This is a genomic window from Xylanibacter ruminicola 23 (genome assembly GCF_000025925.1).
GTDB lineage: Bacteria > Bacteroidota > Bacteroidia > Bacteroidales > Bacteroidaceae > Prevotella > Prevotella ruminicola.
In genome coordinates, this window is the sequence record NC_014033.1 from 230,685 (window position 1) to 287,234 (window position 56,550).

The window sequence follows — 56,550 nt, forward strand, 5'->3', positions numbered from 1 at the left end:
CCTCACGAATGAGGCTATGGATATAACGCTTATCGTCCATACGTCTGAAAATGAAAAGAGGACTGACTAACGTCAATCCTCATATTCAAAACGAGCCTCTTGTCGGATTCGAACCAACGACCCCGAGATTACAAATCACGTGCTCTGGCCAACTGAGCTAAAGAGGCGGGTGGGTAAGCGATCTGCATCGCGCCGCTACAACCTAATACCCTTGCTGCGTTCCCACCCTGGGGGATTCAAAGGGAGCTGGCCGTACAGGACTTACCCGTGTAATTTTAAAGAACTATTTGCTTAAAGCGGGTGCAAAGGTACTACTTTTAATTGAGAATTGAGAATCGAGAATTGAAAAATTTCGTGATTTTAACTATTTTTTTAGGGATTGCCCCCGTTATATGCAGGAAAATGCTTAATTTTGCACCCTGTAAGAGGTAAATGTTAAAAGATGACCGCACCAGAATATGTACAATTAAAGGCTTACGCTCGTCAGGATGGTTTCTTTCTGGCTATCCTTTGGATTGCTAGCTTCGCAAGCTACATTGTTGGCTTGACTAATCAGGTTCTGGCTATGGCTGCTATGCTGATGGCTGTGATGACGCCATTCTTTGTAGCCAACCGCTTGCGCAAATTCCGCGACGAGGGGAGGGAGGGTATTATCTCCTTTGCCCGTAGTTATGCTTATACTATTTTTGTGTTCTTTTATGGAGCCGTGCTGTTGGCAGTGGTTCAGTATCTGTATTTTGCTTATATGGATAATGGCTATCTGGTAAGTTCGTTTGCCAAGATGATGAGCACTGAGGAGGGTAAGGCCATGTTGGAGCAATATGGTATGACCCAAATGGTGGACGAGAGTTTGGCCGAAATGGCTATGACGCGTCCTATCGACTATGCGCTGAATATTCTTACCATCAATATCTCGTTGGGTTTCATTCTTGGTGTGCCCATCGGACTGATTATGCAGCGCAAAAGAATTGAAAATTTGAATTGAAATTATGGATATATCAGTAGTTATACCTCTTTATAATGAGGATGAGTCTATCCCTGAGCTTTATGCGTGGATAGAGCGTGTGATGAAGGCAAACAACTTCAGCTATGAGGTGATTTTCATTAACGATGGTTCTACCGATCGTTCGTGGGAGATTATCTCGGAGCTGAACAAGCAGCAGCCCGGTGTGGTAAAGGGCATCAAGTTCCGCCGAAACTACGGTAAGAGTCCTGCTCTGTATTGTGGTTTTGAGCAGGCTCAGGGCGATGTGGTGATTACCATGGATGCCGACCTTCAGGACTCGCCTGATGAGATCCCAGAGTTGTATCGCATGATTAAGGAAGAGGGCTACGATCTGGTGAGTGGCTACAAGCAGAAACGATACGACCCCATTTCGAAGACTATCCCTACCAAGCTGTTCAATGCTACAGCCCGCAAAATAAGCGGCATTAAGAATCTGCACGACTTTAACTGCGGACTGAAGGCTTATCGCAAGGCAGTAGTAAAGAATATCGAGGTGTATGGCGAGATGCACCGCTATATCCCTTATCTGGCCAAGAATGCTGGATTCAATAAGATTGGCGAGAAGGTGGTACAGCACCAGGCACGTAAGTATGGTTCGTCGAAGTTCATGGGCTTGAACCGCTTTGTGAATGGTTATCTCGACCTGCTCACACTCTGGTTCCTGAGCACATTTGGTAAGAAACCTATGCACGTGTTCGGCTTCCTGGGTACACTGATGTTCTTTATTGGTTTTATTTCTGCAGCTTGGATTGGTGCTGATAAACTGTGGTGCTTGGCTAACCATATCCCCCAGCGATTGGTAACCAATTCACCATTCTTCTACATTGCGCTTACCATGATGCTGATGGGAACACAGCTGTTCCTGACAGGCTTCCTGGGCGATCTGATTAGTCGCTCGTCGAGCGGACGTAATGATTATCAGATAGAGGAGAAGATATGATGAAACGTCTGTTATATCTGTCGTTGGCAGCGCTGATGGTAGCCTGCTCGTCTGTCGATTGTCCTGTCGACCGTACGGTGGCAACTCTTTATCAGATACGCACCAGCGATGGTAATGAGTTAACGATTACTGATACAATGACCATTTCGACCGTTAATGTCGATAATGAGAACGTGGTGCTTTACAGTGGTCGCGACTCTATTATATATAATAAAGGTGTAGGCATTAGTCAGTTTAACTTGCCTATCAGTTACTCGCATCCCGAGGATGTGCTGCTGTTCAAGTTTGAAATAGCCAATACAGATTCGCTGGTACGCGATACCGTATGGATTAAGAAGGACGACTATCCCCATTTCGAATCGGTGGATTGTAATACCACTTTTTTCCACACGCTCACCAATGTGCGCTATACCCGCAACTACATCGACTCAATTGTGATTAATAACCCATCAGTAACCTATGATTCTAAGACGGTTCATTTCTACCTCTATCCTAAGAGCGACGATTAGTATCCTGGTGCTTTCGGCATCGGTGCCAGCTCAGGCTCAGAAGTTTTTCTCGTTCCAGAAAGACTCTGTGCCCATGTTCCGTGGTTTTGCTGTTTCGTTCGATCTGGTTGGAGCGGGACTGATGGCTTTTACTGATAATGGTCAGTACGAAGGTGCCCTGCGTGTTAATTTGCACGACGAGTGGTTCCCGATTATCGAGGCTGGATTGGGACGTGCTAATCACAACGATGATGTAACAAAGATTCACTATAGCACATCGGCTCCTTATTTCCGTATTGGTATCGATAAGAATCTATTGAAGGATAAACACGGTGATAACCGTTTGTATGGTGGTTTGCGTTATGCTTTTACATCGTATAAGGTTGATATTTCGTGCCCTGATTTTACCGATCCCACTTGGAAGTGGCCTACTGGTTATGGTGTGTTAGATGCCCCTTGCAACTACCATTGGATAGAGGCTGTAGTGGGTGTTGATGCCAAGATTTATGGTCCCTTGCATTTGGGCTGGAGCCTGCGCTATAAGCGCCGCATTGCCCATAAGGAAGAGGGCGATTTTGGTAATACTTGGTATGTGCCAGGCTTTGGAATCTTTGGCGATACCCGTCTGGGTGGAACCTTCAATGTGATTATTGATATCTAAGAAACTGATGCAGCAACCCAAGAACAAAAAGCTTTTGTGGCAGTTGCCATTTCTGGTACTGCTGATTGTTGGTACGGTGCTGATTATCCGTCAGCAGCGTAATATGCCTTATCAGAAAAGTGCCGATAAGGTATTCGGAACGTTCTATCACGCTGTGTATCAGTGTGATTCGGATATGACGTATAGCATCAACGCAGAGTTGGCTAAGGTAGATGCCTCGCTGTCACCATTCAATCCCCAATCGATTATCACTGCTGTAAATCAGAATCAGGATGTGCAGCTTAACGATATGTTCCTCGATGTGTACAAATTGGCGATGAACATCTCGAAAGAGACTGATGGTGCTTTTGATATTACTGTTGCCCCGTTGGTTAATGCTTGGGGCTTCGGCTTTAAGAATGGTATCGAGCCCTCGAAACAGCAGGTAGATAGTCTGATGCAGATTATTGGCTATCAGAAGGTTACCCTCGAAAAAGGTAAGATCAGTAAGACCGATGATCGCATCATGCTCGACTGCTCGGCTATTGCCAAGGGTTACGGTACCGATGTAGTGGCCAAACTGCTGCGTAGCAAGGGCGTTAATAACTTTATGATCGAGATTGGTGGCGAGATTGTTACCAGTGGTTTGAACCCCGATCAGAAACCTTGGCGCGTAGGTATTTCTAAGCCTGAGGACGATGTGCAGGGCGCAGGTCAGGAGGTTCAGAGCATTGTGGCTATTACCGATAAGGCGATGGCTACCAGTGGCAACTACCGTAATTTCTACTATAAGGGCGGTAAGAAATACGCCCATACTATCGATCCTAAGACGGGTTATCCCGTTCAGCATAGCATCCTTTCGGCTACGGTGTTTGCTAACACCTGTGCTGTGGCCGATGCCTATGCCACCTCGTTTATGGTGATGGGTGTAGAAAAGGCTAAGCAGGTACTTGCGCAGCACCCTGAACTGATGGCTTATCTGATTTACAGCGATCAGGATGGTAAGAATGCCGTTTGGTATTCGCCCTCGCTTAAGAATAAGATTCAGCAATAAAAGCGTATGGCTGTTCTCCAGATTTTTGATAAGCTGCTGCAGTTCCCTTTGTTCCAGGGTATGAGTCGCGACGATTTGGAGATTGTGGCTGGTCACACCCGTTTCGGATTCTTGAAGTTGAATGCTGGTAAGACCGTGATGAAATCGGGCGATAACTGTCATCAGCTTTATTTCCTGATAAATGGCAGTCTGAAAGTGCGCTCGTTTGCCGACGACTATGGCTATCATGTTGAGGAACAGATTTCGGCTCCTTATATCATTCAGTTGGAGGCGGTGTTTGGCTATAACCAGCGCTACACCCGCGATTTTATAGCCCAGACCGATGTGAACTTCCTGACGCTCGACAAGGAGGAGGTAGTGCGACTTACCGAAGATTTCCTGGTGTTCCGCTTGAATATGATTAACCATTTTGCCACTCAGACGCAGAAGCAGATGCGTCAGGTGTGGTACCGTGCACCCCAGTCGCTCGAGGACCGTGTGGTACGATTCCTTACCCAGCGTTGCTTGTATCCAGCCGGTCATAAAACGTTTAATATCCTGATGACCCGATTGGCCGAGGAGGTGAACGATAGTCGCCTCAATGTGTCGCGTATTCTGAACGATATGCAGCACCGTGGACTGATAGAGTTGAGTCGTGGTAAAATAGAGATTCCTCAGCTCGAACGCCTGCTTTATACCAAGTAGAAACGCCTATTCTTTGCGTTTTCAGCTTTTTTAATGTATTGTTTTGTAAAGTATCGGATTTTTGTCGTAACTTTGCATCGAAAATGCGAGAACGGGCTGCACCGTCCTTGCAATCCGAAAAGAGTTAGTATAATGATAAACGAAAAGAAAGCTAGAACGAACCCGTTCTTTGAACCTTATAACACACCTCACGACACAGCCCCATTCGACCGTATCCGCATGGAAGATTTCGAAGAGGCTATGTTGGAAGGCATCCGTCGCGACGATGAACAGATAGAGCGTATTATCAATAATCCTGCAAAACCTACATTCGACAATACCATTATCAGTGTAGATGACGAGAAGGATAAGGAGGGCTACTACGATCTGCTGGGTCGCGTTTCTACTGTATTCTTTAATTTGCTTTCGGCCGAGACCAACGACGAGATGGATGCGTTGGCTCAGAAGATGAGTCCCATCCTTACCAAGCATGCCAACGATATCCGTTTGAACGAGCGCCTGTTTGAGCGCGTAAAATATGTTCATCAGCATCATCGTAAGCTTACTGCCGAGGAGAAAATGCTGCTTGATAACTGCTACGATGGTTTTGTGCGTAGTGGTGCTCTGCTCGATGCCGCTGGTAAGGAGCGTCTGCGCCAGCTTACCGAAGAGGCTTCGATGCTTGGCTTGCAGTTCTCGCAGAATCTGCTAAAGGAGAACAAGGTCTTTACACTGCATATTACCGACGAGGCTCAACTTGATGGCCTTCCCGATACTGCTCGCGAGGCAGCAGCTTTGGCAGCCAAGGAGCAGCAGAAAGAGGGTTGGGTATTTACACTCGACTTCCCCTCGTATTCGCCCTTTATGACCTACAGCACCCAGCGCGAACTGCGCCGCCAGCTGTATATGGCTAAGAATACGGAGTGTATCCACGATAATACCGAGAATAATCTCGAGATATGTAAGCGACTCATCAACCTGCGTCGCGAACTGGCTCAGTTGCTGGGTCATAAAACTTATGCCGATTACGTGCTCAAGCACCGTATGGCAGGTAATGTGCGCAACGTATATAAGTTGCTTAACAACCTGATTGATGCCTACAAGCCCACAGCCATCAAGGAGGTAGAGGCTATCGAGAAAATGGCACGCAAGCTGGAGGGCAACAACTTTAAGCTCGAGCCATGGGACTTTTCGTTCTATTCGCACAAGCTGCAGCTTCAAAAGTATAATCTCGATGCCGAGATGCTGCGCCCATACTTCGAACTCTCGAAGGTGATTGACGGCGTGTTTGGATTAGCCAATCGTCTGTACGGTATCACCTTTAAGGAGAACAAGGATATCCCCGTTTATCACCCTGATGTAAAGGCTTACGAGGTGTTTGATGAGGATGGCTCGTTCCTGGCTGTATTCTATGCCGATTTCCATCCCCGCAAGGGTAAGCAGGGTGGAGCCTGGATGACCGAATACCAGGGCCAGTGGAAAGAACGTATCGACCAGAAGAAACCTTTTGGCGATGATAATATGCGTAATGTGCGTCCCCACGTCAGTGTGGTGATGAACCTTACTAAACCTACCGAGGAGAAGCCCGCCCTGCTTACATTGGGCGAGGTGGAGACCTTCCTGCACGAGTTCGGACACTCATTGCATGGCATGTTTGCCAACACCCGTTTCGAGAGCCTGAGTGGCACCAACGTGTGGTGGGACTTTGTGGAGCTGCCCTCGCAGTTTATGGAGAATTTCTCGATCGAGAAGGAGTTCCTGCGCACCTTTGCCTTCCACTATCAGACAGGCGAGCCTTTGCCCGATGAACTCATCGACCGCATTGTAAAGAGTCGTAACTTTAATGTGGCTTACGCTTGCATGCGTCAGGTTAGCTTCGGTTTGCTGGATATGGCTTACTACACCCAGAAGGATGAGTTTACAGCCGATATCATTCAGTTCGAGAAGAAGGCTTGGGAGAAAGCCATGGTGCTGCCTCAGTTGCCCGATACCTGTATGACGGTGCAGTTCTCGCACATTATGGCAGGTGGCTATGCCGCTGGCTATTACAGCTACAAGTGGGCCGAGGTGCTCGATGCCGATGCCTTCAGCGTGTTCAAGAAACATGGCATTTTCGACAAGAAGACAGCCAGCAGTTTCCGCGAGAACATCCTGTCGAAAGGTGGTACCGAAAATCCGATGACATTATATAAACGTTTCAAGGGTGGCGAACCCACCATTGACGCATTACTTAAACGAAATGGAATCAAAAAACGACAAGCAAAGTAAACTTGACGTACGCTATCTGCGTATGGCACGTATTTGGGCTGAGAACTCCTACTGCAAGCGCCGTCAGGTTGGTGCGCTGGTGGTAAAGGATAAGATGATTATCAGCGATGGTTACAACGGCACTCCCAGCGGCTTTGAGAACGTGTGTGAGGACGACGACAACGTAACCAAGCCTTACGTGCTGCATGCCGAGGCCAATGCCATTACTAAACTGGCGCGTAGCAATAACAACAGCGATGGCGCCACCATCTACATTACCGCTTCGCCATGCATCGAGTGTGCCAAGCTTATCATCCAGGCTGGTATCAAGCGTGTGGTTTATGGCGAGAAATACCGCCTCACCGATGGCATCGAGCTGCTTGAGCGTGCTGGCATCGAGGTTATCTATATTGGATTAGAAGATAAATAAAAAATGAGTAAGAATAGAACTAATCGTTTCATGCCTTTGCTTATGGCCGTATGTGTGGTTGTGGGTATTGTTATCGGAACGTTTTATGCCAACCATTTCTCAGGCAACCGCCTGAATATCATCAACTCGAGTGGTAACAAGCTCAACAACCTGCTCCATATCATCGACGATCAGTATGTGGATACGGTGAACATCAACGAGCTGGTTGAGAAAGCCATGCCTCAGATTCTGGCTGAGCTCGATCCCCATTCGGTTTACATCAGTGCCCGTGATGGCGAGATTGCCAACGACGACCTGCGCGGCTCGTTCTTTGGTATCGGTATCGAGTTTACCATCCGTCAGGACACCATCCGTGTGCAAAACGTGATTGGTAATGGTCCTGCCGAGCGTGCCGGTATGCTGGCTGGCGATAAGATTGTTGAGGTTGACGATTCGGCCTTTGTAGGTAAGAAGGTTACCAACGAGGAGGCCATGCACCGCCTTAAGGGTCCAAAGGATACCAAGGTTAAACTGGGCGTTATCCGCTATGGCGAGAAGAAAATCCGTCATATTACCATTACCCGTGGCGAGATTCCTACCAAGAGCGTTACCGCTTGCTACATGCTCGACGACGAGTGTGGCTATATCAAGATTCGTAACTTTGGCGAGAATACCTATCCCGAATTGCTGATTGCACTGGCCAAGCTGTCGCAGCAGAGTTTCAGCAATCTGGTTATCGACCTTCGTGGCAACACCGGTGGCTATTTAGAGTCGGCAGTGCAGATTGCCAACGAGTTCCTGTCGCGTGGCCAGCTGATTGTTTACACCCAGGGGCGTGCTTTCCCACGTCAGGATTACCGTGCCGATGGTCGTGGTTCTTATCAGCGCCTGCCTCTGGTAGTGCTGGTCGACGAGAGTTCTGCTTCGGCTTCTGAGATTTTGGCAGGTGCCATTCAGGATAACGATCGTGGTACCATTATCGGTCGCCGTTCGTTTGGTAAGGGTTTGGTTCAGAAACCTATGGAGTTCAGCGACCACTCAATGATTCGCCTCACCATTGCTCGTTATTATACCCCATCTGGTCGTTGCATCCAGAAGCCTTATAACAATGGCAACCATTACGACGACGATTGGTTGACCCGTTATCAGCATGGCGAGTTCTTCTCAAAGGATAGCATTAAGAATACAGGTCCCGAGTACCACACCAACAATGGTCGTATTGTGTACGGCGGTGGCGGTATCACTCCTGATATCTTTATTCCTGAGGATACCCTTGGCGTTACCTCTTACTACAAGGAGGCTGCCATGTCGGGTCTTATCCTGCAGTTTGCATTTACCTATACCGACGATAACCGTGCCAAGCTGGGTGCGATTACCAACGTAAAGGAGATGGAAACCTATCTGAAACGCCAGAATATTGTTGAGCAGTTTGTAAACTTTGCTGACAAGAACGGACTGAAGCGTCGTAACCTGATGATTCAGAAGTCGTACAAGTTGCTCGAGCGCTTTGTAGTAAGTCGAATTATCTATAACATCCATAACGAGCAGGCCTGGACCGAGTATCTCAACCAGAACGATCCTGTGATTGATGAGACTCTGAGACTGTTCCATTCCGAGGGCGCATTCCCTCAGAAACCGATGCCCAAAACCAAGGGCAAGCAGGTGGCAAAGATTGCCGACAGTCGCGAAATCAGGTTGCTCAGTAAAATGATAGCTCATGCTTAATAAGAACGCACTTCGCGCCCTGATGCGCGAACGTAAACAGCAGTTCACTCAACAACAGTTGGGTGAACTGTCTGCTACTGTGGTATCCCATATGAGGGAGTATCTCATGTTGATGGACAACATTGTGGCCTATTACTCGCTTCCCGACGAAGTATGTACCCATCAGTTGCTCGACGAATTGCTGGCAGCAGGCAAAAACGTTTACCTGCCTAAGGTGGTAAGCGATACCGAGATGGTGCTGTGCCGATATACGGGGCGTGATAGTCTGCAGAAGGGGGCTTTTGGTATTATGGAACCAACGGGTCCGGTTATGCCAAAAGAGAAGTACAACGATATTAAAGTTGTGCTGGTGCCTGGTGTGGCTTTTGATAAGGAAAACCGCCGCCTGGGTCGCGGTAAGGGCTATTACGATCGTTTCCTGAGTTCATTCTCTCAGCCGCGATGCGCTGTGTTCTATGGTGTCTGCTTTGATTTCCAGCGTGTAGATGCGATTCCCGCCGACGAACACGATGTGTGTATGGATGGCTTGATTAGTTAAACCTTACATCGGCTATTACCTGAGTGCCCACATGGGCATTCAGTTTGTTTACTATCTCTCTGCGCATCATCGATAGGTCAGCCCTCATGGCAGGGTTGGTCAGATGTACGTATAGTGTTTGGTTTCTGATGTACATACTCTCGGTGTAGTTGGCCACAAATTCGCCAACCACCTCGGCCCACGAGTCCATCAGTCGTTTCTGCAACAAGGGCGTCTCCAGTCCCTGTGCTCTCAGATTCTTCAGAATCAAATCTTTTACATTATGTACGTCGCGCTTAAACATCTTTCTGCGTTTCTGTTATTTCTCCCTTATCTACGTGGAAAATCTTATAGTCCAGCGTCTGCCGGCTCAGTATCAGGTCCAGGTGGTCGCGATTGGTATCGGTAATAAAAATTTGTCCGTAATCATCGCCTGCCACCAGTTTTACTATTTGCTCCACGCGCTGGGCGTCCAGCTTGTCAAAAATATCGTCGAGCAACAGTAGTGGGGTAGTCTTCGAATTGGTACGCTTCAGGAAGTCGAACTGTGCCAGCTTCAGGGCAATCACAAACGTCTTGTTCTGCCCCTGACTGCCTTCGCGTTTCATCAGGTGCCCGCCTAAGGTTATCTCCAGGTCGTCGCGGTGTACACCATGCAGCGAGTAACCTATGGCACGGTCCTTGAATCGGTCGCGCTGTATCACCTCCAACAGCGGACCGCGCTGGCAATGCGACACGTAGTTCAGTGCCACCTGTTCGCGATTACCCGAGATGGTTTCGTGAATGCGCTGGAAGATAGGTGTCAACTCCTCAACAAATGCCTTTCTGCTCTTGTAGATGCGCTCCCCCTCGTAGGCCATCTGTTCCTCAAACAGGCTGATTACATCCAGGTTGGGCTCCTCGTCAAGTTTCAGCATCGCATTACGCTGCTGCAGGGCCTTGTTATAGCGGTTCATGGCCTCCATATAGCCATGTTCGTATTGGGCAATCACCATGTCCATCAGGCGGCGTCGTTCCTCGCTGCCACCCTCAATCAGCAGGGTGTCTGATGGCGATACCACCACCACCGGTATCAGTCCGATATGCTCCGACAGTCGGCGATACTCCTTCTTGTTGCGCTTAAAGTGTTTTTTAGTGCCTCGCTTCATGCCACAGTAAATGTGCAGGTCGCCCTCGTAGGCGCCCTCCAGCACAAAGAATTCGGCCCCATGACGTATCACTTGCGAGTCGATAGGATTATTGGCCGAATGGCAGAACGACAGGTAGTAAATCGCATCCAGCACATTGGTTTTTCCCACCCCGTTCTGTCCTATCAGACAGTTGATTTTGGGCGAGAAATCCAGTGTGGCCTCTGCTATGTTTTTGTAGTTGATGACCGATAACTTTTCTAGAATCATAGTGCAAAGGTAGCGTTTTTTGGGCATTGATGCTAAGGATTAACACAGATTAATAAATATTTTCCGCAAAAAAATATAAAATGTGTGTCTTTTTTAGTAACTTTGCACCCGATTTTTGGAAATTTAAATATAAATATTATAATGGCAAATACAACAAATCAACAGCAGGCCGCCCAGACAGCTGAGCAGAGCCTGAATCAGAGTGAGGCTTTCTTCTTTAAGTACAAGAAGGCCATTGGTGCTGCCGTAGCAGCAATTGTAATCATCATCGCTGGTGTGGTTCTGTACAAGACCTACGTTAGCGGTCCTAAGGAGGTTAAGGCTAGCACAGCTATCGCCAAGGGTCAGGAGCTCTTCATGGCAGGCGATTATCAGAAGGCTTTGAATGGCGACAGCGCCAGCTTCAAGGGCTTTGTAAAGCTCGCCGACGAGTTCAGCAGCACAGCAGCTGGTAACCTGGCAAACCTTTATGCCGGTCTCTGCTACGCTAAGCTTAACAAGTGGGAGGATGCTGCTAAGTACCTCGAGGAGTTCGATGGTGCCGACGATCAGATGATTTCTCCAGCTGCCGAGGGTGCTCTGGGTAACGCTTATGCACACCTGAACCAGCTCGACAAGGCTGTATCACACCTGAAGAGCGCTGCCGAGAAGGCCGACAACAACTCTTTGTCGCCCACCTTCCTTATCCAGGCTGGTGAGATTCTCGAGAGCCAGGGTAAGAACGATGAGGCCCTGAAGCTGTATCAGGAGGTTAAAGAGAAGTACTTCAACTCTATGGCTTATCAGACTATCGATGGCTATATTGAGCGTGTTTCATCAAAATAATCTCCATGGCTACTAAAAACTTATCGGAATACGATATTACCACAGTGCCCGACGCTTCGAACATGATCTTCGGAGTTGTCGTGGCCGAGTGGAATCCCGAAATAACTGGCGCCCTGCTCGACGGATGTGTTAGCACACTCGAAAAGCATGGCGCTTTGCCTGAAAATATCCATGTTAAGACGGTGCCTGGTAGCTTCGAGCTGATTTATGGCGCTCACCAGATGACCCTTAATGATGGTTACGATGCCGTCATTATTCTTGGTTGCGTGATTCGTGGCGAGACTCCTCACTTCGATTACATCTGCCAGGGCGTTACCGAGGGTGTGGCTCGTCTTAATGCAACAAGCAATATCCCTGTAGTCTTCGGTTTGCTCACCACCAACGACCAGCAGCAGGCACTCGACCGTGCCGGTGGCCGCTTGGGTAATAAGGGTGATGAGTGTGCCGTTGTAGCCATCAAGATGGCAAAGTTCTAATCTAATCTAACGCATATTATGAAAAAGGTTTTTGTTCTTCTGTTAGTCGTGTGCTTCAGTGTGGGCATTGCCCAGGCTCAGCAAGCCACGAAGAGTGAGTTACATCAGCGTGCCGAGAGCGAAATGCAGAAAGGTAGTGTGGCAGGTGCCCGCTTTAGCTTTATCCGCGCTTTCGAAGAGTACACCCGTCAGGGCCAGTTAAAGGTTGGCATGGAGTGTGCCACTCGTGGTGCTGCTTTGTATTACAAGGATAACTATTGGAAAGAGGCTTTCGATTTGCTTCGCCGTGCCGATGCTGAGATTGATGCACGTAGCAAGAATGCTAAGGAGAAGGCTGCCCTCCATTACATCATCACTAAAGAGCGCTTGGCCATGTACATCAAGCTGCGCAAGAGTGATAGCGCCAAGGATCAGCTTGGCCTGATGGAGACCCAGGTTACCTACGCTGCCGACGAAGAACTCAAGAACGACCTTCTTTATAATAAAGCCGTATATCATTACTCATTCGGACAGAATGCCCAGGGTAATGAGGTGTTCAAGGAGATGGCCGGTAAGCTTACCGCCTCTAAGCAGTACGACAAGGTTGACGAGGTTTACAAAACCCTGATTGCCAATGCCCGTCGTAGTGGCAATGCCAATATGGTGGCACAGTCGTACAGCAACTATCTGGCTTGGAAAGATTCGGTTAACACCTTGAAGCATGCCGATGAGATTGGCGCACTGAAAAAGCAGATTTCTGACAACGAGGCTAAGATCGACGATCAGGCCAGCTCGCTCACAGCGCGCCAGGCCATTATCGTAGGTCTGTGCATCCTGGCAGTAGCTCTGGCTGCAGGTTTGGTATTGGGTGGTATTGTATTGATGCGCTTTATCCTGCTTACCCGTAAGCAGAAGAAGCTCATTAACCTGGCCAACGAGAACAATGCCCTCAAGGCCAAGTTCATCAGCAATATCTCAGCCCAGCTTAATCCTACACTCCACAAGCTCGATGCCAAGATTCCCGAGGTTAAGGCCCTGCTCGATTTCTCTGAGCATATCGCCACCCTCTCTGATCTTGAGAACACCATCGATCAGGGGGTAGAAACAGCCGATGTACAGCTCACCCCATTCTGCAACGAGCTGGTCGACGCTATCAAGAGCAAGGTTAACCCAGGCGTGGTAGTAAAAACTAACGTGCCCGCCTTGAGCGTTAATATGAATAAGGAGTATGTACAGCATATCCTGCAGCACCTGCTGGCTAATGCTGCTATCTATGCTCCAAAGGATGGTACTATCTGGTTGGAATACAAGAAGCGTGGTGCACACGTTCACCAGTTCCTGGTATCTAACACCGGCGAGCCTATCCCCGAGGATAAGCGCGACGACGTATTCAAGCCATTTACCGAGGTGAAGGACTTTACCGAGGGCGACGGTCTTGGCTTGCCTATCTGTAAGCAGATGGCCATCAAGATGAAGGGTGACCTCGATATCGATCCCGAGTTCACCAAGGGTACACGCTTTGTGCTGTTGTTACATTCTTAAGCAAACAACTACACCTTTTATAACTTTACAGTTGATATGTCCACCAGCCCATTGACTATTGCATAGATGGTCAATCCGGCTGGTGAATGTATTTGTAGCTTGCGGGCTATGTTGCGGCGGTGGGTAATCACCGTGTTGATTGATATACACAAGTGATCGGCTATCTCCTTGTTCGACATACCCTGCACCAGCGAAATAATCACATCCTTTTCACGGTCGCTCAGCGCATCGGGATTCTGTGCGGTGGCATTGCCAAACACCATACCCGAAATGTTGCGTGTCACGTCCTGCTGCTTGGTAATCTGCTCCAATCGGCGGATGGCAGGCACAAAAATATGGTCCTCAACCATCGCGTGCTGGCGCAACCAAACCTCGTTCTCGTAAATATCGTGCAGTGTGGCGGTAAGCTGGTTGTTGTGCAGTCCGTCCTGTGGCAGATATTTAATAATCAGCAGTTTCAGCTCGCGCAATTTCTTGTCGGCAGCACCGTGGTGCTTCGAGAATGTCTCTACGTTGTAATCATTGGCAGGCTCGCCATCTATCAGCTGCTGTACGTAGGGGAACAAGGTTTTCTGCTCGTACTGCATGTGGCGACGTATCTCGTGGGCATACTCGTCGTAGAATTTCAGTATCAGTCGGCCCAGCGAGTCGTTCTCATCCAGACTCTCGCTCAGCTCTCTGCGAATGTAAGGCAGCTGGAACTCCAGAAAATAGGCGTGGCTGGCCTGCAGATAGTGCAGCAGGGTAGGCACGCTGATCTGTTCGTCGTTGTCAAACTCACCATAACCGTTCATGGCGAAGTTCACCACTGCCAGGAATGTGTAGGTGTCCACATCATTGTCTTCGCAGGTTTCGCGTACCGTCTTATCTCCAAAACCCAGGTTTATGCCAAAGCTTCCAAGTGCCTGCAACAAATCGTAGTTATCGCGGATCAGTGATATCATTTTATCGTCCGCTTCATACATCTTCTGATTCTTCATTTCCTTACCTGTATGCCTATTAATGATTACGGGTGCAAAATTAATACTATTTTTCGATATATACAATACTTATTATTAGGTATTTTTTTGCTGCTTGCTGCACGTTTCTCAATTATTCTTCGTACCTTTGTGCCCAAAAGTAAGTAACTATATGAACCAGAAACTATCTCACATAGATTTCGAACAGGCTGGGGCCGACGTGTTCTGTTTTGATAACGGAACGCAGGTGCGCGAGTATCATGCCATCATTCGCGTGCAGCAGGCGTGCCTTCCGTTTGCCCAGCAGGTCGAGGCTGTGCTGAATGCCTACAACAGCTTGCTGGCCCAGTTGCCTGGTGCGCAAGCCGTATTTAAACGTTATTTTTTAAGCGATGCAGCCAATCAGGCCGACGCTATAGTAGTAAACGATGTTACCGACTGTGCCAAGAGCATTATCCAGCAGGCTCCTTTGGATGGTACCAAGGTGGCGCTGTGGGTGTGGCTCATGACCGATGTGCAAACCTCTATGACGCAGAGTGAGCTCTATGAGGTTAGTCACGGCCAGTTCCGCCATCTGTTTAATGCCTCGGCTCATAACCTGGCAGCCAACTCCGAGTATCAGATGCGCCTGCTCTTCAACGAGTATATCATGCAGCTGGCTCAGGAGCGCTGTACGCTGGCCGATAACTGTATCCGTACCTGGCTGTTTGTCAACGATATCGACTTGAACTATGGTGGTGTGGTACGTGCCCGCAATCAGGTGTTCTTCACCCAGGGGCTTACTGTCAATACCCACTTCATTGCCTCTACCGGTATCGGTGGTCGCCAGCAGGATCCTAATGTGCTCGCCCAGATGGATAACTATGCCATCGCTGGCGTGCGCCCCGAACAGGTGCATTATCTCTATGCGCCTACCCATCTTAATCGCACCAGCGATTATGGTGTATCGTTCGAGCGAGGCACCATGGTAAGCTATGCCGATCGCCGCCATGTATTCATCTCAGGTACCGCCTCTATCAATAATAAGGGCGAGGTGATGTATCCCAACGATATCGTGAAACAAACCCAACGTATGTGGGAGAATGTCGAGGCACTGCTGGTCGAGGCCGATTGCAATTTCGACGATGTAGCCCACATGATTGTTTATCTGCGCGATGTGGCCGATTATCAGCTGGTGCGCAGTCTCTATGCCGAACGGTTCCCAGGCAAACCCTGTGTCATCGTTCATGCGCCGGTGTGCCGCCCCGGGTGGCTCATCGAGATGGAGTGCATGGCCGTTAAGGCCGTGTGCTTGCCCAACATGCCTCAGTTCTAGTAGCCTTTTAGCATGAAACCCCTTCGCTTGGCCTTCAAGCTGCTGGCAGCCTTCCTGCTGCTGGTAGTATTGTTGGTGGGTGCAGGTGTGGTGCTGGTAAATACCAAGGCTTTCCAGCAGCGCGTGCTTAAGCAAACCACCCAGATGCTGAGCGAGCGCCTGCAAACGCAGGTAAGTATCGATAGTGTCGATATCCGCTTTATGGCACAGCAGCTGCGCCTGTACGGACTGCATGTAGCCGACCAACAGCAGCGCCCCCTGCTCACTGTCCGCCAGGCTGGGGTAGATGTAGATATCAGCGAACTGCTGGGTAATAAGTTTACCATCAAGGATGTCGAGTTGTCGGGGGCCCGCGCCCTGTTGCTCAAGCCCTCCAAGGATTCGGTATCCAACTTCCAGTTCATCATCGATGCCTTTAAAAAGCAACCCAAGGCCAAACGTGATACCACTGTGGCGCCCCGCAAGCGTATCCAGTTCGATATTCACAGCGTGCGCCTGAATGATATCCAGGTAACCTATAATCAGCTGTCGTTGCAGCTCGCCCAGGCCCTCATCAAGGGGCGCAAGGGTAAGTATCAGGCGCAAGCCCAGTTGCAGCTGGCTACCGATAATCACAAGCCCCGCAAAAATGCAGGCAAGCCCAAACGCGGATTCTTCGATGTAGGTCATCTCAATGTCACCTGCCATTTCAAGGCCGCTATCGATGCCACCGAAAAAGACACTCTCCGCTTAAATCTCTCTGAGTTGCAGGCCCGCGATTCCATTACCGGTATCGATATCCGCAACCTGCAGGCCCAGGTGCGCTTGGCAGGTAAAAAGCTGCTTTTAAACAATGTGCAGGTACAGCAAAAGCACACCCAGCTGCACATTGCCCATGCTGCTATGCAATTGCCCAGTAAGCGCGATAGCATCCCCCTCAGTTTCAGTACAGGCCCCATCGCTGGCACCGTTTATCTCCAGGATATCTCGCGTGCCTTTGCCCCCGTGCTCAGTAAGTTCACGCTGCCCCTCCAGCTCAGCTGTACTATGAGTGGTAATCAGGATGTGCTCAGCTTCCGTCAGGTAAAGGTTGGCACCGCCGATAAACGCCTGGCCATCACTGCCACCGGCGATATCACCAACCTCAAGAGCAAGGAAAAGCTCACCGTGCTGTTTCATGTCAACCGGATGACGGCCAAGAGTGGTATCAAGGAGCGCATCATCAGTCAGTTCCCCGTTAAGCGCCTCATGATGGCGCAGCTTCATAACTTAGGTAATATCAGCTATGTGGGTAGTTTCCGTGTCATCCGTAAGGAAGAGCGCTTCTGGGGCACCCTTGGCACCGCCGTGGGTAGTCTTAAGTTCCAGTTCTGGCTCGACGAGCGCAACAAGTATGTCGTAGGTAATGCCAGCACCCGGAAGTTGCATTTTGGTAAGGTCATGGGCATGAAGGATGTCGGTCCCCTGGCAGCCAAGGCCGATTTCAAGATTGATATCAGCAAGCCCCGCACCGCCGCCATGCGTCGCAAGTTGGGTGGCAAACTGCCTATAGGTGCTGTTAATGCCACCATCGATGATTGCAGTTATAAAGGCGTTCATGTGCGCAATGTGGCCGTTACTGTAAATAGCAATGGCGCTGAGGCTACAGGCGATGTTATCCAGCGTGGCAACTGGCGCGACATCTCCTGTTCATTCTCGTTTACCGATACCAACCAGATGCACAAGCTCAAGGTAAGTCGTGGTCGTATGAAGTTTCATAAGATGACCGACGAGGCCAAGCAGGCCAAACGCGAGCGCAAAGAGGCCCGTAAAGCCGAGCGCCAGGCCAAGCGCGACGCCAAGAAAGCCGAGAAAGCCGCCAAGAAAGCCGAGAAATCAAAGAAAAAGTCGTTTTTGTTTTTTTAGCGCCAATTACTTGCAACTTTCAAATATCTTTCGTATATTTGCCCCAATCTAATCGTTAACATATTATTTATACTAAAACTAAAAGCTTATGAAAAAACTATTATTACTATTGTTGGCTATGGTTGCTTTTAGTGCAACGGCCGATGCGCAGGGCTTTCTGAAGAAGTTGAAGGATAAAGCCCTCGAAAAAGCAAAAGACAAGATTGAGAACAAGGTTGAGCGCACCGTTGATAAGGAGATGGATGCAGTGCTCGACGGTAAAAAATCCGAGAAAACATCGAAAGCTAAAAAGCAAGCCGAGGATGCAGCCGAAGCGGTCGACGACACCCCCGATGCCGTAGGTCAGAACCAGAAGAGCGACTTTGTTCGTGGTAGCGTCATTCTGTTCCAGGACGACTTTGCTAACGAGCAGATGGGTGAGTTCCCTTCAAAATGGGATGTCAGTGATGGTAGCTTGGAGACAGCCTCTATTAATGGTAAGAAGTATGCGCACAGTAATGCCCCCGACTCACGATTCTCGCCGCTGATGGAGAATATGAAGTCGTACCTGCCCGATGTGTTCACCCTCGAGTGGGATGAGTTCTTCTGTAAGGCTGGCGATATCCCCGATTTCCCCTTCGAGTTCCAGTTCCTTGATGCAAGTGGCAACCAGACGGGCCATATATATCTGCGCTATCGCCCAGGCAATCCCGATTGTTATGGCAACTATACCTTTAAGAAGGGTGGTGGTATCGATCAGAATGTTGGTGGCAGCATGGATTGGGATCATTTAAAGCAATACACCAAGGTTGGTCAGTGGAATCATTTCGCCATCTCGTTCAACAAGCGTGCTTTTAAGTTCTACCTCAATGGCACGCGCATCATCAATCTGCCTAATGTAGCAGCCCCTGCTCGTTTCGAGTTCATTATCCAGGACGAGAATCCCTATCGTGGCGTTGCCAATGTGGTGCTTGCCAAGGGTGCAGTAGAGCTCTATCAGCGCCAGACTACCGATCTCTCAGCTGTAGAGAAAGCCATCGCCGAGACGGGTAAGTTCGTCACCAATAATATCCTGTTCGAAACGGGCAAGGCTACCCTGAAGCCCGAGTCGATGGAGGAAATTCAGAAGGTGGCCGACTATATGAAGAAGAACCCCAGTGTGCGTTTCGAGGTGCAGGGCCATACCGATAATCAGGGCTCCGATAAAATCAACGATCCCCTTTCGCAGCAGCGTGCCGAGGCCGTTGTTAAGGCACTCGCTCAGTTAGGTTGCGACGAGTTCAACCTCCGTGCCGTAGGCAAAGGCAGTCACGAACCCGTAGCCGATAACAAGACCGATGCCGGCCGCGCCCAGAACCGCCGTGTGGAGTTTATTAAGAAATAACAAGTACCGATATGAAAAAACACTTAGTAATGCTGGCTGCCTTGCTCATGATGGGCACAGCAGGCGCCAATGCTCAGGGATTTCTGGGCAAACTAAAACAAAAGGCACAGCAAGCCGTTATCGGTAAAAAAGCAACTGCCGAGATAAGCGAGGCTGTGCAGGACGAGAGCGATGAGCCTGCCGACCCATCTAAGTTGGCTGTGGCCGCTGGCGACGATATCGTGCCTAAGCGTAAAACCCCTACAGTTACGTGGGATGGAACCTTTACCCCCTCATCGGCCTCGTCGGCTTCGGCTTTGATGGCCGAGCTGCCACAGTTGCCATCGGCCGAGAAGATGGCCCGCAGCACCATGGAGGAGCGCGATGCCTATGCACTTAAGATAGCCCGCGTTGTGGCCCGTGCCGAGCAGTTGCAGGAGGGTGCCAACGGATGCTCCGATGCCGATATGGAAGCCCTGCGCCAAAAGTGGGAGCGCAAAGTGCAGGATATGTTTGGCCTTACCAAAGAGGAGATGGCTATCCTGAACGATGAGAACGCGCCCGACTCGAAGAAGGAGCCCATCCAGCAAAAAGTGATGGCTAAAATCATGGGTGGCAATGTTAACATGAGCGAGATGGAACGCTTTGAGAAGATGAGCGAGAAAGAGCAAGAGGCTTACATCAAGGCTCACCCCGATTTTGTACAGAAGATGCAGAAGATGGCCATGAATGCTGGCAACTTTAGCAAGCAGATGCAGCAAACTACAGGTGCCCTTACAGGCTATGAGGCTAAGGTGGGACAGCTGGCTCAAAACTTTGCTAAGGTGATTACGCGCGAGGCCAATCACGATTACAGTGCCATTGGCAAAAAGTACGATAGTAAGTTGCAGAAGCTTTACGAGCAGATATGTGGTATAGATGATGCAGCCAAGATTGATGCCCTTTATGATGAGGCCGATCAGTTGCTGTACAACTATCGTTTAGAGGCTGCCAAGGAGTATCGCGCCTCGCTGCTGCGCCTGATTTCCGAGCACAAGAAGTTTGCTGCCGAATATACCCGCTTGTCGCGTGAGGTGGTTGCCAGTGGCGATCTGCCAGAATGTGCCATCGGTCGTGCCGACCTGAATAGCGTGATTGCCGTGGGCAACATCTTAGACCAGGCCTATAAGGATCTGCCCGAGCTGCAGGCATCGCCCGTTTGTCAGGAAACCGTCTACGAACTGCCAAAAGGCTGGACATTTGGTGCCTGGGAGTGTCGTGGCTACATTGGTGGCGTAAACGATTTTAAATCACCTGGTGGCAACTGGCCTTTGTTGGCCCAGAGCGCTGAGGCTGGCGAGTATGCAGTAGTCGAGAATGGCAAGTTCCGCAAGATTAACGAGGATGAGCTGAAGGCCATTAATAAAAAGGCCGATGCCCGACTGAAGAAGGGCGCTAATTCAGGCACTAACCCACCTTATGGTGTTTATAAGAGTCGTAGTGGCAAGCGCGTTGTAGAGTACTCTAAAACGGGCGAGATTATCCTGAATGGTATGACCACCTACGCTCCAGCGGCCTTCACTGCTAACCCCGATCGTTTAGAGTGGATTATCTTCGATGAGGGTAAGATTGTAAAGTGTACTTACAAACTGTAAAATGGTAGGTTTGCGCTATCTCATACTGTGGTTGCTGCTCTTTATGGGCAGCACCACTGTTTTTTCCACACGTTATCAAAAAGTGTTTGGTAGCGATTGGACCTCGGCAGCACGTTATGTGGCCGATCACCACGCCGAGTGGCAGCAGGAGTTTGCGCCCTTTGGTGTGGATTCACGTTTGGCCGAGGCTATCGTGTTTCCAGAGCTTATCCGCTATTCCATGTGGCAGGACGAGATAGAGCGAGCCGCCGTTAATGGCCTTTATGTTACCAAAGGCAGTCAGGGTGCCGACTTCTCTATTGGTCGGTTCCAGATGAAACCCTCGTTTGCCGAGCAGGTAGAGCAGGCGTGGAACCGTTCTTCGTTATCCAAGCAATACGGCTTTGTGTTCAACCTGCAGCCCAACAACCAAGCCCGTCGCTCGCGCATTCGCCGACTCTCCACCATGCAAGGCCAGTGCCGTTATCTGGCCATTTTTATCTTGTTACAACAGCAGCGCCATCCCCAGTTGTCCCGTTTGTCGCACAAGGACCAGGTGCGATTCTTAGCCACCGCCTATAACCGCTCCTTTACCGCCTCCTATAGTCAGATACGCAAAATGCAGCACCACCGCCATTACCACACCGATGTTATCAAAACCCGCAGCACCCGCCTTTACTGCTATGCCGATATCGCCGTAGCGTATTACAATCAAATATAGAGCTCACAGACCATGCTGTGGGCTCTATCTCTTTTAATGGTTAATGGTTCGTGGTTGTTGTTCAACCTGCCATGCCGCTCGGCTATGCCGCTTGGCTTGTCCAAGAACTTGTGGCGCTTCGGGGCTAAGCCCCGATGCACGATGTCGCGCCCAGGGCCGTTACAATCGCTGTAGCGATACTGGCAATCATCTGCACGATAAACTTTAATGTTTCTTTCTTTGTCATAGCTTTTAATGTTTAATGTTTAATGGTCAATGGTCAATGGATAGGGTGGGGCTTTCGCCCCAAACCCTTAGTCTCCGATGGGCTCATTATGGTTTCCACCGCCACCGGTATTGCCACCAGTGTTTCCACCGGTATTACCACCGTTCGATGGCTGGTCGGGATCCTCGATATCGCCGCTATCACCGCTGGTCACACGCTTCAGCACTTTGCCATCCTCGTCCAGGCAGGTAATCTGGATGCTGGTATTCTTCAGCTCGTCCTTAACGTCCACGTTAGGGGTAAAGATAATGCGACGAACACTGATCAATCCAGTCTTTACGTCCTCCAGGTTCTCAACGGCCTTACTGCGCACTCCGAATCGCATGGTACCCAGACCTGGCAGTGGTACTGAGTGACCCTCGGTGGCCCACGTACGGATTACTTCACCTGCAGCATCCCAAGCTGCCTTAATTACACCTGCAGAGATACCCGAGTGGGTGGCTGCCTCTGCGAACACTTTCTTCTCCTGGATAGGGCTATACAGCTCAGGACGCATAATGAATCGCTTACCAGGTTTGTTGCCGATTTTAAGCTCTCGGCGCTGAGCAATTACTTTAATCGCCATACTTCTAAAATTTTTAATGGTTAATGTTTGATATTTTCAATAATCTCGCTTTGCCGCCTTGGAGTGCAGATTTCAACCGCTATTAGTACTTTCAATTGTTACTATTAATGCGCGCAATTTCTAGATTTAATTCTCGCAATTTTTAGCCTTAATGCCGCTGCTCTTACTCTCTCAATTTGACAATGCAAAGGTACGAAAAATTCAGCATATATACAAGCGTTTGTTCATTTTATTTTTAATTTATTTCTACATAGATTTACCACTACCGAGCACCTAACGTCCTAACGTTCTAACATTGCGATTTCTCAATTATCCCATCACCTATCAATACTCTCTATAAATATATATTATTATATTATATATTATAATATATAATATAATAATATATATTCTAATAAGCACGTTAGTTACTACCTAACAAAATACCAAATGTTAGTTTGTTAGGTGGTTAGATGGTTAGGTGGATTGCTAATACGTTAGTCCAAACTGCCAAAGGGGGATGATGTTGGCATGGCCTGTTTCGATATCGTCTTTCACTACGTAGCCTTGGGCTGCATTTTGTATCTGTTTCTGCTTCTTACTTTTTCCGCCCACCTCAAAGGTCTTGCCGTCTATTTCGAAATCGCTTATTCGTGAACTGATGACATCAGTAGTTACACGCATCTGATTGTAGAAGAAAGTCTCGCGGATGTTGCCAATGTCGGTACTCTCATGTCCAAGTACATAGGCCAGGTTCGTGTTGTCAAGATATACTTTCTCTACCTTTCCTAAGCCACGTATGCCGCCAGTATCGTCGCGTAGTTGTCCTATCATACCAGCCTGTTCCATGTAGAGGAAGTAGTCGGGTAGCACGTTGCGACTTACACCTATAACTGTGGCCAACGACTCCATGACAGGTTTAAAGGGTACACTCTGTGCTATCACGGCCAGTAGCTTCTTTAGTTTGCGGCCTGTTGATGCGTTCATATTCGCATATTGGGGAATGTCTACCTCCATTGTTTGGTTGATAACCTGGCGCATACGCATCTCGTAGCCACCCTCGTTTGCAAATGGATAGTAGCCGTTTTTTAGATAATCCCTGAATAGTGGTAGAGGATGATTGATGGCATCAAGTTTCGCTTTATGCTCCAGGATATCGTTGATGGTATATACCGGGGCGTTTATGTTATGAAATAATGCCAGATATTCTCGGAAAGAAAGTCCCTGCATGGTATATATCAGCGTACGTCGGCTCAGGTCGGATGCTCCTTTTGTGATATCAAGTATGGATGAGCCTGTGAATCCAACCTTCAAGTCTGGATGAGAGTCATAGATGAGTTTCAATTCTCGCGACCAGTTCTCGTATTTATGAATCTCGTCGATGAATATCTGCTCACCACCGTCTTTTACAAACTCATCTACAGTGGCGATAAGTGTGTGGGTTGAGAAATACAGATGGTCGGCAGCTACATATAGCATGTGCCGCTTGTCTCTGTTCTCCTTGATGTATTGCAGGATCATTGTTGACTTTCCCACACCACGTGGGCCAACAAGTCCAAACATTCTCGACTCCCAACTCACCTGATCGTACATATACCGATGGAATGTTGAAGTGGTTAACTTCAACTGACTCTCCATGAATTCAATAAGCGAAATATCCATAATCGTTATATTTTTTTGCTGCAAATATAATAAAAATGCACTATGGTAGTGCATAAAACAATAGAAAAGTGCACTAAAATAGTGCAATTTAACGATTTTTTACGGAAAACCTTTGAAAATGAACTTTCTTGCTTAGCAAGCCCATGTGCTAAATTGTCTTAATATATTTCCTGCATCTTTTGTTAGGTGCAGGATTATTTGTACTTTTGTGTACTTAAATTAATTTGAATTAATCAATGGCTAAGAACAACAAAAACCAAATAGAGGTTGAACCGGTCACAAAATGTGACCAGTTAGGAATAATATTTGGACTGTTATAATAAGATATGTAATATATGGAAACAAAAGACATAAAACAACTTCAGTATGAAAACAAAAAACTGAAGAAGGAGTATGGTAGGCTGCTTGAAGAGATTCAGCGCTTATGGAGATTTAAGAAGGAAACAAAGCTGTTTTCTTCTGAGTATATGAAACGTCTGCAGCAGACTGACCTTAGGAAAAAGGTGTTTGAAGGTACTGACTTTACTATTTTTAAAGGCATTAATGAAAGCGATAGCAGGCAGTTTATGCTTTACAATATAGAAAAGATAATTGGTCAGCAGCCAAATGGTGATGCAGCCCAGAAGTACGTATCGCAAATATATGGTGAGAAAAAACTGTTGGATTTAGACGAACCATTCCCGTTTATACCTATGGAGAATGTGGATGGCTGGCTTCTTGATATGGTAAGGCTGATGGGATGCTTGATGGGGCAGAACCCTTGGGGAAAGTGCTTTTCGTTAAGATGGCTCAGCTCTAGGTTTGAGGCTGGAACTGGAGACGATCCGTATCAGTTCTCACCAGAAAACGAAGAACTTTTGTATTGGCTGGAGGTTACGGAATATAGAAGAATAGCTGCGCTTGTCGCCAAGATGGTAGAAAGTATAACTATGCTCGAATACCAGAGAATATCTTCGGCTGTTTATGATTATATATGGGAGAAACTACATGGCTTTATCCCTGATTGGGCCAATGTAGACCAATGTAATTCGTATATCAATAGCCTGCTTGATATAATAAATAATGTAAACGCCCATATCAAGGAAGGTGCACAACGTGGGCTCTGTATCGAAGAAGTTGGGCTGATTGACTCACTTTGGGGTGATGTGAATCATACCTACCATAAAGACTATTTAGCTGCAACTAAGGAGATTTGGCAGAAGATAAAGCCTGTTCGTGATAGTTTTTGTGATGGCGGCAGGAATCGAGAGAATTATCAATTATTCGTTAACGATATGCTTAAAATTGCTCTGCCGATTGCAGAGCAATACAATCTTGACATGGAACTTGACGATGAACATAGTCTACCGTTGAGTTATCTTAAGTATTGGTTGGAATCAATTTATTGTTACGATGATTACCGCCTTGAATAAAGAACCACTAATACCACGTGGCGACTATTCGCCAGTAGTACGTGATAGGATTAACCGGTTAAAGCAAGATGCCGATCGGTTATTCTCATTGGGTGCAGTTCGAAAGCGATGTCAGCAGGCTTTAGTGCAGTTTTACGCCAATCTTAAGCCAGAACCATACGTAGATCTGCGCACTCAGCTATCTAACAATAGGGAGTATCGCTTTGCGCAAAGTCTTACGCTTACCTATAGATCTACCAACGATAGACTGGTACAATGGGCAAAGGGGTGCATGAGCGAATATCTGCTGCAAGAAGCTATTGAGGAGCGCGAGCGGTTGATTGAGAATTTTGCGCGTATTAAACTTGCCAGCCGCTGGTATCAGATGAAAGACGATGATGAGGCTTGGCGTGTGTTCTCGCAAAACATACCCTATGACGATGCCGACAGGGAGAAAGAAATAGATGAGTTTTTTGAAACGCTGGATATCCTTTGTATCCTGACAGATGTGATTAACGGCCATGCTGCAGAGTACGGACTTGATGTAGACTACCATACGCGTACTTTGACGGGAGTTTTAGCCTCAGAAAAAGCGGTGAAATACTGGAAACAACTGGTAGAACAGCAGTTTGTTGACCAGCACTACATGCTATTGGCAAGCACTACTCGCCAGCAAGCAATGTATATTGCAGAACTATTTGCAGAAACGCTGGAACTGGAAGACAAATGGAAAACTTTTGAAGACTTCTGGGGTATCAACAATCTGGCCCAGGAGAAGTATAAATGCACAGAGTTAGGCAAGTTACCTGCCCGCTCTGATGTTATCGATATGATTTTCAAAGATTAATATAACTGCCTGATAATCAATATAAGTGTCCCCTATATAGTCCCTACTATAGCCCCTATTATAGCCCCTATATAGGGGCTTTTTTTGTTTTAATAGCCGTACCTTTGCCGTCGATAAGAATTTTATGTTTAATCCGAGTGGGGTGGGAGTCCTCTGAGGTGAAAAGCTGCAGCAATCATGCTCTTCTCACAAAACACTTGGAAAAGATGAAACAAGTAGTATTGCGTATCGACGACGCAGCTTTTGAGAAGTTTATGGGTATGGTAGATCTATGCCCGATGGTTGAGGTGCTGAATGTTTGCAGCACTGGCGACAAGAAACTTACCATTGATACCTATGTGGCATCGGCCATACGCGAAATGCGACAGGCCCTGGCTTTTAAGAACCCCTGCGACTATGCTTACCTGATGGTGGCTATGAACGAGAGCGTGGTAAAAGGATTGCCCTTTTTCTATACCCCCAAAGATTTTATCGACTATATGCACCAATCTGATTTTGATAATCTGCCTGGTCGCACCACCATCTACGATACCATAGCTAAGGTAAAAGGAAAGTACCCCGACTGGACGTTTACCGATAGCCCCAAAGCCAGCGAGGCACTGCGCAGAAAGAACTTGGTGAAGCGATTTTTGAGTGCCTTTATGAGGGCTCAAAACAATAAGTCGGACGGTTGGTCGGACGAAGCTTAAAGGTGTCGGACGATACGTCGGACAATAGAAAATAAAGCCATCGTGGGGTGAATTTTTATTGCGAACTTTGCCGATGAAATCAGCGAGAACAGGCTGCACCTCAGCAATTCGAGCGAGCTCGATTGCATTCGGTTTGCACTGTCCTTGCATCGTCGAAAGGAAAAAACGACGCAAATTTAAAATTAAAAGTTATGGTAAGACAAAGTATTTTTGAAAAGAGAAAAGGCGGTCAGTTCATCTTCGAAGATGAAGACCTGATGAGAGTACAGTGCTTGGAACATGATGCCGAGAGCGTGATGTGCCAACTGGAGAACAAATTAAGCCAACCGTTGCTGTTTATGCTTAACCAACAGCTGTTAGGGTTCAGCAGCCAGATGCAACAAGAACTGGCAATGGATATGGTTGACTATGTGTGCGACGATGTGATACGAATGACGGGATGCCCATCGGCTGATTACGTATTGGAAACGTGTTACGCATGGATAGAGGAAGAGCAGGGAGGTGTAGCGTGATGGAACAGATAGTTAATGCCTATCACATTAAGGTGAACAAATGCTGTGCATCGTGCAAGCATAAGGAAAGCCAGAATGATGGTACAAGGCAGTGCACTAAGACGGGGCAGATAGTAGAGGCGAAATCGGTATGCCCTGAGTGGGAAATGAACGACTGTCTGCGTAATGCAGGCTTGCAAAAGGGAGCCGTGGTTCGCCTGAAAGGAACTACAGAAATAGTAATATGTTAAACATTAAACATTAAAGATTAAACATTAAAGAGTTATGAAGAAAATGACAAAAATTGAAAAGATGGTGCGCATGTTTAGCGGCACCGACGATATTGAAAAGCAGTTTGCTAATGATGTACAGACTTGGGGTGATGAGTTTACAGCTATAGCCGATAAGCTCGACATCCGTAACCCCTGGGATCAGGCTGTGCTGGTGGCTATTTTTACCAACATGCTGGCATGTATAACGGTTAACGCCATGTTTGATGGTGTGAACTTGGAGAAGGCTATACGTGATAACTATTATGATGCCTTGAAGGAATACAAGAAACAGGCTGCAAGGGAAATTGCGAAAGGTAACATCTAAGAAAGGTAAGTAAATAACCGAGTCGAAGTGTGGTGGAGGAAGTCTACGTAGTGAAAATGGCCAAATTCTAACACAACCCTTCACTCATCAATTCGACAAGTTATGAAAAAATATATTGCTATTGACGAAGAGGTTCTTGTGCGCCTCGTTGAAGGAAAGCGCGTAGAGGGTTCACTACATCGTGACAAGTTTACGGGAGTGATAACATTTAATGCCTATAAGCGTAAGTCGCGTAATTGCGCGAACGACCGCCTGGTAAAAAAGTTGCCATGGGGCTGGGTTAAGGAGAGTATACAGCGTATCAAGGTGTATGGCAGTTTCCCCAAAGAATTGGGTGCTGCAGCAGTGATGGGGCTGATGGACGATCACCATCGCGACGCCAAGAATGCGATGATAGAACGTGAACTGATTGAATTCTGCTAAGGCTTAATTCAAAATTGATAATTGAAAATTTAAGATTATGTTTTGCTATCAGAAAAACTTTAGTAACCCCACCTTGCCGGTAGATGAGACTCAGTTCTGGGCTCTTGTTAAGGCCACCAAGTGGAACGAGAATATCGATAAGTATCGCGAAACGGGCGATGCAGCGTTGAAACGCAAACTGCCTGCATTCATCTTTCAGGCTACTTTCGACGAAACAACATCGGCCAAAGGTAGATTAGGTGCCTGGCGCAAACAGGCAGCCACCCGCTTAACGGGCCTGGTGGTGATGGATCTCGACCATATCGAGAACCCGTTAACCCTGTATCAGGGCTGGATAGATAAAGGCCTCGACCTGAAGGCATTGGGCATTGTGCTCGTGTATATCACACCCAGTGGAAAGGGATTGAAGATTGTGTTCAAGGCCCGACTGGATTGGGGCAACCTGATTGATAATCAGCACGCTATGGCCAAACTGCTGGGCGACGAGGTGGTAGTGGATGAGGCCTGCAAGGACTCGTCGAGAATGAGTTACATTTGCAAATATACCGATATTTTATTTATTGATAAAGAACTGTTTAGTTATGAGAACCAAGAGTATGCTGAGCGATATACTGCTCTATATCGAGACGGTCGCTCACAGAGCGAGAGTGCGAATCTTCCAGAAACATCAACTCCCATCGAGCATAGTAACGAACCTGTAATGTGGCGTGGATATGATGTACAGTGTATTATTGATAAGCGCTATGGCGATAAGCTGCCATGCCGAGAGGATAGAAACAGACATAACGAAAGCCTCAAGTTGGCCTCTGATCTGCTCACACTACTCGACGGCGATAGGGTTGATGTGCAGCGAGTGCTCGAAAAGCAGACGTGGGTACAGGAACTCATCAGCGAGGGCGAAAGGGTGGAGAATACCATATCGAGTGCCGTTGAGCACAAACGCGATAAGGAGAAGAAATTCCTTAATCAGCTGCCCAGTAAGCCCATGCTTGAGGCTATCCAGGAGGTTACGGGTAAGACGTGCCAGGAGATTACGAAGGGCACGAAAGCGTCAACGGCGGCGGTGCTGAAGGATGATACCATGGCACAGATGCTGTGGGAATGGGGTGAAGAGATTGAGGCCCTGAGTGAGTACTATCCAGCCCTGAAGGATGTGTGCAAGGGCTTGAAGCACAACCAGTACCCAGCGGCCCTGTTTGTAGCAGGCGGCCTGTTGATGACGCTGATGACACGTTGCACGTACCGCTTTTACCATCGACCAGAAGAGTTGCGACGATTGAACAACTCAACGCTGATAATTGGCGATCCTGCCAGTGGTAAGAGTTTTGCCACCCGCTTGTTTAAACTGCTGGCAGCACCTATTATTGAGGCTGATAAAGTAGGTAAAGAGGCTATTAATGCCTATCGCGAGCAGATGCGCACCAAGGGCGCTAACAAGGAGAAGCCTAAGAAACCTAAGGTTATCGTACGTGTACACCCTGCACGAACCAGTAATGCCCAGTTTATACAGGACATGGTGAACAGTGTAGAGGAGGTGGATGGCGAGCCCATGCAGCTGCACATGCTGACGTTTGATACCGAGTTGGATAACACTATCTGTGTACAGAAGGGTGGTAGCTGGATCGACAAGCAGAGCATGGAACTGAAGGCGTTCCATAACGAGGAAGATGGACAGGCATACTCGAACAACGACTCTATCCTGCAGGATTTCTTCGTGACCTGGAACTACATCTACACAGGTACGCCCATCGCGCTGAAAAAGAAGGTGAACGCGCAGAACTTCGGCTCAGGACTGGCTACCCGACTGACCTGCATTCCGCTGCCTGCTACCAACTTTAAGATGATGACGCGCGAAAGTAATGTGGATTACGATAGCGACAACCGCTTAAAGGAATGGGCTAAGAAGCTGGACCGTACCAAGGGCGAACTCTCAGTTCAGAAGCTGGTAGATGAACTCTACGACTGGACAGCCCGTCGAATGGCCGATGCAGAAGAGAACGACAGCAAAGCCGACGAGATGCTGCTGAAACGTTGTGCCTACCATGGCTTGAACTTCTCGGCTCCGTTTATCGTGATGCGCCACTGGGGCGATCTGCATCAGGAAGGCAACTACTGGTGTGGTACATTCGAGACGGACGAAATAGATTGGCGACTGGCTGAACTGATAGTAAACATACAGTATGCCTGCCAGCGATACTACTTTGGTGCGATGGCCGAAGCCTACTTCGACAACAAACTGAAGGATGCCAGCGTAAACGTGCAGCGTCGTCAGAAAACCTACGAAGGTTTCGAGCGACTGCCCGATGTGTTTACAACCGACGATGTGGTTCGTTGCTTCCAGCTAAAGAGTGCTGCTACAGCCTATATGCGAATAAGTCGTTTGACCAAGGATCGACTAATAGAAAAGGCCGAAGACTATGTTGAAGATGGATGCGCCAAGGTGCGCTATCGTAAAACCGGTCTGCTCATGATCTAACGTCCTAACATCCTAACAAACTAACATTAAGAAAAAGGAACAGATAGTACAGTTAAATAGTAAAGCAAACCTCTCCCAGCACTTCGTGCTCGAGGAGTTCACCAGGAGCAAGTATCCTGAGGTGTATAACATTCCCAGTCACGAGGTTATTGCAAATCTGAAGCGGTTGTGTGAGTGGTTGGAAGTGCTGCGCAAGCGTTATAATGATAAATATGGAGAGGGAGAAGATCCTATCCGTATTAACTCTGGGTATCGCAGTCCGCAGTTGAATCGCAAAGTGGGGGGAGCCCCCACCAGTAATCACTTAACGGGCTGTGCGGTGGATATTCGCACCAATGGTATGGAGCAGGCAATAGAATATGCAGCCATATTGATAGCCTATGCCAATGAATCGGCACAGGACTATGATGAACTGCTGATAGAAAAAAATCGCTATGGTGCCGTGTGGTTGCACTTCGCCGTGCGCCCCAAAGATAATCGTAGAAAAGTAGCGTTTATACAAGCGTAGTATAAATGATATAAGCAGTTATTGCTTATAGGCGGCGAGTTTGTTGAGGCAGTACTGGCGGAAGTCGGACCAGTGGTAGTAGGGGGCGCAGTCGGTGGAGATGGGGAGGGTGGCCTCGACCTCGTTGAGCAGTACTTTTACGAGCACATCCTTATCCTTGGGATTGCTGCGGTAGAAGATGAACTGCAGGTTGCTGGCCATCGGAAACACACTGCTGCACCACCAGCCATGGCCCTCGAGCTCGTCGAGGTTGTCGGTAGAGAAATCAAACCCGTTAACACCTATGAGACATACCAATGGGAGCAGTACGGTTTCGTGACCGAAACGCAACTGTGCACCAGGATCGGGTAGTTTGATGCAGCTGTCGGCATCGGCAATCATCTTCTTAAGCAGGTGGCGCTGCGTGTAAGGCTGGTTGCCACCGTTAAGTTTGCAGGCGCCATGCTGCAGATACCAGTAGGCGTTGTCGACCTGCCACATGCGATACAGATCGTTGGTATTAAAAAGACCAATAAGGTTGGTGTTGCGATTAAAGTTGGTGTTGAGCTGGAAGAGTCCCATCTTCATGAGATAATAGCTGAAGTCCTCCTGGTTTACAAACTCTTCGGCGATATCGGGATTCTTGAATATCAGCTCCATCAGTCGGGTGTTACCCATACGGGTGGCGGTATAGGCGTCTAAGGCTTTCTGAGCCTCGGGGGTCATATAGCTATTACGTAATTTCTTGTCCTGATAATTCATGTACCACTGGGTGCGCTTTGAGGCTTGCATGGTGATGTGCAGCTGCGGGCATACCTGCAGCATCTCCATGGCTAAAGAGCCCATCGACTCGATGCAACGGGGCACAACGGTGCTGATACAGGTAACGTTGGCGCCTGGATGGAACACCTCGGGGAAGCGTTCGGCCATGCGGCGACCTATATTCTGCATCTGCTGTTTGCCATAGCCGGTAAGTTCGCCCCAGCGGCCTTCGGTGTTGCGCATGATATTGTTCATGTGGCGCAGTACCTGCTGGCCTGTAGGTGTAAGCTCGTCGAGGCTGTCGGCATGCAGCATCATGAAGTAGGGGGTGTCGAATCCGCTGCGATTGCTGATGTAGCGCGAACCATGGCGACCATAGTGCGAGATATAGAACGGCTTTTTGCCAGCGGGGGCTGGTGTGAGCTTGGCGGTGATGCTATCGGGATACACATCGTAATTGCATGATGCGTAGGATGGGCGCTGCTTGATCAGGTCGATAACACTTTGGGCCACAGACAGCCTACAGCTGCTTACGGCCAGTATCAACAGGAGCGTGTATTTGATTTTGGTGTTCATGAAATGTTATCTTTTTTTGTGGCTGAATCGACGGTTCTCGTAGCGATAGATTTTGCGCAGATAGTAGCGCTTAACATCCTTCCAGTGGTAGTAGGGGGCGCAATCGGTTTTGATGGGCAGGCGTGCCTCCTCGCCGTTGAGCAGTACTTTTACCAGCACATCGGGATCGTCGTGATTGGCGCGATAGTGAATCATGATAATGCTGCCACCTAATGGGGCGATGCGATAGTTGGCCCAGCCATAGGCTTCGAGCGAGTCGAGGTTGTCGGTATGCAAACCGCAGCCATTGAGCTCCATGAGGCAGGCCATCGACATGATAACTTGCTCGTTGGTGTAGCGCAGGTGCATCAGTGGACTATAACGTTTAAGCACACTGTCGCCCATGTGCATCATATTACGCAGAGTGGCGCGCTGCAGGTAGGCCTGATAGCCGCCATTAAGGGTGCAGCCACCATAGTTAATATAGTGCCAGGCGTTTTGCTTGCGCCAGTGCTGGTGAATCTCCTTATCTGTAAAAATATCCCAGAGGGTAACTTTTTTATTGATGTTGGCATGCTGCACGTTACCTGCCAGAATAAACAACTGGCGGGCCAGCTTGGGTACATCGATGCTTGAAACCACGTAGAAGGGATCGTTAAAGAGCGACTGCATCAGGCGGTTGTCGCTCGAGTTGAGCGATACAAAGCGATTGTAATGCAGCAGGGTGAGCGAATCGGTACGCTGCGAGGTTAGTATCTTATCTTCGGGACACATAAAACGATTTTCCTGTACCGAAGCCTTGCTACGGGCAATGATGGGGTGGTGCATGGCTGAGAGTTGCAGCAGCCCCTCCTGCATGGTCATAATGCAGCGGTTCTCAACAATACTGCGCACGCTGTAGTAGCCATCGGGGGTGAACATATCGGGGTAACGCTCAACCAGTTGCTTTACCATGTCGCGCGACTGCTGGGCGCCGATAGGGGTGAGTTCGCCATCGCGATCCTGCGCATCCTGGCACAGTAACTTGATACGGCGGAACACATCCTTACCCAGCTTGGTAAGCTTGCCTAAGCTGTCGGCCTTTGCAAAGGTGGCGTAGGTATCGGTATAGTAATCCTTTTTATCGAGATAATACGAACCCGGGCAGCCGTAGTGGTTGATGTAGAATGGCCTTTTACCGGCGGGCGCGGGGGTATCCTTAGGCATCTTGCCTATGGGGAGGGCATAGAACATACCTGCCGCACGGTTAGGGTCGGCCTGCAATTCCTTTTCCACCGATTGTGCCTTAACGCCTGCAAAAGCTGCTGTTAAGGTGATGAAAAATATGAGTAGACGTTTCATTGCTTAGGGCATTTATAGAGCTTTGGCTGCAAAATTAGTGATTTTTTGGCAATATTCCAAACTGCGCACTAAAAAAGTACGTAACTTTGCAACTATTTTCGTACCTTTGCCAGCGTATGGAAAAGAATAAGGTATATAAGGATTTGTTTGTAGACTTTGACGACACGCTCTACGACACCCATGGCAACTCGGAGATTGCCATACGCGAAACGTTCGAGTATTACCAGCTGGGACGCTATTTTGCTGACCCTCAGGTGTTTTACGATGCTTACTGGGAGGCGAATATCGACCTTTGGGGTCGCTACTCGAAGGGTGAGATTACGCGCGACTACCTGATAGTGGAGCGATTCCGCCGACCCTTGAGTGTGGGCATGGGTGATGCTGCTACCGAGGCGTACTGCCTGGAGATGAGCGACCAATTTCTGGCGTACTGCAGCAACAAGCCCGGCACGGTGAAGGGTGCACACGAGTTGATGCAATACCTGCGCGAAAAGGGCTACCGTATGCACATGACGAGCAACGGATTCCACGAGGTGCAGTACAAAAAACTGGCTGCCTGCGGTTTGCGCGACTATTTTGATACGATTGTGCTGAGCGAGGATGCGGGGGTAAACAAGCCTGCTGCGGGCTATTTTGAGTATGCTTTTAAGCAGACAGGAGCCAAGCCCGAAACAACGCTGATGATAGGCGACAACCTGCAAACCGACATTAAGGGTGCGATGGCCGTGGGCATAGATGCGCTGCTGTTTAACCGTTGGGGATACGACATAAAAAGTGGAGACCCTGAGGCCCCCACTTACACAGTATCTGATTTACTTGATATCAAACAGATTATTTAAAGATTACTTAGCATAAGCTACAGAACGTGTTTCGCGGATAACGGTAATCTTTACCTGACCAGGATAGGTCATCTCGTTCTGAATCTTTGTAGCGATATCGGCGCTGAGGGCCTCGCTCTCGGCGTCGTTCATCTTATCGGCACCTACAATCACACGGAGCTCGCGACCAGCCTGGATGGCGTAGGTCTTGGTAACACCGGGATAGCTCATAGCGATGGCCTCGAGGTCGTTCAAACGCTTGATGTAAGCCTCTACAATCTCGCGACGTGCACCAGGACGGGCACCTGAGATGGCGTCGCACACCTGTACGATAGGAGCCAGCAGAGTCTGCATCTCCATCTCGTCGTGGTGAGCACCGATGGCATTGCAGATATCGGGCTTCTCCTTGAACTTCTCGGCAATCTTAGCACCGTAGATAGCGTGTGGCAACTCGCTCTCCTCGTCGGGCACCTTACCGATATCGTGCAGCAATCCGGCACGCTTAGCCTTCTTTGGATTCAAGCCAAGCTCGCTGGCCATAACGGCACACAGGTTGGCTGTTTCGCGCGCGTGCTGCAGCAGATTCTGACCGTATGATGAGCGGTACTTCATCTTACCGATGATGCGGATGAGCTCGGGGTGGAGACCGTGAACACCCAGGTCGATAGCGGTGCGCTTACCAGTCTCGATAATCTCGTTGTCGAGCTGCTTCTTAACCTTGGCAACTACCTCCTCGATACGTGCGGGGTGGATACGGCCATCGCTCACCAGCTGGTGGAGTGCCAGGCGGCAAACCTCACGGCGAACAGGATCGAAACCAGAGATAACGATTGCCTCAGGAGTATCGTCGACAACGATTTCAACACCTGCGGCGGCCTCGAGTGCGCGGATGTTACGACCCTCGCGACCGATGATGCGACCCTTTACCTCGTCGTTCTCGATGTGGAACACGCTTACCGAGTTCTCGATAGCGGTTTCGGTAGCTACACGCTGAATGGTCTGGATAACTATCTTCTTGGCCTGTGCGTTAGCGTTCAGCTTGGCCTCGTCCATAATCTCGTTGATGTAGCTGGCAGCGGCAGTCTTAGCCTCGTCCTTCATCGACTCAACCAGGCGGTTCTTAGCCTCTTCGGCGCTGAGACCTGATACCTCCTCGAGCTTCTCGCGCTCCTTGAGCTGCATCTTCTCGAGCTCCTCGGCCTTTACAGAGAGCAGCTTCTTCTCGTTCTCGATGCGCTGCTGCTGATTGTCGAGTTCGTTCTTACGGCGGCCCAGTTCTTCCTGGCGCTGGTTGAGCGAAATCTCGCGCTGCTTGAGTTTGTTCTCACTCTGCTGGATGTGCTGGTTGCGCTGCTGCACCTCCTTCTCCAGCTCGCTCTTCTTGTTGATGAATTTTTCCTTCACCTCGAGCAGTTTTTTCTCTTTGATGACATCGGCCTGCTTGGTGGCAGTGTCGATCATTTCATTGTATTTCCCCTTCAGAACGTAGCGGAATACAAGGTATCCGCAGACTCCTCCTAATGCGAGGGCGCCTGCAGCGATCAGTAGTACAATAATGATATCCATATAAATCTATGTTAATAAAATGATATTCTCACTTAAGTGCCTCCTCTATTTCAGAAGTCAACTTAGTGAGAATACTATTGTAGGGATCAGTGTCGTGGTTGCCGCGCTCACGCTCGTACATCAGGGCGATATCAATCAGCGTCATGAGCGCTATGGTATGCTCGCCCTTCTTACCCTTATAAGCCTGCGAATAGGCGTTATAACGGTCGGTAATGAGTTTGGCTGCCTTACGATAGAATTCCTCGTCGGAACGCTTGATGGTTACTTCGATTTCTTCGTCGTAGACGTGCAACCTGATATGTAGTTTCTCGTTATTCACTTCTGTCATTGTGGGCACCTTTTATTTATTGTTCGTCGCTCAGAATGGCTATGCACTGATTTACCGTTTTTATCATCTTGGTGACGCGGGCTTTTGCGCCTTCAAGATCACCGTCGGTAATCTGCATCATCTTAGCCATCTTCAGTGAATTGTAATCATTCTGTGCCTGAGTCAATTTGGCCTGCAGGTCGGCTATGTCCTGCTTACCCTTTTCGATTTGTGCCAGAAGATCCTCGTTCTCCTTCTTCAACTGCTTGAAGTGGAGAATCATCTGTCTTACACGCGTTTCGAACGCCAATATCGTTTGCTCGTTTGCACTCATGATATAACTATTTGGTGTACAAAGTTATATAATTTATCTTTTAAAGTATAGCGTATTAGCTATCTTTTAAGATATTTTAAATCTTTTACTTGTCGTCCTGTGCGGGCTTGGGTTCTTTCTTAGCCAGCATCACCACCTTGAACACAAAGTCGGTTACCCACTTCTGTGAGAAACCTAAGCGACGGTTATACTCGCGAACGGCTACCACGCTCTTCAGCACAGCGGGGTCGGTAAAGTCGTTCTTGGTAAAGATGTCGTTCACGGTCTTCTCGGTCATGGTGTAGAGTGCTTTCTTCATGAATCCGGGCAGGCGGAGCTTAAACTTCATCAGGTTGCCGGTAAGCATCATGATGTCCTGAGTAAAGCCCTGGAACTGCAGCAGGTAGGTCTGTGCATCCTGAACCTTCTTGCAACGCTTGCGCAGGCTTGAGTCGATCTCCTTAAAGAAATCGTCGTCCATGCCGTACATCTCCTTGAGCATCTTTTTACAACGGGTGCGCTCGCCAACACCTAACTTATTGTTTACGGTAGCTACCTTGAGTGTGGTTTTAAACACACGCAGGTCGGGCAGGGCAGCGAGGTTGGTAATTCCCAAGTCGGCTGCCATGGCTGCCTGGAAATATACGCGAATCAGCGTCATGAAATCCTCCATGCCGCCAACCTTCTGTTCGCTGTTATTGCCAAATAATTTATTCCAAAATCCCATAAAAATCTATTTATAATTACAAATCGACTGCAAAATTAATAAAAATTAGGCACGGATTACGCGGATTAACACAGATTAATAATAATTTTATATAAAAAATCCGTGTAATCCGCGTAATCCGTGCCAAAAACTGTATCTTTGCACCAAATTTTAAATATCAACGTATGAAAGGAATTGTTTTAGCAGGTGGTTCAGGTACACGCCTTTACCCCATTACTAAGGGCATCAGTAAGCAGCTGATACCTATTTTCGACAAACCGATGATTTACTACCCCATATCGGCACTGATGCTGGCTGGTATCCGCGAGATTCTGATTATCTCGACTCCACACGACCTGCCAGGCTTTAAGCGCTTGCTGGGCGACGGATCGGATTACGGTGTGCATTTTGAGTATGCCGAGCAGCCATCACCCGATGGACTGGCACAGGCATTTATCATAGGCGAGAAGTTTATTGGCGACGACAGTGCTTGCTTGGTGCTGGGCGATAACATCTTCTACGGTTCGGGCTTTACAGGCCTGCTGAAGGAGAGTGTTGAGAATGCCGAAAAGCGCAATCAGGCCACTGTGTTCGGTTATTACGTGAACGACCCCGAGCGCTACGGTGTGGCTGAGTTTGATGCCGAGGGTAACTGCCTGAGCATTGAGGAGAAGCCCGAGCACCCCAAGTCGAACTACGCCGTGGTAGGTCTTTATTTCTACCCCAACAGCGTGGTTGAGATTGCCAAGCACATCAAGCCATCGGCTCGTGGTGAGCTGGAGATTACCACCGTTAACCAGGAGTATCTGGCACAGAAGAAACTGAAGGTGCAGACCTTGCAGCGTGGCTTTGCCTGGTTGGATACAGGTACACACGACTCGCTCTCGGAGGCTTCGACCTTTATCGAGGTGATTGAGAAGCGCCAGGGCCTGAAGGTGGCTTGCTTGGAGGAGATTGCCTTTAAGCGTGGCTGGATAAGCAAGGAGAAGCTTGAGGAAGTGGCCAAACCGATGGCCAAGAACGATTACGGCAAGTACTTGTTAAGCTTAGTAAAATAAAAAAAGAAATCCCGCATTTTTAAGTGCGGGATTCTTTTTTGTTATTGCTGTGGGTACTCGAGTGTTGCTTTGGCAAGTGATAGCGGGTTACCCATATCATACATACGTCCGCGTAGCCTTACACCAACCATGCCACTGCGCTTGCGAACAGCCTCGAGAGCTGCGGTAAGCTCAATCTCGGTTACGTGGTCGCCCTCAATCTCCTTCTGCATGATGTCCTCGTGCAACTGCGAGAATACCTCGGGGGTAAGGATATACTGTCCGAATACGCTGTAGTACTCCTTGTCGCCTTTCTTGTTGCGCACACCTAAGAATTCCTCGGCATAGCTGGCCTTGGGTTTCTCGCACATAGCGTTCACGTTCAGGATGGTGTGATCGTTATCCTCCCAAACACCGTGCAGAATGCCATAGCGGCTCACTTCGGCCAGGGGGATAGGATGGATACTTACCATCAATCGGTTGTAGCGCTCGTAATCCTCGATCATCTGCAAGGCACAAGGCTTATTTGAATCGCTGCGATACAGTGTATCACCCAGCAACAGCAATACGGGCTCGTTACCTGCAAACTGCGCTGCCTGGTAAACAGCATGACCAAAGCCACGTTTTTCGCGCTGATATACGTAGTGCAGCTTCTTACCTATATCTAATATATGATTCTCGTACTCCTGGGCCTCGGGGTTCAGCTTGCGCAGATGCTCATCGGGCAGGGGATGCTCGAAGAAGTCGGCATACTGCTGGCGCTCCTCCTCGGAACCTAATACCAGACAGATTTCCTCGATACCACTCTGGATTAGCTCCTCGAGCAGAATGAGTATCACTGGGCGTACCATGCCATCGGGACATGGGATGGGGAAGAAATCCTTCTTGATAACACGCGTGGCGGGGTAAAGACGTGTACCGAAACCTGCCACGGGCACGATAGCACGGCGCACGGTGTGTACGGGCTTGAGTGTGAGCGTGTAGGCTTTCATGCCATGCGCATTGAGATAATCGGCCACCTTTTGCTGCGACTCGGCATCGCGTGCCAGGAACTGTATCGAACCATCGCCATGCGAACCTACACCTTTACCACCCCAAACCAAAGGCTGGATGTTGGGATCGTTCAACGTGGCGTGCAACTTGGGCGAGTGCAGGGCTTCGGACATAGGCGCAATCTTCTCGTCGAACATCGCCTCGGCCTCGGTCATCAGTTTTCCTAAGCTCTCGGCATCGCCGGCAGCCATGTATTTGATGGCACGATCGACGATATCCAGGTTAAGCTGTCCCAGAGCTTCGTGCTCGGCACGTTCGGCATCGCTATTGGGGAAGGGGTAGGCCTTGTTCAGATCCGACAGAATCTTGATGGTATCCTTCTCGGCGCACAAATCAGCGAACACCCAGTGAAGGGGTTTCTTGACGTTCAGCGAGCGTACCTCGATCTCGTCGCCATCAAAGGTCATCAGGTTAGGCTTTACACCAAATGCGCAGGCCTGGTCTAAGCGGCCGCAACGGCTACTGGTGCGCAACTCGCCTAAGTAGGCAATGTTCATCTCGCCTAACGTGTTGAGATTCAGATTATATAACTGATTAAAAGCGCGTGCCACCAGCACACAGATGGCGGCCGACGACGACAAGCCACTCTTCATGGGCAGCGTCATATCGGTGATGCGAATGCGCACACCGCCTACCTTATACCACTCGAGCATGTACGATGCCACACCCGCACAGTAGCAGAAGAATGATCCACTTTTTGCAATACGCTTTAGTTCAGTCTCGTCCATGCGACAGCTGAAATCCTGCCACACATTTTTAATCTCATCGGCTGTGCTGTAAAGCTCAAAAATGCTCGACTTCTCTACTTCGGCGTAGATTCCCTGTTCGATACCCGTCACGATAGCTGCTCCAGGTTTAATGTCGGCATTCATTGTTCGGTAGTGTCCCGCCCAGTCGGTATGTTCACCAAACAGACACAGGCGTCCTGGTACGAATAGTTTCATATTTTTTCCTTTTTTAGGTTACTTAGATACTGCAAAAGTAGTAAAAAAATGTCACAATGTTAAGTTTTTGACTATTTTTTTTGGTGTTTTGGATAAAAATATCTATTTTTGCCGCAGATTATTAACAATTTAAATGATTATTGCCTATCGAAACAAACTCTACTCAATTTTAAATTTTTGAGCTTATGAGTACATTTACAAGTATGACTGACCAGGAATTGGTTCAGGCTTACCTAGATGGTAATAACCATGCATTCGACGAGTTACTCTCACGCACCCAGGACAATATCTTCAGCTACATTATACGTGTAGTGAAGGATGAGGAGTTGGCTAACGAATTGTTTCAGGAAACGTTCCTGAAGATTATCAGCAAGATACAGAACCACCAGTATACCGAGACAGGTAAACTGCAGTGGTGGATGATTCGCGTGGCACATAACACGGTGATTGACTACTATCGCGACCTGAAGAAGAATTTTGTGGTAGATGCGCCTAAGGAGAACGATCTGAGTGCCGTGAAGGGCGAAGAGGTGATAGATGTGAATCGCGAAACCGAGCTTACCAACCAGCGCACGCTGAAGCAGTTGGTGCTGCTGATGAATGCCCTGCCTGCACCACAGCGCGAGGTGGTGTATATGCGATACTTCCAGGATATGTCGTTCAAGGAGATAGCCGAGGAGTTGGGATGCAGCATCAATACATCGTTAGGACGTATGCGTTACGCCCTGATCAACATGCGCAAATACTCGCGCGAATACAATCTTAATCTCAGCTTAGAGTGAACGGAGCGACTTGATGATGCCCTCGGGATCGGCTGCGCCAAATACGTAGCTGCCACTTACCAGCACATCAACACCAGCTTCGACCAAGCGTGGGGCTGTCTGGCCCTGTACACCACCATCAACCTCGATGAGTGCGTGGCTGCCTTTCTCGGTGATCAGCTGGCGCAGGCGCTTTACTTTATCGATGGTGTTCTCGATAAACTTCTGTCCGCCAAAGCCTGGGTTCACGCTCATCAGCAGTACCATATCCACATCGTTAATAATATCCTCTAACACGCTAATGGGCGTGGCGGGGTTCAGTGTTACACCGGCTTTCATACCAGCCTGGTGAATCTCCTGAATGGTGCGATGCAGGTGTACACAAGCCTCGTAGTGTACATTCATCATCATGGCACCCAACTTGGCTGTCTGTGCAATGTAACGCTCAGGGTGCTCTATCATATAATGTACATCGAGTGGCTTTTTGCAAGCTTTTGCTACTGCCTCGAGTACGGGGAAACCAAACGAGATGTTGGGTACGAACGATCCGTCCATCACATCCAGATGAAGCCAATCGGCCTCACTGCGATTAATCATGTCGATGTCGCGGTCGAGATGCAGAAAATCTGCGGCAAGTAATGATGGTGATACTAATGCCATAATTTTTTAAGTTAGTTCTGGTTCGACGTTTTGTTGCAGTTACTACGATAGGTGTATGCAACAAGACGAATGAGGTCGAGCGTTTGCTTGCGCGGCTTGTACGTCTTCTCGCTGAACATGTTGTCGTCTGGAGTAAAAATCTTCATAGGCAATCTGTTTTTATTGTTCTACCTATTATAGTAACGCAAATATACCTTATTTTATTATATAATTATCGAAATTTTTAATGCCATTCAGGAAATCTTTGCCATTCATGCGCTTTTTTCCAGCCAACTGCAGCTCCTCGATCATCAGCAACTCGTCGGCTGCCTTGATGCAGGGCTTGCGGTCGATAATGGCGGTGTGACCGAGCTCGCCGGTGGTATTTCCGGTTTTGTTGGTCTTGAAAATCTTCAGCACCGTTTCCTTACCATCGGGCGATACCAGTGTGGTCCAGGCGCCGGGGTAGGGCGAAAGACCGCGGATAAAGTCGTAAACCTGCTTGGCTGGCTGGTTCCAGTTAATCTGGCAGGTCTCCTTGAATATCTTCGGTGCTGCGTGCAGCTCGCTACCTACGGGAATCATCTGCTCCTGAGGAATGCTCTCGGGGTGTCCGTCGGCAGCGATAATTTTTTCGAGTGTCTCCAGACAGATCTCGGCACCCAGGTTCATCAGTCCGTCGTACACATACTCTACGTCGGCTGTGTCGGGGATAGCGAAGGGCTTCTGCATGATGATGCGACCGGTGTCGATATCGTGGTCGAGGAAGAAGGTGGTTACGCCTGTTTGTGTTTCGCCGTGAATCACCGCCCAGTTGATGGGGGCTGCACCGCGATACTGTGGTAGCAAAGCGGCATGTACGTTAAAGGTGCCGTAGGCGGGCATATCCCAAACCACCTCGGGCAGCATGCGGAATGCTACTACCACCTGCAGGTTGGCCTGATACGAGCGCAACTGCTCTACAAACTCGGGATCCTTCATCTTTACGGGTTGCAGTACGGGCAAGTTGTGATCAAGAGCATACTTCTTAACTTCCGATGGCTGCATCTCAGTCTGATGGCGACCAACGGGTTTGTCGGGCTGTGTTACTACAGCCACTACATTATAATCGTTCTCAACCAGAGCCTGCAGTGTTGGCACCGCAAACTCGGGTGTTCCCATAAATACAATCCTTAAATCCTTCTTTTCCATCATTCTATATATTTTTTGGCACGAATTTCGCGAATTTTCGCGAATTATTATCGTTTCGCACCAATATTATTATTTCGTGTTAATTCGTGTAATTCGTGCCTAATCTTAATCTTCACTCATATCTGCAACCATTTTGCGATACATGGTGTAGATGCGCTGGCGCGAGATGTAACCCTTCAGACGGTTCTCGGCATCGAGCACGGGGAGCCAGTTGGCACCGGTGCGGTCGAAGGTGCGCATCACCTGTCGCATCTGCATGCCATCCGTGAGCAGTGCTTTGGGATCGGTCATCAGCTGCGACGCCTTGAAGTGGTGATAGAGTTCTATTCTGAATACTACGTTTCTGATTTTCATAATGTCGATCTCGCCCAGCAATTTGCCGCCTGCATCGAGCACGGGCAGTACTGTGGAGTGGCTGCGACTGATTTTGTGTACAATCTCGTTCAGCTCCATATCGGGTTCGACACCCAGATAGTCGCGCTCAATCACCGAGTCGAGATTCATCAGCGTCAGCACAGCGTGGTCGGTATGGTGGGTGAGCAGTTTTCCCTGCTTGGCCAGGCGCGAGCCATAGATGCTGTGAGGCTCGAAAATGCTGATGGTCATATAGGCCACCACGCTCACAATCATCAGCGGCATAAACATCGAGTAGCCGCCAGTCAGCTCGGCTATCAGGAAGATACCCGTAAGCGGCGCGTGCATCACACCCGACATCACACCTGCCATACCCAGCAACGCAAAGTTCTTCTCGGGCACATACACACCGATGGAGTTGATGTTCCAAAGTCGCGAAAAGAGGAAGCCGGTAAAACAGCCGATAAACAGCGATGGTGCGAATGTTCCACCGCAGCCGCCTCCGCCATTGGTGGCCGATGTGGCTACTACCTTGGTAAACAGTACCAGGGCGATATATACCAGCAACAGCGACCCTTGACCCGAGAACATCGAGTTGTTGAGTATGCGGTTCCAGTCGTCGGCATTCTGTCCGTTCAACAGCAGGTTAATGCTGCTGTAGCCCTCGCCATACAGCGCGGGGAACAGGAAGATAAGCAAACTAAGCGTGGTACCACCGATGGCCAGTTTTACGTATGGCTTATCCTTGAATTTCGAGAACACATCCTCGCAGGCGCCCATCATGCGGATAAAGTAAAGCGAAACCAGTCCGCAGGCAATGCCTAAGCCTATGCAGGCCGGTATGCGCTCCACGCTCCACTCGCTATCCAGATGGAAGGTAAAGAGCGATGAGTCGCCACTAAAGATATAGGTAAACACGGTGGCTGTTACGCACGATACCAGAATAGGTAGCAGGGCCGACATGGTCATATCAATCATCAGCACCTCGAGCGTAAACACCAGTCCGGCTATCGGGGCCTTAAAGATACCGGCGATAGCACCTGCAGCACCACAGCCCACCAGCGTCATCAGCATTTTTCGATCCAGATGGAACAGCTGACCCAGGTTTGAACCGATGGCCGAACCTGTAAGCACGATAGGTGCCTCGGCTCCTACCGATCCACCAAAGCCGATGGTAATGGCTGAGGCTATCACACTCGACCAGCAGTTGTGCGATTTCAGTCGCGAACGGTTGGATGAGATGGCATAGAGAATGCGCGTGATACCGTGCGAGATGTTATCCTTTACGATATAGCGTACAAACAGCGACGTGAGATAGATACCCACAACGGGGTAAACCAGGTAGAGCCAGTTGGCGCGACTCTGGTTGAACGAGCTGGTGAGCAGCGTTACAATCTGGTTGATAATCCAGTGCAGCACAAAGGCAGCCACGGCGGCGAAAAAGCCCACAAGCAGGGCAAGGATAATCATAAACATCCTCTCGCTCACGTGCTCCACGCGCCAGTCGTGCAACCGCTTCAGCCACTCCGGTCTTCTATCTACAACTGTTGTCTCCATCTTTTTGTTTTTTGGCACGGATTAACACGGCTCTCTTTTAGAGAAACGCTGCTTTTTGCGCAGCCAGCCGTGTCTTTTTATAAAAAATCCGTGTAATCCGTGCCTAATTATTATTTTCGTATTACTGTAACTTCGCCGTTTTCTTTCAGTTTGATAATGCTCGAGGGGGTGTGGGGCTTGTGCTCCTGGCGACGGCTCCAGCACACGTAGTCCACGGCTTCGAGTATGCGTGGGTCGATGTCGCAGTAGTTCTGTGCGGCAGGCTCGCCACTGATGTTGGCCGATGTTGATACGATGGCCTTCTGGAAACGGAAGCAGAGCTCCTTCGAGAAAGGCTCGTTGGTGATACGGATACCTAAGCTGCCATCCTCGGCAATCAGGTTGGGTGCCAGGTTGATAGCGCCATCCAGAATCAGTGTGGTTGGCTTGGCATCGGTAGCCTCTTTCAAGCTGTCGATCAGCTGCCAGGCCACATCTGGCACATTGCGGAAGTAGCGCTGCATGCGGGCATCGCTATCCACCAAGCAAATCAGCGCCTTCGAATCCTCGCGCTGCTTAATCTCGTAAACACGCTTCACGGCCTCGGCATTAGTGGCATCGCAACCAATACCCCAAACGGTGTCGGTAGGGTAGAGGATTACACCGCCCTTACGCATCGTCTCAATTGCCTGTTTAATATCGTCTTCTTGTTTCATACGCTTTTTTCTTTTGGCACGGATTAACACGGCTCTCTTTTAGAGAAACGCTGCTTTTTGCGCAGCCAGCCGTGTCTTTTATTAAAAAGCCGTGTTAATCCGTGCCTATCATTTAGAATTCTGATGTAAAGTGGAACTTGATGTTTTCGAAGTCCTGCTGGGCCATGCTCAGCACGTAGCCGCTATCGGCCAGGAACACGTCGCGGCCGTCCTTATCCTTAGCCATGTACTGGTACTTACGCTTCTTAAAGTTCTCCAACTCCTGTGGATCGTCGCTCTCAATCCAGCAGGCCTTATACAGATGTACGGGCTCCCAACGGCACTTGGCGTTGTACTCGTTCTCCAGACGATACTGGATAACTTCGAACTGCAGCTGTCCTACGGTTCCGATAATTTTTCTATTATTAAACTGGTTTACGAACAACTGTGCCACACCCTCGTCCATCAGCTGGTCGATACCCTTCTGCAGCTGCTTGGCCTTCATGGGGTCGTCGTTCTCGATATACTTAAACAACTCGGGCGAGAACGATGGCAGTCCGCGGAAGTGCAGTTTCTCGCCCTCGGTCAGTGTGTCGCCAATCTTAAACATACCGCCTGTATCGGGCAGACCTACGATATCGCCTGGCCAAGCCTCGTCGATGGTGCTCTTACGCTGCGCCATAAACTGTGTGGGGCTTGAGAAACGCATCGTTTTACCCTGGCGCACGTGCAGGTAAGGCTGGTTGCGCTGGAACTTACCAGAGCATACCTTACAGAATGCGATACACGAGCGGTGGTTGGGGTCGATATTAGCGGTAATCTTAAAGATAAATCCTGTAAACTTGGGCTCCTCGGGCTGTACATCGCGCTCCTCGGCCTTGGTGGGGCGGGGCGATGGTGCAATCTCAACAAAGCAGTTAAGCAGCTCCTGCACACCAAAGTTGTTCAGGGCCGATCCGAAGAATACGGGGGCCACTTCGGCCTCGCGATAGGTCTCTACATCGAACTCGGGGTAAACACCATCCACCAGCTCCAGGTCCTCGCGCAGCTTGGCGGCGTTCTCCTCGCCTACACGCTGGTCGAGCTCCTCGCTGTCGATGTCAACCTCTACCTTATCTGTTACACGCTGCTTGTCGGGAGTAAACAGGTCGAGCTTCTGTTCGTAGATATTGTAAACGCCCTTGAACTTGGCACCCTGATTGATAGGCCAAGACAGTGGGCGAACCTTGATTTCGAGTTCCTGCTCCAGTTCGTCGAGCAAGTCGAAGGGATCGCGACCTTCGCGGTCCATCTTATTGATAAAGATGATAACGGGTGTTTTGCGCATGCGGCACACCGTCATCAGTTTGCGGGTCTGAGTCTCAACACCTTTGGCACCATCCACTACGATAATGGCTGAATCTACAGCGGTGAGTGTGCGGAAGGTATCCTCAGCAAAGTCCTGGTGACCTGGGGTGTCCAGAATGTTCACCTTGTATTCGATGTCCTTGCCATCGGGGGTGTAATCGAACTCCATCACAGAGGTCGATACAGAGATACCACGCTGCTTCTCGATATCCATCCAGTCGCTGGTGGCAGTTTTCTTAATCTTGTTGCTTTTTACAGCTCCAGCCACCTGTATCTGTCCACCGAACAGCAGAAACTTCTCTGTCAGTGTAGTCTTACCCGCGTCCGGGTGCGAAATGATGGCAAATGTACGTCTTCTTTCTATTTCCTGATTCATATATTCTTTTTTTTAGGCACGGATTAACACGGCTCTTTTTAAAAGAGACGCGGCTTATTCTTCGTCCGTTTGCCCTTCTTTTGTTAATATCTTACGTCTAACTTTCACTGAGCGACCAAAATTGATCAATAGTCCCAACTCCATATGGGTGGCTGCCAAGTAGTTTATTAGCTGCCATTCATGCTCTGGTCGTAAATCAGTTACAGCCTTTAATTCTATAATAATCTTATCTTCAACTACCATGTCGGCAACATAGTGCCCAACTTTATCGCCTTTATAGTAAACATCTAATGGTTTTTGACATTCACACTTCAGGCCCATTCTACTAAGCTCTTTATACAAAGCGTTACCATACACGGCCTCGAGGAAACCAAATTTTAACTCATCATGTACAAGATGAGCTGCATGTACAATTTTCTTTGATAAATCTTCGTATAACATAGCCGTGTCCTTTTTTTAAAAAAAAGCCGTGTTAATCCGTGCCTAAAAGAGCGATGCACTCGGCGAGGCTTTCTTCCCAGTAGGGGATTTCGATGTTGTAGGTCTGCTTTATTTTTGTTTTGTCTAATACGCTGTAGTGCGGACGGGCGGCGGGAGTAGGGTACTCGCTGGTGTGCAGAGGGCGCACATGGCAAGTGTTGATACCGGCAATGCGGTGGATGGCCTTGGTAAAGTCGTACCACGAGATAACACCCTCGTTGCTGAAGTGATAAATGCCTGGCACGATGCCCTGATTGATGGCGGCAAAGATGGCCACAGCCAGGTCGCGTGCATAAGTAGGTGTACCTATCTGGTCGAAGATAACACCCAGCTCGGGCTTCTCCTTACCCAAACGAATCATCGTCTTTACAAAGTTATTGCCGAATGTAGAGTACAGCCATGCCGTGCGGATAATCATCGAGCGCTTGCAACCATTGGTTACCTCCTGCTCGCCTTCCAGCTTGGTGCGACCGTAAGTGCTGTTAGGACATACACTTTCGTCCTCGGTATAAGGGCGGTGATTGGTACCGTCGAACACATAGTCGGTAGAAATCTGAATCATCCATCCACCACGCTTCTCGATGGCTTTGGCCAGCAATCCTGGGGCGGTGGCGTTCAGCTTGTGGCACAGCTCCTGGTTCTCCTCAGCCTTGTCCACGGCTGTGTAGGCGGCGCAGTTCACAATACCGTCAATCTCGTTGTCAGTTACAAATCGGTTGATGGCTTCCTCGTCGGTAATATCCAGCTCAGCCACATCCGTATTAAAATAGGTATGCTGCTGGTTTTCCTTTTCCAGCAGCTGCATCTCGTTTCCAAGTTGGCCGTTACATCCGGTTATCAATATCCTCATGACGCTCTATTTTTTTCTTGGCACGGATTTACGCGGCTCTCTTTTAGAGAAACACTGCTTTTTTTGCGCAGCCAGCCGTGTCTTTTTATTAAAAGCCGTGTAAATCCGTGCCTAATAATTATTCAAATTTCAATCCTTCTTCTTTGTCCTTTTTATAATAATCTGAGAGCATGCCGATAAAAGTTGTTATCTCCTTTACGGCATGTGCTGTGTCGGGCGAAATGTCCTTCTTCTGCAGGCGCAGCAACATCACACCGTACAGCGAGTTAAAACATGTCTCAATCTCGTTCTCCTCCTTGTTGGCACCACGGTTGCGCAGCTCTACGATAAAGGGCAGCACTTTGTAGTAAGCCGTGTTGTAAAAGGGAAATTTGCTGCTCTGCAACAGCTGCTGGTGCAGCTCAATCAGCATCTGCATGGTAACCTTGTTAATCTGCAGGTGTCCCTGCTCGCGGCATCCCTCCTGATTCATCATGCGTATCAGGTTGCCAAACCAGTCGGTCTCTTCCTCCTTCTGTTCGTCGTTATAGTCGAAGCGCTCAATATACTCGCGCTTGATGCGTTGCAGCGAGCAGTCGAATGCTCGCACCGTGTCTTCCATCTGCCACATATACAGCAGATACTCGGCAATGTTGGTTTTTCTAAGTTCGTTTGCTATAAACATATTTTATGCTAAAAAAATCTTACCAGGTTGGTGGTTAGTCCAAGCAGCATAATGATACTGCCCACGATTACTGCCACGCCAATTACTTTGTTGATGATCTTGATACCGTTAGTATCAAACTTAGTGCGTATCTGATCTACCAGCCATGTCAGTCCCCACCACCACAGCAGCGCGCCTGCTACAATGCTGGCAAAACCCACAATCATCTCGAACGGATGGTTGGGCAGCACAAACGCAAACTGGGCATACATGGCCAGGAACAGGAAGATGATGAGCGGATTAGAGAATGTAACCAGAAAGGCCGTCCACGTGTTGTACCACAGTGTGCCCTGCTGCTTACCGCTCTGGTGCATTTTCTGCGTGGGGTCGGTATGGTAGGTGTACCATCCGAAACACAGCAGCAATATGCTACCCCCTATCTGCAGATAGAATCTGTTCTGATCGTTGGTGATAAAATCCATCACAAACGACATTCCGAAGCCAGCAAATGCCGCATAGATAATGTCGCTCACAGCGGCACCTATGCCAGTGGCAAAGCCGAACCATCGGCCCTTGTTCAGTGTGCGCTGTACGCACAGAATACCTACCGGTCCCATCGGTGCGCTGGCAATCACACCGATCAACATCCCCTTGAAGATGAAGTCTAATATATTTATTGGTATATGAATTGGCATAACGGGTGCAAAGTTACGAAAAAATTTCCGCTTACGGCTGATTTTAGTCATTCTTTTATAAAATAATGGTTAATTTCCGTAAAAAGTCAAGTGTTATGCCGAATTTTTTAGTAATTTTGTGCCTTGAAATCAAAATACGATATTAATATAGACTAATAAACTTATTATAATTATGAACGAACAGAACGCAGAAATTAAGCCTTACGTTATTGGCTTAGACTTAGGAGGTACCAATTCGGTATTTGGTATTGTTGATGCCCGTGGCGATATCAAGGCCACCACAGCCATCAAAACTGGTGGTTACAGTAATGTAGATGATTACGTAGCCGCATCGGTCGAGGCTTTGCAGCCTATCATCGAGCAGGTTGGCGGTATCGAGAAAATCAAGGCCATGGGTATTGGTGCTCCTAACGGCAACTATTATAACGGCACAATCGAGTTTGCTCCTAATCTGCCTTGGGCCCACAATGGTGTAGTGCCCCTGGCTAAGCTGTTCAGCGATGCATTAGGCATTCCCGTAGCCCTTACCAACGATGCTAATGCCGCTGCTATCGGCGAGATGGTTTACGGTGTGGCTCGTGGCATGAAGAACTTCATCGTTATCACTCTTGGTACCGGTGTAGGTTCGGGTATTGTTGTTAACGGTCAGTTGCTTTACGGTCACGATGGTTTTGCTGGCGAGCTGGGTCACGTAACAATGGTTCGTGGCGAGGAAGGTCGCGCTTGCGGATGCGGTCGTACAGGCTGCTTGGAGTGCTACTGCTCGGCTACTGGTGTGGCTCGTACTGCTCGCGAGATGCTGGCAAAAACCGATCGTCCATCACTGCTGCGCGACATGAACCCCGAGGATATCACATCGCTCGATGTATCAATCGCTGCTGGTAAGGGCGACGAGCTGGCTAAGGATATCTACGAGTTTACTGGTAAGATGCTTGGCGAGGCTTGTGCCGATTTCGCTGCCTTCTCATCACCCGAGGCATTCATCTTCTTTGGTGGTATGGTTAAGGCCGGCGAGCTGATTATGAAACCTATCCGCGAGGCTTACGATGCCCACGTTCTTAAGATCTTCAAGAACAAGGCCAAGTTCCTCGTTTCAGGTCTCGATGGCGCAAGTGCAGCCGTTCTCGGTGCCTCAGCCATCGGTTGGGAAGTATAAAAAATCACAGGTTAATATTATTGGTAAGAGGGGCTCGCCGCGTGATGCTGCGAACCCCTCGTTTTTTGTTGATATTTTTCGGACCTTTTTGTGCCCTTCTTGAAGGTACTCCCGCTCGAAAAAATACAAATAAATTTGTTTTTTTGCTCGCTTATTCGTATCTTTGCAGGCATTATGGAGAAACTTATTGAATTATATACCCAATGGAGGGGAGCTGAGCCGGCTAATGTTCAGCAGATCCCCGGGGGCGGTAGTAACCGCACTTACTTCCGTTTGACCGACAAGCAGGGACAGAGTGTGATAGGCGTGATAGGCACCAGTCGCGACGAGGACCATGCGTTTATCTATCTTACCAAGCATTTTTCGCGATTGCAGATGCCGGTGCCAAAGATTCTGGCTGCCAGCGACGACCAGCTGCGATACCTGCAAACCGACTTGGGTAGCATGTCGCTTTTCGACGCCATCCGTGGTGGTCGCGAAGCGGGCGGACGTTATACCCTGAAAGAGCAGGAACTGCTGCGCCGCACCATACGCGAACTGCCTAAAATGCAGATGCAGGGGGCTCGCGATCTGGATTTCGAGAACTGCTACCCACAGGCGGAGTTTGACGTGGATAGCGTGCTGTTCGACCTGAACTACTTTAAGTACTGTTTCCTGAAGGCTACGGAGATTGATTTCCACGAGTTGAAGCTGGAGGCCGACTTCCGACTGATGGCGAAGGATCTGACTTCGGAACAGAGCGATTCGTTTCTGTATCGCGACTTCCAGGCTCGCAACGTGATGTTAGACCACGATGGCAATCCTTGGTTTATTGATTACCAAGGCGGCCGAAAAGGTCCGTTTTATTACGATGTGGCTTCGTTCTTGTGGCAGGCCTCGGCTAAGTATCCACACAAGCTGCGCCGTGAACTGGTGTACGAGTACTACAACTCGCTGAAGAATTACATCGAGGTGCCCACGGTGCGCCACTTTGTAAATCGTCTGTCGCTGTTTGTGCTGTTCCGTACCTTGCAGGTGCTGGGCGCTTACGGATTCCGCGGCTATTTTGAGCAGAAAAAGCATTTTATTGAGAGCATTCCACCTGCCATACAGAACCTTCGCGAGTTGTTGGCAAGCAGCACGCCTTGGCATTATCCATACTTGATGGAGATTCTGCAGAAGCTGACAGAGCTGCCACAGTTCCAGCAGATTGAGACGGTGGCCAGTCGTGCCGATGGTTATAAGACGACCGATTTGAACCCTTATAAGGCCCATCCACAGGACGGACCGGCTACGTTCTCGAAGTACGATGCGCAGGGACCGCTGGTGGTTAAGGTGTTCAGCTTCTCGTATCGCAACGGCATACCTGAGGACGAGAGCGGTAACGGTGGTGGCTATGTATTCGACTGCCGTAGCACGCACAACCCCGGCCGTTATGAGCCTTACAAAAAGCTGACGGGACTGGATGAACCGGTAATACGATTCCTGGAGGATGATGGTGAGATACTAACGTTCCTGGATTCGGTTTATAAGTTGGCCGATGCGCATGTGCGCCGCTACATTCAGCGTGGCTTTACCAGTCTGATGTTCTCGTTCGGATGTACAGGTGGTCAGCACCGTTCGGTTTATTCGGCTCAGCACTTAGCCGAGCATATCCACGAAAAGTTTGGTATCGAGGTTCGCGTAGAACATCGCGAACAGAAAATCAAACAAACCTTCGAAGCAAAGAAGATTTAGGCACGGATTCTTGGACGAGCCAAGCGGCAAAGCCGAGCGACACGGATTACACGGATTTTTTTTAGGCACGGATTTACGCGGCTTTTTTTATAAAAAAGGACACGGCTTTAGCATTGCAACTATAGCCGTGTCTTTAATTTATTAAAGCCGTGTTAATCCGTGCCTAAAAGAAAATAAATTACTCAGCGCTCTCGGGCTCGGCGTCTTTAAAATCGGTGATACCGGCCTCGATAAGGATGTTGTACCAAGTGATGAGCTTCTTGATGTGGCTATCCTTTACACGATCCTGATCCCACTCGGGCAGTACCTTTGTAAAGTACTCGCGCAGCTCGGCGCTCGAAGCCTTCTTCTCGTTGATGCTGGCACGCTTACCGTTCTCCAGCTTCTTCAGGTTGTCGAGAACATCTGTCAGGGGCACATCATCAGTCTCGGTAAACATGGCGATATCGCCAAGTGATGTGATGCGATCGGTTGCGAAGGCAGGCATGCGCTTGTGAGTAGCATCCAGAGCCTCTACAATCAGATTGTTGTTACCACGGGTAACAAGCTTGTATAAACCGGGCTTGCCGGCAATTGCTAAAATGGTTTGTTGCATTGTTTTATTATTTTATTAATTTGATTATCTATATCAGCTTCTCCATCGTTAATCAGCACAAAGTCGGCCTTACGTATCACCTCCTGCTGTGGCAGTTGGCGGTTCATCCATTGCAGCGCCTGTTCGCGACTGATACCGTCGCGCTCCATCACGCGCTGCAGACGAATCTCCTTGGGGGCTATCACCACTATCACCTTATCTACCAGAACATTGGCTCCGCTCTCGAACAGGATGGCACTCTCCATGTAGTCCAACCCGCTTTGGCGGAAAGCCTCGAACACGGCAGGGTGTACGATGGCGTCGATGGCCTTGGCATTGCTGGGCGATGCCAGTAGGAATTTGGCTACAGCAGCCTTATTCAGTATGCCTTCGGGAGTATAGGTTTCGGGACCAATCAGCGCTGTAAGTTGCTGGCGCAGCTCAGGCGAGTTACGCATCAGGCGTTTGGCCTCGCTGTCGCAGTCGAAAACTTCGATGCCCAGCTCTTTCAGCACACGGCACACGTAGCTTTTACCACTACCAATGCCGCCCGTAATACCTACTTTCATTCTTCGTCGGATTCGATCAGATAGTCAACCATGCTGGTTTCCAAACGTGCTCTGGAAATGCCGCGTGGTACGCTCTTAAGATAAATGTGGCATTTTTCCTGCGGGTGGTCCTTAATCTCGTTGTAGTCGGCCACTACGTAGAAGTCGGTTGGCTTAAGATTTCGGTACACACTAACACCCGTTACGAATGTTACGTTTACGCGCGATGGGAATGTGCGGATAGATTTGCCCTTAGGCAGATTGATGGCCTTGATGGGTACACCCTCGATGCTCTCCTCGGTAAGTACGTCGGTGCAGAAGGTTACACGCACATGGTCGGGTATCATCTTTACGCCCTTAATCTTGGCCAGTTCGCAGTTAGCACGCAGCGTATCGCGGAAGTTGGCGTAGTTAAGCTGCTCGGTGTAAACCACGTTGATGCTATCCAGCTTTTCGGGCGAAGCGTAGATGGTAACGCTATCGGGACTGTAAGCCACACGCGAAATAAAGAACAGCTCCTCGGGAATTACACGTCCGCTCCAGCGTACGGGCACCGTTTTCTTGTCGCCGTAGTTGTAATAGAACTCCAGCTTCTCGGGTTTCATGGCCGTGATGCGCGATCCGTTGGCCAGCTGCTGGTAAACCAGCTTCTGCAGCTCCTGCTGTGTAATCACACCAGTACCGTTGCCGTGCGAGTAGTTCTTAAAGTTCACATTTACCTTACGCAGTATGTCGCCATACATATAAGTAAGGAGTGTGATGCCCTTGTCGCGGATGGTTACGCGCACCGTGTCGGTCTCGTCGCTGGTAAGCACGGCATTCTTCGGAATACCTACTACCGACACGGGGATGGCAAACTCGCGCTCGTACACCTCGTTAAGTGTGGTTTGCAGCCAGAAGATGCCCGAAAGTGCCAGGAAGAACACAAAAATCAGCAGCTCCTTATTAGTTTTGCTAAAAAGGAGCTTGTGCAGAAATCGTGCAATGCTTCCCAGATAATTCTTCATTTACTTGCTCTGCAGAGTGCTTGCCATATCTTTGTAAACCGATGTCTTCTCGACGGTAACAACCACGTCGCGAGCAATCTTGATGTCGACTGTGTTCTTAGCCAGGTCGATGCTCTTAACTGTGCCGTGGATACCACCACCGGTAACTACCTCGGTACCTTCCGTAAGTTCGTTCTGGAACTTCTGGATTTCCTTCTGTTTCTTCTGCTGTGGGCGGATCATGAAGAACCACATGATGGCGAATACAGCCACCATCATGATAATCATGCTCATACCGCTACCGTTCTGTGCTGCCTGTGCAGCGAGTACAAAATTAGTCATGTTTCTTTGTTATAATTTGTTTTTTGGGTTTATATTCTCTCTCCTTCTTAGGTTCGATGAACTTAGCCAGGCGGCCGCTCTCAACCAGGTTGCGGGCGATACCATCCAGCATACCGTTGATGTAGCCGGCACTCTTTGGGGTAGAGTAGAACTTGGCAATCTCAACATACTCGTTGATGGTTACGCTGATGGGCACGTTGGGCAGGGTCATCATCTCGGCGATGGCAATCTGCATCAGGATGATATCCATGTAAGCCAGACGTGAGAAATCCCAGTTACGCGAAGCCTCGCTCATGTAGCGCTGGTACTCGTCGGCATTCATGATAGCTGCACGGAACACCTTGCGCGCAAAGTCCTTCTCCTCCTCGCTGTCCCACTCGGGCAACAAATCCTGCTTGGGGCCGTTAGCCTCGTCGAAACGCTTGATGGTCTTCAGTACAAATGTATCAACGATGGTCTTGTCGTCGTTCCAGTACAGGCTCTGGTCCTCCAGGATAGCGTCGAGCTCGTCGTTGTCCTGAATCAGGGTGCGATATATCTTGCGCCAGAATTCGCGGTCCACATCGTAGTTATCCTCGGGGTTATTCATGTAATCCTGATAAACCTCGCTCTGCTCAATCTTCTCGAGCAGCGATGCTACAAATG

61 protein-coding genes and 1 tRNA gene (2 of these 62 running past the window's edge) are annotated in these 56,550 nt (G+C 49.0%); 32 read left to right on the forward strand and 30 right to left on the reverse strand.

The features are described from left to right. Both PRU_RS00925 and PRU_RS00930 read right to left on the reverse strand, forming a co-directional pair. Positions 1–40, reverse strand: partial view of an AlbA family DNA-binding domain-containing protein gene (locus tag PRU_RS00925; RefSeq protein WP_013063019.1) — the 5' end (the start) only. Its footprint begins 587 nt before the window's first position; only the first 40 of its 627 coding nucleotides appear in the window; it begins with the start codon at positions 38–40; the stop codon falls past the left edge of the window. A gap of 53 nt (positions 41–93) precedes the next feature. Further along, positions 94–167, reverse strand: a tRNA-Thr gene (locus PRU_RS00930). A gap of 275 nt (positions 168–442) precedes the next feature. Between PRU_RS00930 and PRU_RS00935 the strand changes: the two genes are divergently transcribed. The 10 genes from PRU_RS00935 to PRU_RS00980 all read left to right on the forward strand — a co-directional run bounded on the left by PRU_RS00935 (position 443) and on the right by PRU_RS00980 (position 9,710). Beyond that, positions 443–985, forward strand: a complete 543-nt coding sequence (locus tag PRU_RS00935; RefSeq protein WP_013063416.1) for a DUF4199 domain-containing protein — start codon at positions 443–445, stop codon at positions 983–985. Positions 986–989: 4 nt separating this feature from the next. Beyond that, positions 990–1,946: a glycosyltransferase family 2 protein gene (locus PRU_RS00940; RefSeq protein ID WP_013063969.1), complete on the forward strand. Its 957-nt coding sequence runs from the start codon at positions 990–992 to the stop codon at positions 1,944–1,946. Further along, positions 1,943–2,455, forward strand: a complete 513-nt coding sequence (locus tag PRU_RS00945; protein WP_041385497.1) for a DUF6452 family protein — start codon at positions 1,943–1,945, stop codon at positions 2,453–2,455. Before PRU_RS00940 ends, PRU_RS00945 begins: the two co-directional genes overlap by 4 nt. After that, on the forward strand, positions 2,406–3,095 hold the full coding sequence (locus PRU_RS00950) for a DUF6048 family protein (protein ID WP_033149357.1): 690 nt from the start codon (positions 2,406–2,408) through the stop codon (positions 3,093–3,095). The genes PRU_RS00945 and PRU_RS00950 overlap by 50 nt, the downstream gene beginning before the upstream one ends. 7 nt (positions 3,096–3,102) lie before the next feature. Further along, entirely contained in the window at positions 3,103–4,128 is a 1,026-nt protein-coding gene (locus PRU_RS00955; RefSeq protein WP_013064504.1) for an FAD:protein FMN transferase, read from the forward strand. A gap of 6 nt (positions 4,129–4,134) precedes the next feature. Then, positions 4,135–4,812: a Crp/Fnr family transcriptional regulator gene (locus PRU_RS00960; protein WP_013064931.1), complete on the forward strand. Its 678-nt coding sequence runs from the start codon at positions 4,135–4,137 to the stop codon at positions 4,810–4,812. 132 nt (positions 4,813–4,944) lie between these two features. Continuing rightward, entirely contained in the window at positions 4,945–7,059 is a 2,115-nt protein-coding gene (locus PRU_RS00965) for a M3 family metallopeptidase (RefSeq protein ID WP_013063364.1), read from the forward strand. Then, positions 7,031–7,468: a deoxycytidylate deaminase gene (locus PRU_RS00970; RefSeq protein ID WP_013065511.1), complete on the forward strand. Its 438-nt coding sequence runs from the start codon at positions 7,031–7,033 to the stop codon at positions 7,466–7,468. The genes PRU_RS00965 and PRU_RS00970 overlap by 29 nt, the downstream gene beginning before the upstream one ends. Positions 7,469–7,471: 3 nt before the next feature. Then, complete coding sequence (locus PRU_RS00975; RefSeq protein WP_028908587.1) at positions 7,472–9,172, forward strand: S41 family peptidase; 1,701 nt, start codon at positions 7,472–7,474, stop codon at positions 9,170–9,172. After that, positions 9,165–9,710 (forward strand): 5-formyltetrahydrofolate cyclo-ligase, encoded by a 546-nt coding sequence (locus PRU_RS00980; protein WP_013063791.1) that lies wholly within the window; start codon positions 9,165–9,167, stop codon positions 9,708–9,710. The genes PRU_RS00975 and PRU_RS00980 overlap by 8 nt, the downstream gene beginning before the upstream one ends. Here the strand turns inward: PRU_RS00980 and PRU_RS00985 are convergent. Both PRU_RS00985 and recF read right to left on the reverse strand, forming a co-directional pair. Further along, complete coding sequence (locus tag PRU_RS00985) at positions 9,703–9,993, reverse strand: DUF721 domain-containing protein (protein WP_013064001.1); 291 nt, start codon at positions 9,991–9,993, stop codon at positions 9,703–9,705. The genes PRU_RS00980 and PRU_RS00985 overlap by 8 nt on opposite strands. Continuing rightward, positions 9,986–11,086, reverse strand: coding sequence for a DNA replication/repair protein RecF (gene recF / locus PRU_RS00990; protein ID WP_013064378.1), 1,101 nt, complete (start codon positions 11,084–11,086; stop codon positions 9,986–9,988). The genes PRU_RS00985 and recF overlap by 8 nt, the downstream gene beginning before the upstream one ends. Positions 11,087–11,227: 141 nt before the next feature. Between recF and PRU_RS00995 the strand changes: the two genes are divergently transcribed. The 3 genes from PRU_RS00995 to PRU_RS01005 are packed head-to-tail and all read left to right on the forward strand — an operon-like array spanning position 11,228 to position 13,908. After that, entirely contained in the window at positions 11,228–11,911 is a 684-nt protein-coding gene (locus PRU_RS00995; RefSeq protein ID WP_033149361.1) for a tetratricopeptide repeat protein, read from the forward strand. A 5-nt stretch (positions 11,912–11,916) separates the two neighbouring features. Then, positions 11,917–12,387, forward strand: a complete 471-nt coding sequence (ribH, locus tag PRU_RS01000; RefSeq protein WP_013065589.1) for a 6,7-dimethyl-8-ribityllumazine synthase — start codon at positions 11,917–11,919, stop codon at positions 12,385–12,387. 18 nt (positions 12,388–12,405) lie between these two features. Beyond that, positions 12,406–13,908, forward strand: coding sequence for a sensor histidine kinase (locus PRU_RS01005; RefSeq protein WP_041385498.1), 1,503 nt, complete (start codon positions 12,406–12,408; stop codon positions 13,906–13,908). Between the two features lie 17 nt (positions 13,909–13,925). On the opposite strand, the gene PRU_RS01010 is transcribed toward PRU_RS01005, so the two are convergent. Next, positions 13,926–14,888 (reverse strand): LuxR C-terminal-related transcriptional regulator, encoded by a 963-nt coding sequence (locus tag PRU_RS01010; protein ID WP_013064846.1) that lies wholly within the window; start codon positions 14,886–14,888, stop codon positions 13,926–13,928. Positions 14,889–15,039: 151 nt separating this feature from the next. On the opposite strand from PRU_RS01010, the gene PRU_RS01015 reads away from it, so the two are divergent. From PRU_RS01015 to PRU_RS01035, 5 genes are all read left to right on the forward strand, one after another. Next, positions 15,040–16,182, forward strand: a complete 1,143-nt coding sequence (locus PRU_RS01015) for a Rid family hydrolase (protein ID WP_033149364.1) — start codon at positions 15,040–15,042, stop codon at positions 16,180–16,182. Between the two features lie 12 nt (positions 16,183–16,194). Next, positions 16,195–18,066: an AsmA family protein gene (locus tag PRU_RS01020; protein ID WP_013064583.1), complete on the forward strand. Its 1,872-nt coding sequence runs from the start codon at positions 16,195–16,197 to the stop codon at positions 18,064–18,066. A gap of 88 nt (positions 18,067–18,154) precedes the next feature. After that, positions 18,155–19,429 carry an OmpA family protein gene (locus PRU_RS01025; protein WP_080517153.1) on the forward strand — a complete coding sequence of 425 codons (1,275 nt, stop codon included), beginning with the start codon at positions 18,155–18,157 and terminating at the stop codon, positions 19,427–19,429. 11 nt (positions 19,430–19,440) lie between these two features. Then, positions 19,441–21,042: a hypothetical protein gene (locus PRU_RS01030; protein ID WP_143040149.1), complete on the forward strand. Its 1,602-nt coding sequence runs from the start codon at positions 19,441–19,443 to the stop codon at positions 21,040–21,042. Between the two features lie 10 nt (positions 21,043–21,052). After that, positions 21,053–21,742: a hypothetical protein gene (locus PRU_RS01035; RefSeq protein ID WP_143040148.1), complete on the forward strand. Its 690-nt coding sequence runs from the start codon at positions 21,053–21,055 to the stop codon at positions 21,740–21,742. A 124-nt stretch (positions 21,743–21,866) separates the two neighbouring features. On the opposite strand, the gene PRU_RS15940 is transcribed toward PRU_RS01035, so the two are convergent. The 3 genes from PRU_RS15940 to PRU_RS01045 form a co-directional block, all read right to left on the reverse strand. Then, positions 21,867–21,968 (reverse strand): smalltalk protein, encoded by a 102-nt coding sequence (locus tag PRU_RS15940; RefSeq protein WP_013065470.1) that lies wholly within the window; start codon positions 21,966–21,968, stop codon positions 21,867–21,869. A 67-nt stretch (positions 21,969–22,035) separates the two neighbouring features. Further along, positions 22,036–22,572, reverse strand: a complete 537-nt coding sequence (locus tag PRU_RS01040; RefSeq protein WP_013064020.1) for an HU family DNA-binding protein — start codon at positions 22,570–22,572, stop codon at positions 22,036–22,038. Positions 22,573–23,040: 468 nt separating this feature from the next. Continuing rightward, positions 23,041–24,213: an ATP-binding protein gene (locus PRU_RS01045; RefSeq protein ID WP_041385499.1), complete on the reverse strand. Its 1,173-nt coding sequence runs from the start codon at positions 24,211–24,213 to the stop codon at positions 23,041–23,043. Positions 24,214–24,548: 335 nt separating this feature from the next. Here PRU_RS01045 and PRU_RS01050 point away from each other — a divergent pair, with 335 nt between their 5' ends. From PRU_RS01050 to PRU_RS01090, 9 genes are all read left to right on the forward strand, one after another. After that, the gene (locus tag PRU_RS01050) at positions 24,549–25,625 is read left to right on the forward strand and encodes a hypothetical protein (protein ID WP_013063034.1); all 1,077 of its coding nucleotides are present in this window, start codon (positions 24,549–24,551) and stop codon (positions 25,623–25,625) included. 124 nt (positions 25,626–25,749) lie between these two features. Beyond that, a complete protein-coding gene (locus PRU_RS01055) occupies positions 25,750–26,451 on the forward strand; it encodes a hypothetical protein (protein WP_148214877.1) in 702 nt (233 codons plus the stop codon). A gap of 206 nt (positions 26,452–26,657) precedes the next feature. Next, entirely contained in the window at positions 26,658–27,140 is a 483-nt protein-coding gene (locus tag PRU_RS01060) for a hypothetical protein (protein WP_074684023.1), read from the forward strand. 191 nt (positions 27,141–27,331) lie between these two features. Beyond that, positions 27,332–27,652, forward strand: coding sequence for a hypothetical protein (locus PRU_RS01065; protein ID WP_074684020.1), 321 nt, complete (start codon positions 27,332–27,334; stop codon positions 27,650–27,652). Beyond that, positions 27,652–27,882: a hypothetical protein gene (locus PRU_RS01070; protein ID WP_041385501.1), complete on the forward strand. Its 231-nt coding sequence runs from the start codon at positions 27,652–27,654 to the stop codon at positions 27,880–27,882. Before PRU_RS01065 ends, PRU_RS01070 begins: the two co-directional genes overlap by 1 nt. 43 nt (positions 27,883–27,925) lie before the next feature. After that, on the forward strand, positions 27,926–28,228 hold the full coding sequence (locus tag PRU_RS01075) for a hypothetical protein (RefSeq protein ID WP_148214878.1): 303 nt from the start codon (positions 27,926–27,928) through the stop codon (positions 28,226–28,228). A 102-nt stretch (positions 28,229–28,330) separates the two neighbouring features. After that, positions 28,331–28,651: a hypothetical protein gene (locus PRU_RS01080; RefSeq protein WP_013063110.1), complete on the forward strand. Its 321-nt coding sequence runs from the start codon at positions 28,331–28,333 to the stop codon at positions 28,649–28,651. 37 nt (positions 28,652–28,688) lie between these two features. Continuing rightward, a complete protein-coding gene (locus PRU_RS01085) occupies positions 28,689–31,127 on the forward strand; it encodes a BT4734/BF3469 family protein (protein ID WP_013065061.1) in 2,439 nt (812 codons plus the stop codon). 85 nt (positions 31,128–31,212) lie between these two features. Beyond that, positions 31,213–31,635, forward strand: coding sequence for a YcbK family protein (locus PRU_RS01090; RefSeq protein ID WP_013064687.1), 423 nt, complete (start codon positions 31,213–31,215; stop codon positions 31,633–31,635). Positions 31,636–31,653: 18 nt separating this feature from the next. Here PRU_RS01090 and PRU_RS01095 read toward each other — a convergent pair whose 3' ends face one another. Beyond that, the gene (locus PRU_RS01095) at positions 31,654–32,952 is read right to left on the reverse strand and encodes a histidine-type phosphatase (protein WP_013063929.1); all 1,299 of its coding nucleotides are present in this window, start codon (positions 32,950–32,952) and stop codon (positions 31,654–31,656) included. Between the two features lie 6 nt (positions 32,953–32,958). Next, a complete protein-coding gene (locus PRU_RS01100) occupies positions 32,959–34,272 on the reverse strand; it encodes a histidine phosphatase family protein (RefSeq protein WP_041385504.1) in 1,314 nt (437 codons plus the stop codon). Between the two features lie 116 nt (positions 34,273–34,388). On the opposite strand from PRU_RS01100, the gene PRU_RS01105 reads away from it, so the two are divergent. Beyond that, complete coding sequence (locus PRU_RS01105; RefSeq protein WP_013064425.1) at positions 34,389–35,111, forward strand: YjjG family noncanonical pyrimidine nucleotidase; 723 nt, start codon at positions 34,389–34,391, stop codon at positions 35,109–35,111. A gap of 3 nt (positions 35,112–35,114) precedes the next feature. Here the strand turns inward: PRU_RS01105 and rny are convergent, their stop codons facing one another. The 4 genes from rny to PRU_RS01125 form a co-directional block, all read right to left on the reverse strand. Next, complete coding sequence (gene rny / locus PRU_RS01110; RefSeq protein ID WP_013065465.1) at positions 35,115–36,656, reverse strand: ribonuclease Y; 1,542 nt, start codon at positions 36,654–36,656, stop codon at positions 35,115–35,117. 28 nt (positions 36,657–36,684) lie between these two features. Then, positions 36,685–36,984 (reverse strand): cell division protein ZapA, encoded by a 300-nt coding sequence (locus tag PRU_RS01115; RefSeq protein WP_013063326.1) that lies wholly within the window; start codon positions 36,982–36,984, stop codon positions 36,685–36,687. Between the two features lie 16 nt (positions 36,985–37,000). Further along, on the reverse strand, positions 37,001–37,297 hold the full coding sequence (locus tag PRU_RS01120; protein ID WP_013063458.1) for a hypothetical protein: 297 nt from the start codon (positions 37,295–37,297) through the stop codon (positions 37,001–37,003). A gap of 85 nt (positions 37,298–37,382) precedes the next feature. Then, on the reverse strand, positions 37,383–38,003 hold the full coding sequence (locus PRU_RS01125) for a hypothetical protein (RefSeq protein WP_013064067.1): 621 nt from the start codon (positions 38,001–38,003) through the stop codon (positions 37,383–37,385). A gap of 164 nt (positions 38,004–38,167) precedes the next feature. On the opposite strand from PRU_RS01125, the gene rfbA reads away from it, so the two are divergent. Further along, positions 38,168–39,040, forward strand: coding sequence for a glucose-1-phosphate thymidylyltransferase RfbA (rfbA, locus tag PRU_RS01130; protein ID WP_013065115.1), 873 nt, complete (start codon positions 38,168–38,170; stop codon positions 39,038–39,040). Positions 39,041–39,081: 41 nt separating this feature from the next. Here rfbA and PRU_RS01135 read toward each other — a convergent pair whose 3' ends face one another. Further along, positions 39,082–41,016 (reverse strand): sugar phosphate nucleotidyltransferase, encoded by a 1,935-nt coding sequence (locus PRU_RS01135; protein WP_013064517.1) that lies wholly within the window; start codon positions 41,014–41,016, stop codon positions 39,082–39,084. A 185-nt stretch (positions 41,017–41,201) separates the two neighbouring features. Here PRU_RS01135 and PRU_RS01140 point away from each other — a divergent pair, with 185 nt between their 5' ends. Beyond that, positions 41,202–41,798 carry an RNA polymerase sigma factor gene (locus tag PRU_RS01140; RefSeq protein WP_033149381.1) on the forward strand — a complete coding sequence of 199 codons (597 nt, stop codon included), beginning with the start codon at positions 41,202–41,204 and terminating at the stop codon, positions 41,796–41,798. On the opposite strand, the gene rpe is transcribed toward PRU_RS01140, so the two are convergent. The 10 genes from rpe to PRU_RS01185 all read right to left on the reverse strand — a co-directional run bounded on the left by rpe (position 41,790) and on the right by PRU_RS01185 (position 50,583). Beyond that, a complete protein-coding gene (gene rpe, locus PRU_RS01145) occupies positions 41,790–42,440 on the reverse strand; it encodes a ribulose-phosphate 3-epimerase (RefSeq protein WP_143040144.1) in 651 nt (216 codons plus the stop codon). The genes PRU_RS01140 and rpe overlap by 9 nt on opposite strands. An 8-nt stretch (positions 42,441–42,448) precedes the next feature. Then, positions 42,449–42,583, reverse strand: a complete 135-nt coding sequence (locus PRU_RS16390; RefSeq protein WP_258575522.1) for a hypothetical protein — start codon at positions 42,581–42,583, stop codon at positions 42,449–42,451. 49 nt (positions 42,584–42,632) lie between these two features. Beyond that, the gene (fmt, locus tag PRU_RS01150; RefSeq protein ID WP_013065495.1) at positions 42,633–43,607 is read right to left on the reverse strand and encodes a methionyl-tRNA formyltransferase; all 975 of its coding nucleotides are present in this window, start codon (positions 43,605–43,607) and stop codon (positions 42,633–42,635) included. Positions 43,608–43,712: 105 nt separating this feature from the next. Beyond that, the gene (locus PRU_RS01155) at positions 43,713–45,518 is read right to left on the reverse strand and encodes a chloride channel protein (RefSeq protein ID WP_013063939.1); all 1,806 of its coding nucleotides are present in this window, start codon (positions 45,516–45,518) and stop codon (positions 43,713–43,715) included. Positions 45,519–45,628: 110 nt separating this feature from the next. Further along, on the reverse strand, positions 45,629–46,213 hold the full coding sequence (locus tag PRU_RS01160; protein WP_013064426.1) for an L-threonylcarbamoyladenylate synthase: 585 nt from the start codon (positions 46,211–46,213) through the stop codon (positions 45,629–45,631). Positions 46,214–46,325: 112 nt separating this feature from the next. After that, a complete protein-coding gene (locus tag PRU_RS01165; RefSeq protein ID WP_013063967.1) occupies positions 46,326–47,915 on the reverse strand; it encodes a peptide chain release factor 3 in 1,590 nt (529 codons plus the stop codon). A gap of 54 nt (positions 47,916–47,969) precedes the next feature. Next, on the reverse strand, positions 47,970–48,356 hold the full coding sequence (locus tag PRU_RS01170) for a GxxExxY protein (RefSeq protein ID WP_033149385.1): 387 nt from the start codon (positions 48,354–48,356) through the stop codon (positions 47,970–47,972). Positions 48,357–48,387: 31 nt separating this feature from the next. Continuing rightward, positions 48,388–49,245, reverse strand: coding sequence for a dTDP-4-dehydrorhamnose reductase (rfbD, locus tag PRU_RS01175; protein ID WP_013063708.1), 858 nt, complete (start codon positions 49,243–49,245; stop codon positions 48,388–48,390). Between the two features lie 118 nt (positions 49,246–49,363). Beyond that, on the reverse strand, positions 49,364–49,909 hold the full coding sequence (locus PRU_RS01180) for a DUF4924 family protein (protein WP_013064904.1): 546 nt from the start codon (positions 49,907–49,909) through the stop codon (positions 49,364–49,366). A gap of 8 nt (positions 49,910–49,917) precedes the next feature. Continuing rightward, positions 49,918–50,583 (reverse strand): LysE family translocator, encoded by a 666-nt coding sequence (locus tag PRU_RS01185; RefSeq protein ID WP_013065506.1) that lies wholly within the window; start codon positions 50,581–50,583, stop codon positions 49,918–49,920. A 172-nt stretch (positions 50,584–50,755) separates the two neighbouring features. On the opposite strand from PRU_RS01185, the gene PRU_RS01190 reads away from it, so the two are divergent. Both PRU_RS01190 and PRU_RS01195 read left to right on the forward strand, forming a co-directional pair. Next, entirely contained in the window at positions 50,756–51,739 is a 984-nt protein-coding gene (locus PRU_RS01190) for an ROK family protein (protein ID WP_013063478.1), read from the forward strand. Between the two features lie 174 nt (positions 51,740–51,913). Beyond that, positions 51,914–53,455 carry a RapZ C-terminal domain-containing protein gene (locus PRU_RS01195; protein ID WP_013063701.1) on the forward strand — a complete coding sequence of 514 codons (1,542 nt, stop codon included), beginning with the start codon at positions 51,914–51,916 and terminating at the stop codon, positions 53,453–53,455. Positions 53,456–53,633: 178 nt separating this feature from the next. Here PRU_RS01195 and PRU_RS01200 read toward each other — a convergent pair whose 3' ends face one another. The 5 genes in view from PRU_RS01200 to nusB are tightly spaced (each overlapping or abutting the next) and all read right to left on the reverse strand, a layout consistent with a single transcriptional unit that may run on beyond the window. Beyond that, the gene (locus tag PRU_RS01200; RefSeq protein WP_013064694.1) at positions 53,634–54,050 is read right to left on the reverse strand and encodes a DUF5606 family protein; all 417 of its coding nucleotides are present in this window, start codon (positions 54,048–54,050) and stop codon (positions 53,634–53,636) included. Further along, the gene (gene coaE, locus PRU_RS01205) at positions 54,032–54,598 is read right to left on the reverse strand and encodes a dephospho-CoA kinase (protein WP_013065026.1); all 567 of its coding nucleotides are present in this window, start codon (positions 54,596–54,598) and stop codon (positions 54,032–54,034) included. The genes PRU_RS01200 and coaE overlap by 19 nt, the downstream gene beginning before the upstream one ends. Then, positions 54,595–55,584: a YbbR-like domain-containing protein gene (locus tag PRU_RS01210; protein ID WP_013063095.1), complete on the reverse strand. Its 990-nt coding sequence runs from the start codon at positions 55,582–55,584 to the stop codon at positions 54,595–54,597. Before PRU_RS01210 ends, coaE begins: the two co-directional genes overlap by 4 nt. After that, on the reverse strand, positions 55,585–55,905 hold the full coding sequence (yajC, locus tag PRU_RS01215; protein ID WP_013063470.1) for a preprotein translocase subunit YajC: 321 nt from the start codon (positions 55,903–55,905) through the stop codon (positions 55,585–55,587). Beyond that, positions 55,898–56,550 carry the 3' portion of a transcription antitermination factor NusB gene (gene nusB / locus PRU_RS01220; protein WP_049769049.1) on the reverse strand. Its footprint extends 334 nt past the window's final position, so 653 of the gene's 987 nt are visible here — the last part of the coding sequence; the start codon falls outside the window, past its right edge — the gene reads right to left on this strand; the stop codon is at positions 55,898–55,900. Before nusB ends, yajC begins: the two co-directional genes overlap by 8 nt.

Excerpts from the sequence above, each read along its gene's own strand:
- PRU_RS00935 (WP_013063416.1), top strand. The coding sequence starts at position 443 with ATGACCGCACCAGAATATGTACAATTAAAGGCTTACGCTCGTCAGGAT.
- PRU_RS00940 (WP_013063969.1), top strand. The coding sequence starts at position 990 with ATGGATATATCAGTAGTTATACCTCTTTATAATGAGGATGAGTCTATC.
- PRU_RS00945 (WP_041385497.1), top strand. The coding sequence starts at position 1,943 with ATGATGAAACGTCTGTTATATCTGTCGTTGGCAGCGCTGATGGTAGCC.
- PRU_RS00950 (WP_033149357.1), top strand. The coding sequence starts at position 2,406 with ATGATTCTAAGACGGTTCATTTCTACCTCTATCCTAAGAGCGACGATT.
- PRU_RS00955 (WP_013064504.1), top strand. The coding sequence starts at position 3,103 with ATGCAGCAACCCAAGAACAAAAAGCTTTTGTGGCAGTTGCCATTTCTG.
- PRU_RS00960 (WP_013064931.1), top strand. The coding sequence starts at position 4,135 with ATGGCTGTTCTCCAGATTTTTGATAAGCTGCTGCAGTTCCCTTTGTTC.
- PRU_RS00965 (WP_013063364.1), top strand. The coding sequence starts at position 4,945 with ATGATAAACGAAAAGAAAGCTAGAACGAACCCGTTCTTTGAACCTTAT.
- PRU_RS00970 (WP_013065511.1), top strand. The coding sequence starts at position 7,031 with ATGGAATCAAAAAACGACAAGCAAAGTAAACTTGACGTACGCTATCTG.
- PRU_RS00975 (WP_028908587.1), top strand. The coding sequence starts at position 7,472 with ATGAGTAAGAATAGAACTAATCGTTTCATGCCTTTGCTTATGGCCGTA.
- PRU_RS00980 (WP_013063791.1), top strand. The coding sequence starts at position 9,165 with ATGCTTAATAAGAACGCACTTCGCGCCCTGATGCGCGAACGTAAACAG.
- PRU_RS00985 (WP_013064001.1), bottom strand. The coding sequence starts at position 9,993 with ATGTTTAAGCGCGACGTACATAATGTAAAAGATTTGATTCTGAAGAAT.
- recF (WP_013064378.1), bottom strand. The coding sequence starts at position 11,086 with ATGATTCTAGAAAAGTTATCGGTCATCAACTACAAAAACATAGCAGAG.
- PRU_RS00995 (WP_033149361.1), top strand. The coding sequence starts at position 11,228 with ATGGCAAATACAACAAATCAACAGCAGGCCGCCCAGACAGCTGAGCAG.
- ribH (WP_013065589.1), top strand. The coding sequence starts at position 11,917 with ATGGCTACTAAAAACTTATCGGAATACGATATTACCACAGTGCCCGAC.
- PRU_RS01005 (WP_041385498.1), top strand. The coding sequence starts at position 12,406 with ATGAAAAAGGTTTTTGTTCTTCTGTTAGTCGTGTGCTTCAGTGTGGGC.
- PRU_RS01010 (WP_013064846.1), bottom strand. The coding sequence starts at position 14,888 with ATGAAGAATCAGAAGATGTATGAAGCGGACGATAAAATGATATCACTG.
- PRU_RS01015 (WP_033149364.1), top strand. The coding sequence starts at position 15,040 with ATGAACCAGAAACTATCTCACATAGATTTCGAACAGGCTGGGGCCGAC.
- PRU_RS01020 (WP_013064583.1), top strand. The coding sequence starts at position 16,195 with ATGAAACCCCTTCGCTTGGCCTTCAAGCTGCTGGCAGCCTTCCTGCTG.
- PRU_RS01025 (WP_080517153.1), top strand. The coding sequence starts at position 18,155 with ATGAAAAAACTATTATTACTATTGTTGGCTATGGTTGCTTTTAGTGCA.
- PRU_RS01030 (WP_143040149.1), top strand. The coding sequence starts at position 19,441 with ATGAAAAAACACTTAGTAATGCTGGCTGCCTTGCTCATGATGGGCACA.
- PRU_RS15940 (WP_013065470.1), bottom strand. The coding sequence starts at position 21,968 with ATGACAAAGAAAGAAACATTAAAGTTTATCGTGCAGATGATTGCCAGT.
- PRU_RS01040 (WP_013064020.1), bottom strand. The coding sequence starts at position 22,572 with ATGGCGATTAAAGTAATTGCTCAGCGCCGAGAGCTTAAAATCGGCAAC.
- PRU_RS01045 (WP_041385499.1), bottom strand. The coding sequence starts at position 24,213 with ATGGATATTTCGCTTATTGAATTCATGGAGAGTCAGTTGAAGTTAACC.
- PRU_RS01050 (WP_013063034.1), top strand. The coding sequence starts at position 24,549 with ATGGAAACAAAAGACATAAAACAACTTCAGTATGAAAACAAAAAACTG.
- PRU_RS01060 (WP_074684023.1), top strand. The coding sequence starts at position 26,658 with ATGAAACAAGTAGTATTGCGTATCGACGACGCAGCTTTTGAGAAGTTT.
- PRU_RS01065 (WP_074684020.1), top strand. The coding sequence starts at position 27,332 with ATGGTAAGACAAAGTATTTTTGAAAAGAGAAAAGGCGGTCAGTTCATC.
- PRU_RS01070 (WP_041385501.1), top strand. The coding sequence starts at position 27,652 with ATGGAACAGATAGTTAATGCCTATCACATTAAGGTGAACAAATGCTGT.
- PRU_RS01075 (WP_148214878.1), top strand. The coding sequence starts at position 27,926 with ATGACAAAAATTGAAAAGATGGTGCGCATGTTTAGCGGCACCGACGAT.
- PRU_RS01080 (WP_013063110.1), top strand. The coding sequence starts at position 28,331 with ATGAAAAAATATATTGCTATTGACGAAGAGGTTCTTGTGCGCCTCGTT.
- PRU_RS01085 (WP_013065061.1), top strand. The coding sequence starts at position 28,689 with ATGTTTTGCTATCAGAAAAACTTTAGTAACCCCACCTTGCCGGTAGAT.
- PRU_RS01095 (WP_013063929.1), bottom strand. The coding sequence starts at position 32,952 with ATGAACACCAAAATCAAATACACGCTCCTGTTGATACTGGCCGTAAGC.
- PRU_RS01100 (WP_041385504.1), bottom strand. The coding sequence starts at position 34,272 with ATGAAACGTCTACTCATATTTTTCATCACCTTAACAGCAGCTTTTGCA.
- PRU_RS01105 (WP_013064425.1), top strand. The coding sequence starts at position 34,389 with ATGGAAAAGAATAAGGTATATAAGGATTTGTTTGTAGACTTTGACGAC.
- rny (WP_013065465.1), bottom strand. The coding sequence starts at position 36,656 with ATGGATATCATTATTGTACTACTGATCGCTGCAGGCGCCCTCGCATTA.
- PRU_RS01115 (WP_013063326.1), bottom strand. The coding sequence starts at position 36,984 with ATGACAGAAGTGAATAACGAGAAACTACATATCAGGTTGCACGTCTAC.
- PRU_RS01120 (WP_013063458.1), bottom strand. The coding sequence starts at position 37,297 with ATGAGTGCAAACGAGCAAACGATATTGGCGTTCGAAACGCGTGTAAGA.
- PRU_RS01125 (WP_013064067.1), bottom strand. The coding sequence starts at position 38,003 with ATGGGATTTTGGAATAAATTATTTGGCAATAACAGCGAACAGAAGGTT.
- rfbA (WP_013065115.1), top strand. The coding sequence starts at position 38,168 with ATGAAAGGAATTGTTTTAGCAGGTGGTTCAGGTACACGCCTTTACCCC.
- PRU_RS01135 (WP_013064517.1), bottom strand. The coding sequence starts at position 41,016 with ATGAAACTATTCGTACCAGGACGCCTGTGTCTGTTTGGTGAACATACC.
- PRU_RS01140 (WP_033149381.1), top strand. The coding sequence starts at position 41,202 with ATGAGTACATTTACAAGTATGACTGACCAGGAATTGGTTCAGGCTTAC.
- PRU_RS16390 (WP_258575522.1), bottom strand. The coding sequence starts at position 42,583 with ATGAAGATTTTTACTCCAGACGACAACATGTTCAGCGAGAAGACGTAC.
- fmt (WP_013065495.1), bottom strand. The coding sequence starts at position 43,607 with ATGGAAAAGAAGGATTTAAGGATTGTATTTATGGGAACACCCGAGTTT.
- PRU_RS01155 (WP_013063939.1), bottom strand. The coding sequence starts at position 45,518 with ATGGAGACAACAGTTGTAGATAGAAGACCGGAGTGGCTGAAGCGGTTG.
- PRU_RS01160 (WP_013064426.1), bottom strand. The coding sequence starts at position 46,213 with ATGAAACAAGAAGACGATATTAAACAGGCAATTGAGACGATGCGTAAG.
- PRU_RS01165 (WP_013063967.1), bottom strand. The coding sequence starts at position 47,915 with ATGAATCAGGAAATAGAAAGAAGACGTACATTTGCCATCATTTCGCAC.
- PRU_RS01170 (WP_033149385.1), bottom strand. The coding sequence starts at position 48,356 with ATGTTATACGAAGATTTATCAAAGAAAATTGTACATGCAGCTCATCTT.
- rfbD (WP_013063708.1), bottom strand. The coding sequence starts at position 49,245 with ATGAGGATATTGATAACCGGATGTAACGGCCAACTTGGAAACGAGATG.
- PRU_RS01180 (WP_013064904.1), bottom strand. The coding sequence starts at position 49,909 with ATGTTTATAGCAAACGAACTTAGAAAAACCAACATTGCCGAGTATCTG.
- PRU_RS01185 (WP_013065506.1), bottom strand. The coding sequence starts at position 50,583 with ATGCCAATTCATATACCAATAAATATATTAGACTTCATCTTCAAGGGG.
- PRU_RS01190 (WP_013063478.1), top strand. The coding sequence starts at position 50,756 with ATGAACGAACAGAACGCAGAAATTAAGCCTTACGTTATTGGCTTAGAC.
- PRU_RS01195 (WP_013063701.1), top strand. The coding sequence starts at position 51,914 with ATGGAGAAACTTATTGAATTATATACCCAATGGAGGGGAGCTGAGCCG.
- PRU_RS01200 (WP_013064694.1), bottom strand. The coding sequence starts at position 54,050 with ATGCAACAAACCATTTTAGCAATTGCCGGCAAGCCCGGTTTATACAAG.
- coaE (WP_013065026.1), bottom strand. The coding sequence starts at position 54,598 with ATGAAAGTAGGTATTACGGGCGGCATTGGTAGTGGTAAAAGCTACGTG.
- PRU_RS01210 (WP_013063095.1), bottom strand. The coding sequence starts at position 55,584 with ATGAAGAATTATCTGGGAAGCATTGCACGATTTCTGCACAAGCTCCTT.
- yajC (WP_013063470.1), bottom strand. The coding sequence starts at position 55,905 with ATGACTAATTTTGTACTCGCTGCACAGGCAGCACAGAACGGTAGCGGT.